At 63.2% G+C, this 55984-nt stretch carries 53 protein-coding genes and 1 tRNA gene (1 of these 54 running past the window's edge); 29 read left to right on the top strand and 25 right to left on the bottom strand.

Going from position 1 to position 55984, the window contains the following annotated elements:
* Positions 1–247: 247 nt before the first annotated feature.
* The 7 genes from HHL25_RS14890 to HHL25_RS14860 form a co-directional block, all read right to left on the bottom strand.
* On the bottom strand, positions 248–1519 hold the full coding sequence (locus HHL25_RS14890; protein ID WP_169592584.1) for a CmpA/NrtA family ABC transporter substrate-binding protein: 1272 nt from the start codon (positions 1517–1519) through the stop codon (positions 248–250).
* 47 nt (positions 1520–1566) lie between these two features.
* The gene (locus tag HHL25_RS14885) at positions 1567–2154 is read right to left on the bottom strand and encodes an ANTAR domain-containing response regulator (RefSeq protein WP_169592579.1); all 588 of its coding nucleotides are present in this window, start codon (positions 2152–2154) and stop codon (positions 1567–1569) included.
* Positions 2155–2265: 111 nt separating this feature from the next.
* Positions 2266–3879, bottom strand: a complete 1614-nt coding sequence (locus HHL25_RS14880; RefSeq protein ID WP_169592575.1) for a cisplatin damage response ATP-dependent DNA ligase — start codon at positions 3877–3879, stop codon at positions 2266–2268.
* A 6-nt stretch (positions 3880–3885) separates the two neighbouring features.
* Positions 3886–4902 (bottom strand): ligase-associated DNA damage response exonuclease, encoded by a 1017-nt coding sequence (locus HHL25_RS14875; RefSeq protein WP_205927836.1) that lies wholly within the window; start codon positions 4900–4902, stop codon positions 3886–3888.
* 41 nt (positions 4903–4943) lie between these two features.
* Positions 4944–5348, bottom strand: a complete 405-nt coding sequence (locus HHL25_RS14870; RefSeq protein WP_169592573.1) for a DUF2177 family protein — start codon at positions 5346–5348, stop codon at positions 4944–4946.
* 44 nt (positions 5349–5392) lie between these two features.
* A complete protein-coding gene (locus HHL25_RS14865) occupies positions 5393–6067 on the bottom strand; it encodes a ChrR family anti-sigma-E factor (protein WP_169592570.1) in 675 nt (224 codons plus the stop codon).
* Positions 6064–6633, bottom strand: coding sequence for a sigma-70 family RNA polymerase sigma factor (locus HHL25_RS14860; RefSeq protein ID WP_169592954.1), 570 nt, complete (start codon positions 6631–6633; stop codon positions 6064–6066). The genes HHL25_RS14865 and HHL25_RS14860 overlap by 4 nt, the downstream gene beginning before the upstream one ends.
* Positions 6634–6864: 231 nt before the next feature.
* On the opposite strand from HHL25_RS14860, the gene HHL25_RS14855 reads away from it, so the two are divergent.
* From HHL25_RS14855 to HHL25_RS14845, 3 genes are read left to right on the top strand one after another with little or no spacing between them, the layout of a single operon-like run.
* Positions 6865–8223, top strand: a complete 1359-nt coding sequence (locus HHL25_RS14855; RefSeq protein ID WP_169592565.1) for an NAD(P)/FAD-dependent oxidoreductase — start codon at positions 6865–6867, stop codon at positions 8221–8223.
* Positions 8220–9011 carry a DUF1365 domain-containing protein gene (locus HHL25_RS14850; protein WP_169592561.1) on the top strand — a complete coding sequence of 264 codons (792 nt, stop codon included), beginning with the start codon at positions 8220–8222 and terminating at the stop codon, positions 9009–9011. Before HHL25_RS14855 ends, HHL25_RS14850 begins: the two co-directional genes overlap by 4 nt.
* The gene (locus HHL25_RS14845) at positions 9008–10225 is read left to right on the top strand and encodes an SAM-dependent methyltransferase (protein WP_169592556.1); all 1218 of its coding nucleotides are present in this window, start codon (positions 9008–9010) and stop codon (positions 10223–10225) included. The genes HHL25_RS14850 and HHL25_RS14845 overlap by 4 nt, the downstream gene beginning before the upstream one ends.
* A 4-nt stretch (positions 10226–10229) precedes the next feature.
* On the opposite strand, the gene HHL25_RS14840 is transcribed toward HHL25_RS14845, so the two are convergent.
* Together HHL25_RS14840 and HHL25_RS14835 are read right to left on the bottom strand one after the other, a co-directional pair.
* Complete coding sequence (locus HHL25_RS14840) at positions 10230–11024, bottom strand: SDR family NAD(P)-dependent oxidoreductase (protein ID WP_169592553.1); 795 nt, start codon at positions 11022–11024, stop codon at positions 10230–10232.
* Positions 11025–11083: 59 nt separating this feature from the next.
* On the bottom strand, positions 11084–12250 hold the full coding sequence (locus HHL25_RS14835; RefSeq protein ID WP_169592549.1) for a dihydrodipicolinate synthase family protein: 1167 nt from the start codon (positions 12248–12250) through the stop codon (positions 11084–11086).
* A gap of 285 nt (positions 12251–12535) precedes the next feature.
* On the opposite strand from HHL25_RS14835, the gene HHL25_RS14830 reads away from it, so the two are divergent.
* The 14 genes from HHL25_RS14830 (at position 12536) to HHL25_RS14765 (ending at position 28808) form a co-directional block, all read left to right on the top strand.
* Entirely contained in the window at positions 12536–13615 is a 1080-nt protein-coding gene (locus tag HHL25_RS14830; RefSeq protein ID WP_169592545.1) for a LacI family DNA-binding transcriptional regulator, read from the top strand.
* A gap of 51 nt (positions 13616–13666) precedes the next feature.
* Positions 13667–14668: a Gfo/Idh/MocA family protein gene (locus tag HHL25_RS14825; protein ID WP_169592542.1), complete on the top strand. Its 1002-nt coding sequence runs from the start codon at positions 13667–13669 to the stop codon at positions 14666–14668.
* A gap of 7 nt (positions 14669–14675) precedes the next feature.
* The gene (locus HHL25_RS14820; RefSeq protein WP_169592538.1) at positions 14676–16286 is read left to right on the top strand and encodes an acyl CoA:acetate/3-ketoacid CoA transferase; all 1611 of its coding nucleotides are present in this window, start codon (positions 14676–14678) and stop codon (positions 16284–16286) included.
* The gene (locus HHL25_RS14815) at positions 16279–17058 is read left to right on the top strand and encodes an enoyl-CoA hydratase/isomerase family protein (RefSeq protein WP_169592534.1); all 780 of its coding nucleotides are present in this window, start codon (positions 16279–16281) and stop codon (positions 17056–17058) included. The genes HHL25_RS14820 and HHL25_RS14815 overlap by 8 nt, the downstream gene beginning before the upstream one ends.
* Positions 17058–18566 (top strand): aldehyde dehydrogenase family protein, encoded by a 1509-nt coding sequence (locus HHL25_RS14810; RefSeq protein ID WP_169592529.1) that lies wholly within the window; start codon positions 17058–17060, stop codon positions 18564–18566. The genes HHL25_RS14815 and HHL25_RS14810 overlap by 1 nt, the downstream gene beginning before the upstream one ends.
* Before the next feature lie 199 nt (positions 18567–18765).
* Positions 18766–20007 carry an ABC transporter substrate-binding protein gene (locus HHL25_RS14805; protein ID WP_169592526.1) on the top strand — a complete coding sequence of 414 codons (1242 nt, stop codon included), beginning with the start codon at positions 18766–18768 and terminating at the stop codon, positions 20005–20007.
* Positions 20008–20229: 222 nt separating this feature from the next.
* Positions 20230–21108, top strand: a complete 879-nt coding sequence (locus HHL25_RS14800; protein WP_169592522.1) for a carbohydrate ABC transporter permease — start codon at positions 20230–20232, stop codon at positions 21106–21108.
* Positions 21108–21989, top strand: a complete 882-nt coding sequence (locus HHL25_RS14795) for a carbohydrate ABC transporter permease (RefSeq protein WP_169592518.1) — start codon at positions 21108–21110, stop codon at positions 21987–21989. Before HHL25_RS14800 ends, HHL25_RS14795 begins: the two co-directional genes overlap by 1 nt.
* 5 nt (positions 21990–21994) lie before the next feature.
* Positions 21995–23110, top strand: a complete 1116-nt coding sequence (locus HHL25_RS14790; RefSeq protein ID WP_169592514.1) for an ABC transporter ATP-binding protein — start codon at positions 21995–21997, stop codon at positions 23108–23110.
* 8 nt (positions 23111–23118) lie between these two features.
* Positions 23119–24627: an FAD-dependent oxidoreductase gene (locus HHL25_RS14785; protein ID WP_169592510.1), complete on the top strand. Its 1509-nt coding sequence runs from the start codon at positions 23119–23121 to the stop codon at positions 24625–24627.
* Positions 24624–25397, top strand: coding sequence for a 3-ketoacyl-ACP reductase (locus tag HHL25_RS14780; RefSeq protein WP_169592506.1), 774 nt, complete (start codon positions 24624–24626; stop codon positions 25395–25397). Before HHL25_RS14785 ends, HHL25_RS14780 begins: the two co-directional genes overlap by 4 nt.
* Before the next feature lie 147 nt (positions 25398–25544).
* Complete coding sequence (locus HHL25_RS14775) at positions 25545–27200, top strand: GMC family oxidoreductase (protein ID WP_169592502.1); 1656 nt, start codon at positions 25545–25547, stop codon at positions 27198–27200.
* Between the two features lie 8 nt (positions 27201–27208).
* A complete protein-coding gene (locus HHL25_RS14770) occupies positions 27209–27526 on the top strand; it encodes a Dabb family protein (protein WP_169592497.1) in 318 nt (105 codons plus the stop codon).
* A gap of 4 nt (positions 27527–27530) precedes the next feature.
* Entirely contained in the window at positions 27531–28808 is a 1278-nt protein-coding gene (locus tag HHL25_RS14765; protein ID WP_169592494.1) for a glycerate kinase type-2 family protein, read from the top strand.
* Here the strand turns inward: HHL25_RS14765 and HHL25_RS14760 are convergent.
* Positions 28805–30235, bottom strand: coding sequence for a phosphomannomutase (locus HHL25_RS14760; RefSeq protein ID WP_169592490.1), 1431 nt, complete (start codon positions 30233–30235; stop codon positions 28805–28807). The two genes, HHL25_RS14765 and HHL25_RS14760, sit on opposite strands and share 4 nt — an antisense overlap.
* 138 nt (positions 30236–30373) lie before the next feature.
* On the opposite strand from HHL25_RS14760, the gene HHL25_RS14755 reads away from it, so the two are divergent.
* Positions 30374–31333, top strand: a complete 960-nt coding sequence (locus HHL25_RS14755; protein ID WP_246701802.1) for a LysR family transcriptional regulator — start codon at positions 30374–30376, stop codon at positions 31331–31333.
* A 12-nt stretch (positions 31334–31345) separates the two neighbouring features.
* Here HHL25_RS14755 and HHL25_RS14750 read toward each other — a convergent pair whose 3' ends face one another.
* The 6 genes from HHL25_RS14750 to HHL25_RS14725 all read right to left on the bottom strand — a co-directional run bounded on the left by HHL25_RS14750 (position 31346) and on the right by HHL25_RS14725 (position 37877).
* Positions 31346–32374: a histone deacetylase family protein gene (locus HHL25_RS14750; RefSeq protein ID WP_169592482.1), complete on the bottom strand. Its 1029-nt coding sequence runs from the start codon at positions 32372–32374 to the stop codon at positions 31346–31348.
* The gene (locus HHL25_RS14745) at positions 32371–32874 is read right to left on the bottom strand and encodes a GNAT family N-acetyltransferase (protein WP_169592477.1); all 504 of its coding nucleotides are present in this window, start codon (positions 32872–32874) and stop codon (positions 32371–32373) included. The genes HHL25_RS14750 and HHL25_RS14745 overlap by 4 nt, the downstream gene beginning before the upstream one ends.
* 8 nt (positions 32875–32882) lie before the next feature.
* The gene (locus HHL25_RS14740; protein ID WP_169592473.1) at positions 32883–33812 is read right to left on the bottom strand and encodes a BKACE family enzyme; all 930 of its coding nucleotides are present in this window, start codon (positions 33810–33812) and stop codon (positions 32883–32885) included.
* Positions 33813–33821: 9 nt separating this feature from the next.
* Positions 33822–35465 (bottom strand): N,N-dimethylformamidase beta subunit family domain-containing protein, encoded by a 1644-nt coding sequence (locus HHL25_RS14735; protein ID WP_169592469.1) that lies wholly within the window; start codon positions 35463–35465, stop codon positions 33822–33824.
* A 508-nt stretch (positions 35466–35973) separates the two neighbouring features.
* Positions 35974–36753 (bottom strand): phosphonoacetaldehyde hydrolase, encoded by a 780-nt coding sequence (phnX, locus tag HHL25_RS14730; RefSeq protein WP_169592465.1) that lies wholly within the window; start codon positions 36751–36753, stop codon positions 35974–35976.
* Complete coding sequence (locus tag HHL25_RS14725; protein ID WP_169592460.1) at positions 36750–37877, bottom strand: TIGR03364 family FAD-dependent oxidoreductase; 1128 nt, start codon at positions 37875–37877, stop codon at positions 36750–36752. The genes phnX and HHL25_RS14725 overlap by 4 nt, the downstream gene beginning before the upstream one ends.
* Positions 37878–38161: 284 nt before the next feature.
* On the opposite strand from HHL25_RS14725, the gene HHL25_RS14720 reads away from it, so the two are divergent.
* Positions 38162–39664 (top strand): alkaline phosphatase family protein, encoded by a 1503-nt coding sequence (locus HHL25_RS14720; protein ID WP_169592457.1) that lies wholly within the window; start codon positions 38162–38164, stop codon positions 39662–39664.
* Positions 39665–39775: 111 nt separating this feature from the next.
* The gene (locus tag HHL25_RS14715) at positions 39776–40402 is read left to right on the top strand and encodes a ribonuclease D (RefSeq protein ID WP_169592452.1); all 627 of its coding nucleotides are present in this window, start codon (positions 39776–39778) and stop codon (positions 40400–40402) included.
* A 21-nt stretch (positions 40403–40423) separates the two neighbouring features.
* Here the strand turns inward: HHL25_RS14715 and HHL25_RS14710 are convergent, their stop codons facing one another.
* On the bottom strand, positions 40424–40738 hold the full coding sequence (locus HHL25_RS14710; protein ID WP_169592448.1) for a DUF6665 family protein: 315 nt from the start codon (positions 40736–40738) through the stop codon (positions 40424–40426).
* Positions 40739–40922: 184 nt separating this feature from the next.
* Here HHL25_RS14710 and HHL25_RS14705 point away from each other — a divergent pair, with 184 nt between their 5' ends.
* Entirely contained in the window at positions 40923–41258 is a 336-nt protein-coding gene (locus tag HHL25_RS14705; protein ID WP_169592445.1) for a hypothetical protein, read from the top strand.
* Positions 41259–41261: 3 nt separating this feature from the next.
* Here the strand turns inward: HHL25_RS14705 and HHL25_RS14700 are convergent, their stop codons facing one another.
* Entirely contained in the window at positions 41262–42659 is a 1398-nt protein-coding gene (locus tag HHL25_RS14700; protein ID WP_169592440.1) for a nicotinate phosphoribosyltransferase, read from the bottom strand.
* Between the two features lie 270 nt (positions 42660–42929).
* Here HHL25_RS14700 and HHL25_RS14695 point away from each other — a divergent pair, with 270 nt between their 5' ends.
* Entirely contained in the window at positions 42930–44651 is a 1722-nt protein-coding gene (locus HHL25_RS14695; protein WP_169592436.1) for a hypothetical protein, read from the top strand.
* A gap of 95 nt (positions 44652–44746) precedes the next feature.
* On the opposite strand, the gene rpsA is transcribed toward HHL25_RS14695, so the two are convergent.
* From rpsA to aroA, 3 genes are all read right to left on the bottom strand, one after another.
* A complete protein-coding gene (gene rpsA, locus HHL25_RS14690) occupies positions 44747–46450 on the bottom strand; it encodes a 30S ribosomal protein S1 (RefSeq protein ID WP_169592433.1) in 1704 nt (567 codons plus the stop codon).
* A gap of 159 nt (positions 46451–46609) precedes the next feature.
* Positions 46610–47251 carry a (d)CMP kinase gene (gene cmk, locus HHL25_RS14685; protein ID WP_169592429.1) on the bottom strand — a complete coding sequence of 214 codons (642 nt, stop codon included), beginning with the start codon at positions 47249–47251 and terminating at the stop codon, positions 46610–46612.
* Positions 47248–48615, bottom strand: coding sequence for a 3-phosphoshikimate 1-carboxyvinyltransferase (aroA, locus tag HHL25_RS14680; RefSeq protein ID WP_169592424.1), 1368 nt, complete (start codon positions 48613–48615; stop codon positions 47248–47250). Before aroA ends, cmk begins: the two co-directional genes overlap by 4 nt.
* A gap of 260 nt (positions 48616–48875) precedes the next feature.
* On the opposite strand from aroA, the gene HHL25_RS14675 reads away from it, so the two are divergent.
* Complete coding sequence (locus HHL25_RS14675) at positions 48876–49262, top strand: TIGR02300 family protein (protein ID WP_169592421.1); 387 nt, start codon at positions 48876–48878, stop codon at positions 49260–49262.
* Positions 49263–49418: 156 nt separating this feature from the next.
* Positions 49419–49494: transfer RNA gene (locus HHL25_RS14670), tRNA-Ala, on the top strand.
* Between the two features lie 258 nt (positions 49495–49752).
* Here the strand turns inward: HHL25_RS14670 and HHL25_RS14665 are convergent.
* The gene (locus tag HHL25_RS14665) at positions 49753–50496 is read right to left on the bottom strand and encodes a DUF3800 domain-containing protein (protein WP_261345117.1); all 744 of its coding nucleotides are present in this window, start codon (positions 50494–50496) and stop codon (positions 49753–49755) included.
* 256 nt (positions 50497–50752) lie between these two features.
* Here HHL25_RS14665 and HHL25_RS14660 point away from each other — a divergent pair, with 256 nt between their 5' ends.
* Entirely contained in the window at positions 50753–51916 is a 1164-nt protein-coding gene (locus HHL25_RS14660) for a TMEM43 family protein (protein WP_169592412.1), read from the top strand.
* A 57-nt stretch (positions 51917–51973) separates the two neighbouring features.
* Here HHL25_RS14660 and HHL25_RS14655 read toward each other — a convergent pair whose 3' ends face one another.
* Positions 51974–52168 carry a hypothetical protein gene (locus HHL25_RS14655; protein WP_169592407.1) on the bottom strand — a complete coding sequence of 65 codons (195 nt, stop codon included), beginning with the start codon at positions 52166–52168 and terminating at the stop codon, positions 51974–51976.
* A gap of 163 nt (positions 52169–52331) precedes the next feature.
* Here HHL25_RS14655 and HHL25_RS14650 point away from each other — a divergent pair, with 163 nt between their 5' ends.
* Complete coding sequence (locus tag HHL25_RS14650; protein WP_169592402.1) at positions 52332–53123, top strand: YdcF family protein; 792 nt, start codon at positions 52332–52334, stop codon at positions 53121–53123.
* Positions 53124–53129: 6 nt separating this feature from the next.
* Here HHL25_RS14650 and HHL25_RS14645 read toward each other — a convergent pair whose 3' ends face one another.
* On the bottom strand, positions 53130–53603 hold the full coding sequence (locus tag HHL25_RS14645) for a hypothetical protein (protein WP_169592398.1): 474 nt from the start codon (positions 53601–53603) through the stop codon (positions 53130–53132).
* 107 nt (positions 53604–53710) lie between these two features.
* On the opposite strand from HHL25_RS14645, the gene HHL25_RS14640 reads away from it, so the two are divergent.
* Positions 53711–54349 (top strand): trimeric intracellular cation channel family protein, encoded by a 639-nt coding sequence (locus HHL25_RS14640; RefSeq protein WP_169592394.1) that lies wholly within the window; start codon positions 53711–53713, stop codon positions 54347–54349.
* Between the two features lie 23 nt (positions 54350–54372).
* Here the strand turns inward: HHL25_RS14640 and irrA are convergent, their stop codons facing one another.
* Entirely contained in the window at positions 54373–54792 is a 420-nt protein-coding gene (irrA, locus tag HHL25_RS14635) for an iron response transcriptional regulator IrrA (protein WP_169592390.1), read from the bottom strand.
* Between the two features lie 309 nt (positions 54793–55101).
* On the opposite strand from irrA, the gene fabA reads away from it, so the two are divergent.
* On the top strand, positions 55102–55617 hold the full coding sequence (fabA, locus tag HHL25_RS14630; protein WP_169592386.1) for a 3-hydroxyacyl-[acyl-carrier-protein] dehydratase FabA: 516 nt from the start codon (positions 55102–55104) through the stop codon (positions 55615–55617).
* A 39-nt stretch (positions 55618–55656) separates the two neighbouring features.
* Positions 55657–55984, top strand: partial view of a beta-ketoacyl-ACP synthase I gene (gene fabB / locus HHL25_RS14625; RefSeq protein ID WP_169592382.1) — the 5' portion only. 896 nt of this gene lie beyond the right edge of the window; 328 of the gene's 1224 nt are visible here — the first part of the coding sequence; its start codon is at positions 55657–55659; its stop codon lies off the right edge, out of view.

The following is a 55984-nucleotide window of genomic DNA, read 5'->3' as shown; positions in this document are numbered from 1 at the left end:
TGTCTATGATGAAGCGCGCTCTCGGAGCGCTCATTTGCCTTCAGGTCGCCGTTGACCGGGGCGTATAATTTCCTGCAATCAGCATGCCAGTTTCGAGGTGAATTTTTATCCTATTGATTTTGATGGACTAAAATCTGCCTCGACGGATTTTGCCGCCTTCGATGGCAGTTCGCTTTGATGATGAAACTTTGTGCGGCTGCACTGCCTCGTGACCATGTCGCGCCGCCGGATTGTGCAGTGCGGCGGTTCAGGCGTCTTCGTCGGGCGCAATTTCGAGGCGCGGCGCCCGCACGGGAAAGCGTCCGACATAATCTTCGATGGTGCTCGGATCGAAGACAAGTCCGTCCATGAAACGGTCGTCGGCCGTGTTTCCCTCCAGGCCGAAATCATCGGCTGGCGCCCGGTCTGCGCCAAGCGCCAGCCGGTAGAGGTCGGGCCGGTAGGCGGAGGCCGCTGCCTTCTGGCCGGCCGGGCTGAAGGCGGTCTGTCCCCAGCGTATCATCTGGCTGTAGATCCAGAGCGCGTGGTTGGTCCGCGGGAAATTTGCCGCATGACGGTGGAAGACGAAATAGTCGGGAATGATGCGCCTGTTGCCCCTGGCATCCAGGTTGAACTCGCCGGCGAGCACGTGGCGGATGATGTCGACCGGCGCCGCAATGTAGCGGGGATCCGCCAGCACGTCGGCCAGTGCGTCATGATTGGCGGGATCGTCGCACCAGCGCGCAGCGGCATCAAGGGCAACGATCAGCCGGCAAACGGTGTCCGGATGGTCGCCGGCCCAGTCCGGCCGCATGCCGAGAACCTTTTCCGGGGCGGATGGCCAGATGTCCTGCTTCGCCGCGACGATGCGACCGACGCCTCGTGCCGAGGCGACCATGTTCCATGGGGCGCCGACGCAGAAGCCATCGATGGCGCCGGCGGCCAGCGCATCGGAGGTCAGTGGCGGCGGCACTACCACCAGCTTGACGTCGCGGTCGGGATTGATCCCTCCAGCTGCCAGCCAATAGCGGAATTCGTAGTTGTGCGACGAAAAGGGATAGGTCATGCCGAAGGTCGGCGGCGCTTCGCCGCGCGTCTTCATGTCGGCAAGGACCGTCGCCAGTGCCCGTGCATTGTCCAGTGCGCTTGCGGTTTCTGCGAGACCGGCCGCCTGCCGCATCCGGTCGAAGAGCCGCACGGACAGGGTGATGGCGTTGCCGCCGCGACCCAAGGAAAATGGCGTGATCGTCGGCGATGGGTTGGAGCCCAGGCCGAGCATCGAGGCGACCGGCATCGGCGACAGCATATGGGCGATGTCGAACTGGCGAAAGGCAAGCCGGTCGCGCACATTGGCCCAGGAGACGTCGCGCACGAGGTCGAGCGTCAGCCCTTCGCGGGCCGCAAAGCCGAATTCTGCGGCGGCAATCAGGACGGAGGCGTCCATCAGTGGTATGAAGCCCGTCCGCAAAACCTTCGGCGTGCCGCCCTTGCCCAATCCCGGCGTGGCCAGGTTCGCTCCGACTGAAATCGGTTGCGTCATGTCATTCACTCCGGCTCCTCCGGACGCGATCCTGCCTTCGGTCCGCATCACATCAGCAGTCCTGCTGCCGTCACCACGCTCTGGGCGATGTCGGACAGCTTCTTCTTCTCGTTCATCGCCGTCTGGCGCAGAAGCGCGAAAGCCTCTTCTTCCGGAAGGCCGCGCATCTTCATGAGGATACCCTTGGCGCGTTCGATCACCTTCCGCTCCTCTAGCGCATTGCGGGCGTCCGCCAGTTCGCGTTGCAGGCGGCTGAAGGCGTTGAACCGGCTGACAGCCATGTCGAGGATCGGCTTCACCCGCTCCTTCTTCAGTCCGTCGACGATATAGGCCGAGACCCCGGCATCGACCGCGGCTTCGATCGAGGCGGTGTCCGAGCGGTCGACGAACATGGCAATCGGCCGGCTGACCGAACGGGTCAGTTGGAAGAGATGCTCCATCTGGTCCCGGTTCGGGTTCTCGATGTCGATGATCACGACATCCGGCTTCAGGTTCTCGATGATCCGGGCGATTCCGAAGACTTCGTGCACGACGGTTACATGGGTATGCCCGGCATCCCGCAATCCCTCCTCGATGATGGACGCGCGAATGGCGTTCTCATCGATCACGAGAATGGTGAGGTCGGGATGCATCATAGCCTATTGATGCCGCAGTGCGAAAAGCTTGGCAAGCGTTTTGCCTAGAAAATGTGCCGCCAACAAAATGCACATAAATTATACAGATGAAGAATTGCCGACGGGCGCGTGTCAGTCGATGAGCGCGGTCAGCGTTTCGAGTCGATCGGCCTCGCGCGGAAGCTTGTCCTGGCGAAGCCTGGCGATCCGTGGGAAGCGCATCGCGACTCCGGACTTGTGGCGGCTCGAGCGGCTGATACCCTCGAAGGCGACCTCGACCACGAAGCCATGATCGGGTTCCGCTCTCAGCGCCCTGACCGGCCCGAAGCGATCCACGGTGTTGTTGCGGACAAACTTGTCGAGAATGTCGAGTTCGGCGTCGGTGAAACCGAAATAGGCCTTTCCGACCGGAACCAGCACGTCCCTGCCATCGATGCTTGTCCAGACGCCGAACGTGAAGTCGGAATAATAGCTCGAGCGCTTTCCATGGCCGCGCTGGGCATACATCAGCACCGCATCGGCGTTGAGCGGATCCCGCTTCCACTTGAACCACGGGCCTTTGGCGCGGCCCGCCAGGTAGCTGCTGTCCCGACGCTTGATCATCACCCCCTCGATCACCGGGTCGGGAGGATTGCGGCGCAGCCTGTCGAGTTCGCTCCACTCGGAGAAGGGCACGAGCGGTGAAAGATCGAATCGCGAGGGCGGCGCGTCGTCGATCAGGCGGCTAAGCCGTGCCCGCCGGTCGACAAAGGCTTCGCCTCGCACGTCCTCCACGCTGTCGAACAGGATGTCATAGGCCCGCAGGATCGCCGGATAGTCGGCAAGCATGCGCGACGAAACGGTCTTGCGGTTCAGCCTCTGCTGCAGGTCGGAGAAGCTGCGGGTCGGCTCGTTGGAGCGCATCGTCCCGCCGATCAGCAGTTCGCCGTCGATCACCCCTTCGAAGTTTGCCGCCTCGATGATGTCCGGAAAGGCGCCGGAAATATCGTCGCCGGATCGTGAGTATAGCCTCGTGCGGCTTGCCGACGAGGAAAGCTGGACGCGAATGCCGTCCCATTTCCACTCGGCGGCAAAGTCGGCCGGATCGAGGCTGTCGAGATCGTTGTCGCCGACCGGGGTCGACAGCATGACCGAATGAAAGATGGCGGGCGTTGCCAGTATCGGTTTCTCCTGTCGCCCTTCGAGCCAGGCAAAGAGCGCCTCATAGGGCGGCGACAGGCCGTGCCACAGCGTCTCGATTTCTGTGATCTCCTTCTCGCCGAGAATGGAGAGAGCCTGCTTGGCAAGCCGGGCCGAAACCCCGATGCGCAAGCCGCCGGTGACGAGTTTCAGGAAGGCGAACCGACCGGAGGGATCGAGCCGGTCGAGCAGTGTCCGCACAGCCCCGCGCACCTCTGTACGCCCGAGCGACTGCATCTTCTCCACGACCTCGGAAAGCCTTGGTTGCGGGAGCGCCGGGGAGGCCTGTTCACGATCGCCGTCCCAGACCAGCGAGATGGTTTCCGCAAGGTCGCCCACATAGTCGTAGGAATAGCGGAACAACACTTCGTCCATCCGCTCCAGCGCGAGTTCGCGCAGCACCGCCGGCTTCACCACGCCGATATCCAGCGTGTCGGCGATCGCGGCCAGCCCGTAGCCGCGATCGGGGTCCGGTGTCGTGCGGAAATAGTCGACGAGCAAGGTCAGCTTGCCGTTGCGGCTGGGCGTGAGCACGAGGCGATCGAGCAGGTCGGAAAAGGCCTTCATGCGCCGTCAGTCCCCCTCGTCCTCATAGCCGACCAGATGGAGCGGCCGTGCGGCGATGCCCTGCAGTTCGCACCAGCGGACCAGAGCCTCTTCCCTGCCATGCGTGACCCAGACCTGGCCGGGCGAAAGCTCGGAAATGGTGGTCGTCAGTTCGGGCCAGTCGCAATGATCGGAAATCACCAGCGGCAACTCGACGCCCCGTTGCTTGGCGCGCTGGCGGACCATCATCCAGCCGGACGCGAAGACGGAGAGCGGTTCGGAGAAACGGCGTGCCCAACGATCGTTGAAGGCCGAAGGCGGGCCGACAACGACGGCGCCGCGAAAATCGCGCGCGTCCGGATCTTCGCCTGTCGCCGGCCGCAGATCGCCGAGCATGACGCCCTCGCTTTCATAATAGTCGCAGAGCCGGGAAAGCGCGCCGTGGATGTAGATCGGCCGGTCGTAGCCGGCGTGACGCAGCAGCGATATCACCCGCTGCGCCTTGCCGAGCGCATAGGCACCGACCAGGTGGCTTCGCTCTGGAAATTGCCGAAGCGATGCGAGAAGCTTGCCAATCTCGATGGACGGAGAGGGATGATGGAAGACCGGCAGGCCGAAGGTCGCCTCGGTGATGAAGACGTCGCATCCGACCGGTTCGAACGGCGTGCAGGTCGGGTCTGCGCTGCGCTTGTAGTCGCCCGAGACGACGATCCGCATGCCGTCTCGCTCGATTGAGATCTGAGCCGATCCCAGCACATGCCCGGCCGGGTGGAAACACACATCGGTTCCCTCGATCGCGATCTTTTCCCCGTAGGCGACTGCCTGCGTGCTACCTGCGAATTCGGGCCCGCAACGAAGCCGCATGATGTCGAGTGTCTGCCGGGTCGCCAGCACATGGCCATGGCCGGGGCGTGCATGGTCGGAATGTCCGTGCGTGATGAGGGCCCGCTCGACCGGTCGCACCGGATCGACGTGAAACTTTCCGAACGGGCAGTAGAGCCCCTCGGCTGTCGGGTGGAGAAGGGCTTCGGGCCTTATCGTCATGGCAAAACAGATAGGGCGCGCGCCCGTCGCATGCCAGAGGCTTAGCCGGCGATACGCGTGACGGCCAGATAGCCGGCTGCGGCGGCGGCCCCCGTGAGAAAGCAGCCCCAGGCCATGTCGACAATCACGACCGGGATGGGCCAGCCCCTGAGCGTCGCCAGATTGGTCATGTCATAGGTACCGTAGGCGAGCAGCCCGAGCAGGGCACCGCCGATTGCGGCCGTCAGCAGGCTGCCCGACGAGACAGCGGGAAGGACAGCAAAATAGACGATCCCGGCGATGTAGAAGAGATAGAAGAGCCCCGCCGCGGTAAAGTTCGGTGTCGCGAGCAAAAGCTCGCCGAGATGGCGGCGATAGAAGCCTATCGCGATGCGGGAGAGCCACAGATAGTCGAGGCCGAAGAAGATGATGGCGCTCGCCATGTAGGCGATGACATAGGTACTCATGATGTGATCCTGGCGTGCAAGACGTCGCGCATCGATCTCTCCGCTTAGATGCCGAGCATCGGCTGAATGAGGCGCAACAGACGACTGCGGAATTTCAGGGGCGCGTCCGTGACCGCCAGGCATACGCAATCTTCGTCGGGCGTCGCGATGGGCTGATGCTGCAGGGTCTCGTCGGCCTCTTCCAGGTCTCCGCGCCGGAAAAGGGCGTCTCCGTCACGGAAACTTCCCCTAAGGACAAGCGTCAGTTCGCGTCCGCCATGCGAATGCTCCGGAACCGGCTTGCCCGCCGGAATCTTGAGCAGTCGCACCATGCTTTCGCCATCGGCGGTCGCGATCGGAATGTGGTAGGCGCCGCGACCCAGTGCCTTCCATTTCAAGGCCGCCAGGTCCCCGCCGAGATAGGAGCGCAACGGTTCGGGAATGACCACATCCTTCGATGATGCAGCCCTGGGCGGCGCCTTTGTACTGTCTATCGCAGGGTCGGCCGCTTCGGTCGCCTCGATCCTTGCTTTCATGGCGTTCCAGCTGGTGTCGTCCACCACCTCGTCACAGGCCATTTCCAGCATTTCGCCGCCGGCATGTTCCATGAAGTCGAGGCGCCGCCGGCAGGTCGGACAAAGGGCGAGATGGGTGGCAACTGCAATGCTCCAGCCTTCCGCGAGGCTGCCGGAAGCATAGGCAAGCAACAATTCGTCGCTGACGTGATGTTGTATGGTCATGACCGGTCCTCCAGCGCGGCGCGCAGCTTTGCGAAGGCAAGCCGGATGCGAGACTTGACGGTACCCATGGGCAGACCGAGCTTTGCGGCTATGGCGCTATGGGATGCTTCATTGAAGAAGGACAGTTTCAAAAGCTCCAGTTGTTCCGCGGGTAGCGTCGTCATGGCGCGCCGAAGCCGGTCGGCTTCCTCCTGTTGTTCGAACTCGACGTCGGCCGATGGCACGTCGTCGGGAACGAACGCGGGGTCGTTCGGGTCGAATGCCGGACGCTTCGTTTTTCGGTAGGCGTCGATCCTGAGATTTCGCGCGATGGTGAAGATCCAGCTCGAAACGTTGCCCCGTGCAGGGTCGAACTGGTGTGCTTTATTCCATACCGCCAGCATGGTCTCCTGCATCAGTTCTTCGGATGCCTGTCCATCTCGGGCGAGCTTCGCCATGTAGGCCCGCACCCTTGGTCCGTAATGGCGGAACAGTGCTTCGAAGGCTTCGACGTCCTTCTTCTGCCCTACGGCGGTCAGAAGCTGAGCGAGTTTACCTTGTGAACTTTCATCGTCGCTGGCCTGCATGGATGCCGTTTTTTTCCCACGAACCTGCGGCAAAGGACGGGGCTGCCGCACAAATTGCCCCCGTTCATTGTGGCATGCATCCGCCGCTATGGAAAATCCTGTCGTCATGACCGCCTTTACGGCGCAAACTCCACAGCGGATCACTCGACCGGAATTTATTCACCGGGCATCGATCCGTTTCGCTTCGGTCTGCGTAATGCTGTGAAATGAACAGCAAGGCGAGGTAGATCGATGGACAGCGGCTTTAGAAGTTCGGGCCACAACGGTAGGCGCAAGATCGCTGTCGTGGGATCGGGTATATCCGGGCTGTCTGCCGCATGGCTCCTGAGCCGCAGCGCCGATGTCGTGCTCTTCGAAGCCGATTCGCGCGCTGGAGGCCATGCCAATACGGTAATCGCCCGCACGGCCGGGCGCGACATCGCCGTGGACACCGGCTTCATTGTCTACAACGATCGCAACTACCCCAACCTGGTCGCCCTTTTCGATCATCTCTCCGTTCCGACACTGCCGTCGTCCATGTCCTTTTCCGCGTCCCTCGATGGTGGACGCTTCGAGTATTCCGGTTCAGGTCTGGGCGGACTTCTGGGTCAGCCAATCAATGCGGTCCGTCCACGCTTCTGGCGCATGGTTTCCGACATTCTGCGCTTCTACAAGGAAGCGCCGGAACTGCTCGGGCGCCCCGAACTCGAGGCGGTAAGTCTTGGCGACTATCTGGCCCGGAGTGGCTACGGCGCCTCATTCGTCGAAGACCATCTTCTGCCGATGGGTGCGGCGATCTGGTCGACCACGGCGTCCGAAATGCGACTTTATCCGCTGCATGCCTTCATCCGGTTCTTTGCCAACCACGGCCTCCTGCAACTCAAGGATCGCCCGCGCTGGCGCACTGTCGCCGGCGGAAGCCGCGAATATGTGAAGCGTCTGCTCGCCGATTTTCGCGGTGAGGTGCGGCTCGAAAGCGCGGTCATCTCGGTCCGTCGTCTCGCCATCGGCGTCGAGGTCGTTGATGCGGCCGGCCATGCGGATCGTTTCGACGATGTCGTGATTGCCGCCCACGCCGATCAGGCGCTGCGGTTGCTTTCCGATGCAGACAACGGTGAGCGGGAGGCGCTGGGCGCGTTCGATTATACGCCCAACGTTGCCGTTCTTCATTCCGATGTCGGCCTGATGCCGAAGCGTCGGAAAGTCTGGTCGAGCTGGAATTACATAGCGGATGCGGATCGCTCGGGAAAAAGCGCGCTTTGCGTAACCTACTGGATGAACCATCTGCAGTCGCTTGATCCTGCCGCGCCGCTGTTCGTCACGCTCAATCCGTGCCGGGCACTCGACGAGAAGAAGATCATCAGCGTGTTCGACTACACGCATCCCTTGTTCGACCTCAAGGCCATTGCCGCGCAGCGTCGTCTCTGGTCGCTTCAGGGCCGACGCAACACCTGGTTCTGCGGGGCCTATTTCGGAAGCGGTTTCCACGAGGACGGTCTTCAGGCCGGCCTTGCGGTGGCCGAGGCGCTTGGCGGTGTGCGCCGTCCGTGGACGGTCGCGGACGAATCCGGACGGATCGCCCATGTCCGGGCACACGAGGCGGTCGAATGAGCTTCGCCTCCGCCCTCTACACGGGTCATGTCCTTCATGTCCGGCACCGGCCGAAACGCCATCGGCTGCGCTACAGCGTCTTTTCGCTGTTGGTGGATCTCGATGAGCTGCCGCTGCTAGGCAGGAGCCTAAGACTGTTCGGCCACAACCGACGAGCCGTCTTTTCCGTCCATGATGCAGATCATGGCGACGGAAGGCGGGAAGGGCTGAAGAGCTGGGTGGCGGGACATCTTGCCGATGCCGGCATCGCCGAGCCGGACCTGCGGGTCACAATGCTGTGCTATCCCCGCATCTTCGGTTTCGTCTTCAATCCGCTAACCGTCTATTTCTGCAGCCGGGGCGACGGAGCGATGGTCGCCATTCTCTACGAGGTCTGCAACACCTTCGGGGAGCGACATACCTATGTGATTCCGGTCGAAGGCGATGGCCGTTCCGTCCGGCACGAATGTGCCAAGAGGATGTATGTGTCTCCCTTCGTGCCGATGAATTGCACCTACCGGTTCAACATCAAGCCGCCGGGCGAGGCTGTGGCGATCAACATAGGTGAGAGTGATGACGAAGGGGCCCTGCTCTTTGCGTCCTTTGTCGGGGAGCGTCGCGAGATTTCCGATGCGGCGCTGCTGCGCATGCTGCTGACCTATCCGCTGATGACGATGAAGGTGGTCGTCGGAATCCACTGGGAAGCCTTGCTGCTTTGGTTGAAGCGCACGCCGATCTACCGCCATACGCCGGCGGCGATACCGGTCGCCAGCACGGTTGTCCTGCAGAATGAAATGGAGAAACCATGAGCCACGCCGAACAGGAAACCTCCGGCCTCGCGCCTGCGCGCCCCGTGTGGCAGAGAATGCTGTGCCGTTGGGCGGACAGGCTCCGCAGGGGACGGCTGGTCCTGCAGTTTGAGAACGGCTTCGAGCATGTTGCGACCGGCGTCGAAACGGGTCCGACAGCCGTGTTGACGATAAGACGTCCCCGTGCGCTGCTGCGGATCATGATGGGCGGCACCTTGGGCTTTGCCGGCGCGGTGATCGATGGCGACGTCGATAGCCCCGACATCGGTGCGGTGCTCGAGCTGGCGGTTGCCAATGAAGACCGGTTTTCGCGCCTGATGGCCCCCAACCTGATCACCGGCGCTGTCGCCCGCATTCGTCACACGCTTAGACGCAACACGGTGAAAGGCAGCCGCCGCAACATCGCGTTCCACTACGATCTGGGCAACAGTTTCTATGCGCTCTGGCTCGATCGGACGATGACCTATTCCTCGGCCCTCTATGAGACGCCCGGACAAGGCCTGTCGGACGCGCAGGAGGCAAAGTATGCGCGGATCGTCAGAGAACTGAACATCGGTCCGGACGACCATGTGCTGGAGATCGGCTGCGGCTGGGGCGGATTTGCCGAGCATGCGATCCGCGCCACCGGTTGCCGCCTCACCTGCCTGACGCTTTCGGTCGAGCAGGCGAAATATGCGCGGGATCGTCTGGAACGGGCAGGTCTATCCGACCGGGCGGACATTCGTCTGGAGGATTACCGCCACTGTGAAGGCCGCTTCGACAAGATCGTCTCGATCGAGATGTTCGAGGCAGTCGGCGAGGAAAACTGGCCGGTCTATTTTGCGACGCTGCGTCAACGCCTGAAGCCCGGCGGCAGTGCCATGGTGCAGTCCATCACAATCGACGAAGACCGCTTTGAAACCTATCGACGCCGGGCCGACTTCATCCAGACCTACATCTTCCCAGGCGGGATGCTCCCCTCTGTGGCGGCGTTCAAGGACGGAGCTCGAAAGGCGGGTCTGGCCATCGGTTCGCTGCTGGCCTTCGGCCGCGATTATGACCGGACACTGGTTGCGTGGGACCACGCTTTCGTCGCGAATTGGCCGAAGATCGAGGCCCTCGGCTTTGATCGCCGATTCTATCGGCTGTGGCGTTTCTATCTCCACTATTGTGCCGTCGGCTTTCGCACGGGTCGGATCGATGTGGTTCAGGTCCGGCTCGACAACCCCGAATAGCTCGTCAATCGGGGGATCTCAGCATTCGCCGCGTCAGCTTGAACCGGAGCCTCGCCGGCAGTGCGTGGAGTATCTTCATCGCGACAGCCATCCTGCGGGGAAAGACGATCTCGTAGCGGTTTGTCGCGAGGCCCTTGGCGATGGCATCCGCAGCCGCTTCGGATGAAATGAGGAAGGGCATCGGAAAATCGTTCTTCCGGGTCAGCGGCGTATCGACGAAACCCGGATTGACGATCGACAGGCAAACGCTCTTTTCTGCCAGTTCCGGATGAAGTGCCTCGCACATCACGTTGAGCGCGGCCTTCGTCGCTCCATAGCTCGCCGCACCGGGTAGGCCGACATATCCGGACACCGAGGCAACGACCGCGATCTGTCCAGTTCTGCGGGCGATCATGGCCGGCATGACCGCTTCCAGGCAATACGCGGTGCCGATCAGGTTGAGGTCGACCATCGTTTTCAGACGTGCGGCGTCGAAGTCGGACGCGTAGTCCCGCGCATAGGTTCCTGCCGCGAAGACAGCGAGTGCGACCGGACCCAATCGAGTGGTGATTTCGTTGACCGTTTCGTGGACGGCTGTCCTGTCGGTGACGTCGAGCGGGAAGCTGACGATACGGTCTGGTGCCTCGGCACAGAGCCGATTGAGCTCGACGGTGCTGCGGGCGCTTGCGGCGACGTTCCAGCCGTCTCGCGCAAGACGCAAGGCGAGAGCCCGGCCGATGCCGGAACTTGCCCCGGTAACCCAGGCGACCCGCGAAGGTGCCGTCGTCTCGTTGTCGACCGATGTGTTGTCGTTGGTCATCAGAACCCCGTCTTGCCTTTTCGCTACCTGAAGCAATACGGCAAGACGGGGCGAGTGGTTCAGCGCCCGCCGTTGACGGCGACGAAGCTTTCCATGCGTGACAGGGCAAGCTCGGGCTGATCGAGAACGTTTGCCTGGTCGGCGAGGCGGAAGACATCGCAGTAGTGCAGGATTCCGCGCGCGGATTGCATGCCGGCAGGCATCGTAAAGTGGTTCTGGTGACCGTTCAGCCAGGCGAGGAAGACGACACCCGCCTTGTAGTATTGCGTAGGCGTCTCGAAGATCTTGCGGGACAGGGGCACTGTCGGCGCCAGAACCTTGCGGAATTCGTCTTGCCTGCCATCTGCGAGTGTTGCCAGCGCAAGCGAGGCCTGGGGAGCCACGGCGTCGAAGATGCCGAGCAGGGCGTGGCTGTAGCCGTCGGGGCCGTCCTCGATCAGGTCGGCGTAGTTGAAATCGTCACCGGTATAGCAGAGCACCCCCGGCGGCAGGCGCCTGCGCAGGGCAATCTCCTTCGTGTTGTCCAAGAGGGAGATCTTGATGCCTTCCACCTTGTCGCTGTTCTCCGCGATGATCGACAGGACCGTCTCCAGCGCCTTGTCGAAATCGTCGCTGCCCCAATAGCCGGCGAGTTGCGGGTCGAACATGCTGCCGAGCCAGTGCAGGATGACTTTATCCTTCGCCTGCGAGAGAATGCGGCGATAGACGGTGCGGTAGTCGTCTGCGGACCGCGCCACGCGCGCCAACGCGCGGCTGGCCATCATGATGGTGCGCCCGCCATGGGCTTCGACGAACGCCATTTGTGTTTCGTAGGCGCGAACCACATCGTCCAGCGAGCGTGCATCTGCGGCTGGCAGATGATCGGTGCCCGCGCCACAGGCGAGGTCGGCACCCGGCACGTGCCGCGCTTCGGCGAGCGAACGGCGGATCAGTTCCTGCGCGCCGGCCCAATCGAGCCCCATGCCACGCTGGGAGGTGTCCATCGCTTCGGCGATCTTGAAACCGAGCCCCCAGAGATGGTGCCGGAAGGCCATCGTGCGTTCCCAGTCGATGGCGGGCGAGCCCCAGGGATCGCTGTCGCGCAACGGATCCGAGACGACATGGGCGGCGGCATAGGCGATGCGGTTGAAGCGTGGCGGTCGGTCGGGCCGGCCGACCGGCGTACCGATCAAGCGATAGGCCTCGATCGTGCCGTCCACCTTTGGCAGCGTGATGGCGTGGGTCATGGCATCCTCCTCCATGGTTTGACTGCTCAATAATTTAGATCGTTCCAAATGGCAAGCTTTGGGTGAGAGCATTTTTCGCCCGGCGTCAGCAGTGTGGGGGGACGGAAAAGATCTCTTTTGTGCGCAAAACATGGATAAATTCTGGATGTGAAGCGCTGGAGCAGTCGCCGATGGCGGTTTCGAGTTGGGAACCGCGTTCATTTAATGCTCTCCATTTTTGGCTTGACAGATTTGGATCGTTCCAATTATGAGTCCGGAAAGATCAGAAGTCGGGAGGATGCGCCAATGGGAGAAAGGGTGACGGTTGTCGATATCGCACGCGCTGCCGGCGTGTCGAAATCGACCGTGTCTCTTGTTCTTCAGGGCAGCCCGTTGGTCAATGAAGGCACGCGGGCCAAGGTCAACGCGGCCATCCGCGAGCTTGGCTATGTCTACAATCGCGGCGCTGCCAATCTGCGCCAGTCGAATGCCAAGTCGAAGATCATCGGCGTCGTCGTCAACGACCTGACCAACAGCTTCTTCGCCGAGCTTGCCGTCGGCATCGACATGACTGTCCAGGCTGCCGGCTATGTGCAGTTTCTCGCCAATTCGGCCGAAAACCCCGATCGGCAGCGGGAGGTCGTTGCCTCGATGCGGGAGCACGGCATTTCGGGCCTCATCATTTCGCCTGCCCGTGGAACGCCCGCCACCGATCTGAAGCTGCTTGCTGTCGCCGGTATTCCGGTGGTTGCCGTGGTGCGCAATGTCTCAGGTGCGCGGGTCTCCTCGCTGCTCTCGGACAATGCCGCCGGCGCCAAGGCTGCGGTCGAGCATCTGATCGCGCTCGGGCATCATCGCATCGCCTTCCTCGGCGGTTTCCCCGATACGACTGTCTATGCCGAGAGGCTGGCGGGCTATCGGGAGGCGCTCGGTGCCGCGAAGCTCTCCTGCGGTGATGATCTCGTGATGGCATCGGCCCCATCCCGCATCGGCGGCATGGTCGCGATCGAGCGCTGCATGGCGCTCGCGGACCGTCCGACGGCGGCCCTGTGCTTCAACGATGCCGTTGCCTTCGGCGTCTGCGATGGCTTGCGCAAGGCCCGGATGGAGCCAGGCGCCGATTTCGCCGTGGTGGGCTTCGACGACGTGATCGAGGCGAAGACCGCGGTTCCGGCGTTGACCACGGTCGCCATCGATCCACAGGGCATGGGCCGCCGCGCGGCGCAACTGCTCCTCAAGCAGATCAATGCCGGAAAGGTCGAGCCGGAGGCGGTGGTCAGCCCGGCGCATCTGGTCGTTCGCAAGAGCTGCGGTGCAAGTGGTGCCCTGGGAGAGGCCCATCTTGGTGGCCTGGCAATGGAGGGTGCGGCTGCCGCCGCGCTGTGAGGAATTGAAAAGTCGGGGCGGCCGGTCCGGTCTGCCCGGGAGGAGGATGACATGGTCCGCTGGGGCTTGATCGGCGCAAGCACGATCGCGCGCGAATGGGTGATCAAGGCGATCCGCGCCAATGGTGGCGAGGTCGTTTCGGTCATGAGCAGCAATGCCGAGCGTGGCCGAGCCTATGCCGCCGAGAACGGCATCGCGCGGGTTGCGCTGACGCTCGACGAACTCGTTGCCGATCCGGGCATCGATGCGGTTTACATCTCGACGACGAACGAACTGCATCGCGATCAGGCGATTGCCGCCGCACGGGCCGGCAAGCATGTTCTCTGCGAAAAGCCGCTGGCGCTGTCGCTCGGTGACGCGCGCGGCATGATCGCCGAGGCCGCAAAGGCCGGTGTCGTCCTCGCAACCAACCATCACCTGCGCAATGCCGCCAGCCATCGCGCGATGCGTGCCGCAATTGCCGAAGGTAAGATCGGCCGGCCGCTGGCGGCGCGTGTCTTTCACGCCGTCTATCTGCCGCCGCACCTGCAGGGCTGGCGCCTCGAACGGCCCGATGCCGGCGGCGGTGTGATCCTCGACATCACCGTGCACGACGCCGATACCCTGCGTTTCGTCCTCCATGACGATCCGGTCGAGGTGACGGCGTTCAGCCAGTCGGCCGGGATGGGGCAGTCGGGTCTCGAAGACGGCGTGATGGGTGTGATGCGCTTCCGTTCGGGCCTGATCGCCCAGTTCCACGATGCCTTCACGGCGAAATTCGCCGAAACCGGCTTCGAAGTGCATGGCACCGAGGGCTCGCTGATCGCCCGCAACGTGATGACCCAGCGTCCCGTGGGCACCGTCATTCTGCGCAATGCGGACGGCGAGCAGGAGCTGCCGCTCGATCAGCAAGATCTCTACGAACGCGCGATAGCCAACTTCCATGCGGCGATCGCAGGCAATGGAAACCCATCGGCCACCGGCGAGGACGGCCTGTGGTCGCTGGCGACCGGCCTCGCTGTCGTGCGGTCGGCCACAGAAGGCGCCGCCGTCAAGATTGAAACCGGACTTTGAAGAAGACATGAGCAAGCTGATCACCCCGGCCGAAGCCGCCGCTCTCATTCCCGACGGAGCCATTGTTTCCGTCTCGTCGTCGAGCGGTCTGGGCTGCCCCGACCTGATGCTGAAGGCGATCGGTGAACGCTTCGAGGCGACCGGCCACCCGCGGGGTTTGACCACGCTGCATCCGATCGCAGCCGGCGACATGAGCGGTATCAAGGGCATCGACCATATCGCCCGTAAAGGACTGCTCGCGCGCATCATCGGCGGCTCCTATCCGTCGGGACCCTCGACCTCCGAACCACCGCTCATCTGGCAGATGGTCACGGGCAACGAGATCCCCGCCTACAACATTCCCTCCGGCATCCTCTTCGACATGCACCGCGAGGCGGCTGCCAAACGGCCGGGCGTCATCACCAAGGTCGGTCTGGAAACCTTCGTCGATCCGGACCGGCAGGGCTGCGCGATGAACGCCTCCGCTGCGGCCGAGCCGGTCGTCAGGAAGATCGCGTTCGAGGGAGAGGAATGGCTCTATTTCCGGGCCATCGTGCCGCAGGTCGCCATCATCCGCGCCACCACTGCCGACGAGCGCGGCAATCTCACCTATGAGCATGAGGGCGCCTATCTCGGCGGGCTCGACCAGGCGCTGGCCGCCCGCAACAACGGCGGCATCGTCATTGCCCAGGTGAAGCGCATGACCAAGGACGGCTCGCTGAAGCCGCACGACGTCCGCGTGCCCGGCATGCTCGTCGACTATCTCATCGTCGACCCCGACCAGAAGCAGACGACCCAGACGCTCTACGACCCGGCGATCTCGGGCGAGATCTTCCGGCCGCTCGACAGTTTCCACCTGCCGGAATTCGGCATCCAGAAGGTGATCGCCCGCCGCGTGGCGCAGGAACTGGAGGCCGGCAGCTGCGTCAATCTCGGCTTCGGCATTTCCGCCAACGTACCGCGCATCCTGCTCGAAGAGGGCCTGCATGGCGCAGTCACCTGGGTGATCGAACAGGGCGCCGTCGGCGGCGTGCCGCTTCTCGATTTTGCCTTCGGCTGCGCGTCGAACGCGGACGGCTACATGCCGTCGCCGTATCAGTTCACCTATTTCCAGGGCGGCGGCTTCGACGCCTCGCTGCTCTCCTTCCTCGAGATCGGCCGCGACGGCTCGGTCAACGTCTCCAAGCTCGCCTTCCGCCCGCATGTGACGGCCGGTGCCGGCGGCTTCGTCGACATCACGGCCCGTGCCAAAAAGATCGTCTTCTCCGGCATGTTCAACGCGGGGGCAAAGCTTTCCATCGAGGATGGCCGTCTGGTCGTCGAAAAGGAAGGCAAGCTGAAGAAGCTGGTCAACGAGGTCGAGCACGTCACCTTCTCTGGCCGCCGCGCCGTGGAGCAGGGTCAGGACATCACCTATGTGACCGAACGATGCGTCATGAAGCTGACGCCGGACGGCATCATGCTCACCGAAATCGCGCCGGGCATCGATCTTGAAAGCCAGATCCTCGCCCAGTCGGAATTTCCGCTGATCATCTCACCGGATCTCAAGGGCATGGATCACGAGCTGTTCCGCGATGTGCCGATCGGCCTGACGCTTCCGCAAAAGCCAAGGCGGGTGCTGGAGGTGTCCCATGGCTGAGACCCGCATCCGTCTTGCCGTCGAGGCTTCGATTGCCACTATCACGCTTTCGCGCGCCGACAAGCTGAACGCGCTCGATCTCGACATGCTGGCCGAGCTTTCGATCGTTCTCGACCGGGTCGAAGCCGACAGCGCCGTTCGCGTTGTCATCCTGACCGGAGAGGGCAAGGCCTTCTCCGCCGGTGGCGACATCGCCGCCTGGGGCGGCATGCAGGCTGCCGAGTTCGGCCACCAGTGGGTCCGCTACGGCCACCGCATCTTCGATCGGCTGGCGACGCTCCGGATGCCGGTGATCGCCGCGATGAATGGCCATGCCCTGGGCGGCGGGCTGGAGCTTGCCGGGGCGGCCGACATCCGCATTGCCGAGCGTCAGGCGAAGATCGGTCTGCCGGAAACCTCGCTCGGCATGGTGCCGGGCTGGTCTGGCACGCAGCGGTTGGTTCGCCGGTTCGGCGCGCAGATCGTCCGGCGTATGGTGCTGGGTGGCGAAATGTTCGTAGCCGAAGAGGCGCGCGCCAACGGCCTGGTCGATCTCGTCGTGGAGACCGGTGAAGTGCTCAAGGCCGCGCGGGACTATGCCGCGCGGATCGCCCAGCGCGGTCCAGCGGCCGTCGAAATCTCGAAACTCATGCTGTCCATCGCCAGCGGCGAGGACAATGGCGCAGCCGTCGAGGCACTGGGTTCGATCCTGGTCGCCAAGACCGGCGACCTGAGGGAGGGCGTGTCCGCCTTCAGGGAAAAGCGCACCGCCGAATTCAAGGGAGAATGGTAATGCCGGTACTCGTAACGCCGCGGAAGATCGAAGATACGACGGTTCGCGAATTCTCCATGCTGATCGACGGTGAATGGGTCGGCGGTGCCGAAGGTCGCACGCTGGAGCGCGTGGCGCCCGGACACGGTGTGGTCGTCAGCCGCTACCAGCAGGCCGGCGCGGCAGATGCCGAGCGTGCCATTCGCGCTGCCCGCAAGGCTTTCGACGAGGGAGCATGGCCGCGCATGACGGCCTCCGAGCGGTCCGGGATTCTGCTGAAGGCGGCCACGCTGATCGAAGAACGCCTCGACGAAATCTCCTATCTCGACGCAGTCGAGGCCGGCAAGCCGATCACCCAGGTCAAGGGTGAAATCGGCGGTGCAGCCGACATCTGGCGCTATGCTGCGGCGCTGGCCCGCGACCTGCATGGCGAGAGCTACAATACGCTTGGCGACGGCACCCTTGGCGTCGTGCTGCGGGAAGCGATCGGTGTCGTCTCGATCATCACGCCCTGGAACTTCCCCTTCCTGATCGTCAGCCAGAAGCTGCCGTTCGCGCTTGCCGCCGGCTGCACCTGCGTCGTCAAGCCGTCGGAACTGACCTCCGGTTCGACGCTGGTTCTCGGCGAGATCCTGATCGAGGCGGGCGTGCCCGCCGGCGTCGTCAATATCCTGGTCGGCACTGGCCCGGAGGTCGGAGCGCCGATGACGACGCATCCGGCGGTCGACATGATCTCGTTCACTGGCTCCACGGGCGTTGGCAAGTTGACGATGGCGAACGCCGCCCAGACCCTCAAGAAGGTGTCACTGGAACTCGGCGGCAAGAATCCACAGATCGTTTTCCCCGATGCCAACATCGACGAATTCGTCGATGCGGCGGTCTTCGGTGCCTGGTTCAATGCCGGCGAATGCTGCAATGCCGGCTCGCGGCTGATCCTGCACAAGAGTATAGCCGACGATGTGGTCGCCCGTGTCGCCCAGCTGTCGAGTGCGGTGAAGGTCGGTGATCCGCTTGATCCCACGACACAGGTCGGCGCGATCATCACGCCGCAGCATCTCGAAAAGATCTCCGGCTATGTATCGGGCGCAGCGGCCGGTGGCGCCAATATCGCCTATGGCGGTTCGGCGATCGATTTCGGCATGGGCCAGTTCATGGCCCCCACCATCCTCGACAAGGTCACCCCGGACATGGCGGTCGCCCGCGAGGAAGTCTTCGGTCCCGTCCTGTCGGTGCTGACCTTCGAAACAACGGAAGAGGCGATCCGCATCGCCAATGCCATCGACTACGGCCTGTCCGCTGGTGTCTGGAGCCGTGATTTCGACACCTGCCTGACCGTCGGTCGCAAGGTGCGGGCGGGTACGGTCTGGATGAACACCTTCATGGATGGCGCGGCCGAACTGCCCTTCGGGGGCTATCGCCAGTCGGGCCTTGGTCGGGAACTCGGCCGCCATGCCGTCGAGGACTACACCGAGACCAAGACGCTCAACATGCATATCGGCGCCCGCACCGGATGGTGGATGCCGCGATGAAAAGAAGCCCGGAATACATATGCTTCAATCGATTTAAAAATATGTGTCGACGTTCTTGACCTTGGTCAAATTATGAATTCTTTAATACCCTCGCGGTGGGAGACCGCGTGAAATACCGGGGCCGATGCGAGGAGCAGCGGACCCACCCAAACGGCGGGGAGGAGTTCCGCCGGCACGACTTGCAAACGGGAGGAATACGATGCGCAAGTTTTTGACTACGACTGCTGTAACGCTGACGATGATGGCCGGCCTCGCCCAGGCCGCCGAGAACGTTGAAGTGCTGCACTGGTGGACGTCCGGCGGCGAAGCTGCCGCGCTCGACGTCCTGAAGAAGGACCTCGAAGGCAAGGGAATTTCCTGGACCGACATGCCGGTCGCAGGCGGCGGCGGCACCGAAGCCATGACCGTTCTGCGCGCCCGCGTCACCGCCGGCAACGCGCCGACCGCGGTTCAGATGCTCGGCTTCGACATTCTCGACTGGGCCAAGGAAGGCGCGCTCGGCAATCTCGACGACATCGCCGCCAAGGAAGGCTGGGACAAGGTGATCCCGACCGCCCTGCAGCAGTTCTCGAAGTATGACGGTCATTGGATCGCCGCGCCGGTCAACGTTCACTCGACCAACTGGCTGTGGATCAACAAGGCGGCCCTCGAAAAGGCCGGCGGCAAGGAGCCGACGAACTGGGACGAGCTGGTCGCTCTGCTCGACAACTTCAAGGCCCAGGGCATCACCCCGGTCGCCCATGGCGGCCAGCCGTGGCAGGACGCGACGATCTTTGACGCCGTCGTGCTGTCGCTCGGTAACGACTTCTACAAGCAGGCCTTCATCGATCTCGATCCGGCGGCGCTTTCCGGCGACAAGATGAAGGAAGCCTTCGACCGCATGGCGAAGCTCCGCACCTATGTCGACGACAACTTCTCCGGCCGCGACTGGAACCTCGCGTCCGCCATGGTCATCGAGGGCAAGGCCGGCGTGCAGTTCATGGGCGACTGGGCCAAGGGCGAGTTCATCAAGGCCGGCAAGAAGCCGGGCTCCGACTTCGTGTGCATGCGCTTCCCCGGAACGCAGGGCTCGGTAACCTTCAACTCCGACCAGTTCGCCATGTTCAAGGTTTCGGACGACAAGGTCCCGGCCCAGCTGCAGATGGCTTCCGCCATCGAGAGCCCGGCCTTCCAGTCGGCCTTCAACGTCGTCAAGGGCTCGGCACCGGCGCGTACGGATGTTTCCGACGAAGCCTTCGACGATTGCGGCAAGAAGGCGATCAAGGACCTGGCGGAGGCCAATACCAGCGGCACGCTCTTCGGTTCCATGGCCCATGGCCATGCCAATCCGGCAGCCGTGAAGAACGCCATCTACGACGTGGTCACCCGCGCGTTCAACGGCGAACTCAACTCCGACGAAGCCGTCAAGGAACTGGCGGCGGCTGTCGAGGGCGCAAAGTAAAGCCACGGGCGGGGGTGTCTGCCCCTCACCCTGACCCGACCGGGGTCGAGCCGCGTGTCTCGACCCGTCCTTCGGACCCCCGCACACGGGGAGAGGGGACGGCCAACGCGGTGCCGCATCTGCCTTCTCCCCGCTCGCGGGGAGAAGGTGCCGGCAGGCGGATGAGGGGCGTCACCCCTCGCCAGAAAATTGAAAATACACAAGAAAACGGTGGTACCGACCATGGACAGTCGCAGCCGGCTGCAGGAGCTTTTGCCAAAGCTCGTGCTGGCACCCAGTTTCCTCATCGTGCTCGTCTTCGTTTACGGCTTCATCGCCTATACGGGGTTCCTGTCGATGACCGACAGCAAGATGCTGCCCTCCTACAACTTCGTCGGGTTCGCCAACTATGCCAAGCTCTGGAACCTGCCGCACTGGTGGCGGGCGCTGACCAATCTCGGCATTTTCGCTTCGCTCTACATCGTCATCTGCTCGGTTCTCGGATTGGCGCTTGCCATCCTGCTCGACCAGAAGATCCGCGCCGAGGGGCTGCTCCGACCGATCTATCTCTATCCGATGGCACTGTCGTTCATCGTCACCGGAACGGCCTGGAAATGGTTCCTCGATCCGGGCATCGGGCTCGAGAATACCATGCACCTCTGGGGCTGGGAAAGCTTCGCCTTCGACTGGATCAAGGACCGCAACTACGCCATCTATTGTGTCGTGATCGCAGCCGTCTGGCAGTCCTCCGGCTTCGTCATGGCGATGTTCCTCGCCGGCCTGCGCGGCGTTGACAACGAGATCATCAAGGCCGCGCAGATCGACGGCGCATCCACCGCCACCGTCTATCGCCGCATCATCATCCCGCTGATGCGCCCGGTCTTCCTGTCTGCCTTCGTCGTGCTCGCCCATCTCGCCATCAAGGCCTACGACCTCGTCGTGGCACTGACGGGCGGCGGGCCGGGACAGGCGACCGAAGTCCCGGCCACCTTCATGTATTCCTACACCTTCACCCGCAACCAGATGGGCATCGGCGCATCGTCCGCAATCATCATGCTGATCATGATCTTCTCGATCATCGTGCCCTACCTCTATTCCGAGATCCGCGGAGGAAAACGCTAATGAGTGCGTCGAGCCCCGACAATGTCATCTCCCACGGCCGCCTGGTCCGCGCGCTTATCTACTCGGCGCTGATCCTCTTCGCCGTCTACTATCTGCTGCCGCTCTACGTGATGGTGGTGAACTCCCTGAAGCCCCTGGAAGAGATCCGCCAGGGCGGCATGCTGAACCTGCCGAAGGTATGGACCGTCGAGCCCTGGCTCTCGGCATGGTCGACCGCGCAGATCGGCGTCCAGCCGACCGGGCTGAAACCGTTCTTCATCAATTCGATCCTGATGGTTATCCCCGCCGTTGCGATCTCGACGATCATCGGTGCCCTCAACGGCTATGTGCTGACGAAGTGGCGCTTCCCCGGTTCGAACGTCTTCTTCGGCCTGCTGCTCTTGTCCTGCTTCATTCCCTTCCAGATCGTGCTGATCCCGATGGCGCGCATTCTGGGCTTGCTGGGACTGGCCGGCTCGATCTGGGGCCTGATCCTGGTGCACGTGGTCTACGGCCTCGGCTTCACGACGCTCTATTTCCGCAATTACTATGAGAACTTCCCCACCGAACTGGTGCGGGCGGCGCAGATCGACGGCGCGAGCTTCTTCCAGATATTCTACCGCATTCTCCTGCCGTCCTCCGGGCCGATCATCGTCGTCTCCGTCATCTGGCAGTTCACCAACATCTGGAACGACTTCCTGTTCGGGGCTTCGTTCTCCGGCGCATCGTCGACGCCGATGACGGTTGCGCTCAACAACCTCGTGTCGTCCTCGACCGGCGTCAAGGAATATAATGTCCACTTCGCGGGCGCGATCCTCGCCGCCCTGCCCACCCTCATCGTCTACATCGTCTCCGGCCGTTACTTCGTGCGTGGCCTGATGTCCGGCGCAGTGAAAGGATAAGGCCCATGTCGTTTCTCAAGATCTCACACCTTCGCAAATCCTACGGCGCCCTCGAAATCCTGAAGGACATCAATCTCGAGATCGAGGAAGGCGGCTTTCTGGTTCTGGTCGGCCCTTCCGGTTGCGGCAAGTCCACCCTGCTCAACACGATCGCCGGGCTGGAGCCGATCACGTCCGGCGAAATCTCCATCAATGGCCGCAACGTCGCCGGCCTGCCGCCGTCCAAGCGCGACATCGCCATGGTGTTCCAGTCCTACGCGCTCTATCCGAACATGACGGTGGCCGGGAACATCGCCTTCGGCATGGAAATCCGCGGCGTGCCGAAGGATGAACGTGACCGGGCGATCGCCGGTGTCGCCGAGATGCTCCAGATCGGCCACCTTCTCGATCGCAAGCCGAGCCAACTGTCCGGCGGCCAGCGCCAGCGCGTCGCGATGGGCCGGGCGCTGGTGCGCAACCCGCAGGTCTTCCTGTTCGACGAGCCGCTCTCCAACCTCGACGCGAAGTTGCGCGTCGACATGCGCACCGAGATCAAGCGGCTCCACAACCGCATGAAGACCACGATTGTCTACGTGACCCACGACCAGATCGAGGCAATGACGCTCGCCACCAAGATCGCGGTGCTGAAGGATGGCGTGCTGCAGCAGTTCGGCTCGCCGGCCGAAATCTACAACAACCCTGCCAACATGTTCGTCGCCGATTTCATGGGCTCGCCCGCGATGAACCTGCTGACGGCCAGGGTCGAGAACGGGTCAGGCGGCCTCGCCATCACGCTCGACCGCCCGGGCAGCACGCCACTGTCCTTGCCGCTTGCGACGGACAAGGCGGCGCTCGCCGCCCATGCCGGCCGCGACGTGGTGTTCGGCATCCGCCCGGAGGCGCTGACGGACCCGGATGGTTCCGACCGCAATGCGCGGACCCTGGTCGAGGGAGAGTGCCTGATCGAGGTGGTGGAACCCGCCGGCTCCGACACATTTGCCGTCACCAAGCTCGGCGGCAAGGAAGTCGTCGCCCGGCTCAGGGCCGATGCCCGCATCGCTGCCGGCCAGACGGCCAAGCTTGCCTTCAATCTCGACAAGGCGGTCTTCTTCGATCCGAAGACGCAAAGCCGGATCGCCTGAGCACGACCATGACAACCACGCCCGACATCGTCGTCATCGGCTCGGGGATCGGCGGCTCGACGGTTGCCGCCGGGCTCGCGCCGTCCGGCGCCAGGATCCTGATCCTCGAGGCCGGCGACCATATCGCCGACCGGCCGGAAAACCGCGACCAGCGGGCAATCTTCCAGCGCGGTCACTTCCGCCCGAAGGAGATGTGGTACGAGGCCGACGGCACGGCCTTCAATCCCGGCAACTACTACAATGTCGGCGGCAATTCGAAATTCTACGGTGCGGTCCTGGTGCGTTACCGCGCCGAGGATTTTGCCGAGATGAAACATCGCGAAGGCGTCTCGCCGGCCTGGCCCTTCCCCTACGAGGAACTGGAGCCCTGGTACACCGAGGCGGAGCGGCTCTATCAGGTGCATGGCGCGCTTGGCGAGGATCCGACCGAGCCTACACATTCGGCACCCTATGCCTTTCCGCCGGTGCCGGACGAGCCTGCCATCGCCGCGGTCCGCCACAAGCTGAGACAGAACGGCCTGCACCCCTATTCCCTGCCGCTCGGCCTCGATCTCGACCGCTGGCTCGCCAAGGCGAAGACCCCCTGGGACGCGCATCCGAACGCCCAGGACGGCAAGATGGACGCCGAGACGACGGCGCTCGCCATGGCGCTCCAGCATCCCAACGTCACGCTGCAGGTCCGCTCGCGCGTCACGCGGCTGGAAACCTCCGAGGACGGCCGCCGGATCGTTGCCGTGCATGTGCTGCGCGACGGCGTCGCGGAGAGGATTGCGCCACGTCTCGTCATTCTGTCGGCCGGCGCCGTGCAGTCCGCGGCCCTGCTGTTGCGCTCGGCGAGCGACCGTCATCCGCGGGGGCTTGCCAACTCCTCCGACCAGGTCGGCCGCAATTTCATGAACCACAACTCGAGCGCGGTGCTGGCGATCTCGCCCTTCTACCGCAACACGTCGATCTATCAGAAGACCTTCGGTTTCAACGATTTCTATCTGTCGGATGGCGAGGGCGGGGCGCCGCTCGGCAATGTCCAGCTTCTCGGGCGCGTGTCGGGCAAGATCCTGAAGGCCAACATGCCTTCCGTCCCCGAATGGCTGCTGGAGCGCATTTCGCGCCATGCGATCGACTTCTATGCGATGAGCGAGGACATTCCCCATCCGGAAAGCCGCGTCATGGTCGACGGTGAGCGGATTGTCCTCCAATGGCATCGCACCAACTGGGACGCCCATCTCGACCTAGTGGCGCATCTGAAGCGGGTCCTGAAGGCCGCTGGCTTCCCGATCGTGCTTTCGCGTCCGTTCGACAAGCGCACGCCGTCGCATCAGTGCGGTACGGTTCGCATCGGCAATGACCCGGCAACAGCGCCCCTCGATATCTGGTGCCGGGCTTACGATCATCCGAACCTCTTCGTGGTCGACGCCGCCTGCCTGCCGACCTCCGCTGCCGTCAATCCGGCGCTGACGGTTGCTGCCCAGGCCCTGCGCGTCGCGGATCATATCGTCAGGGAGGACTTTGCAGCATGACCGGCTCACGTCCTGTCGCTATCATCACCGGAGGCCGGCGCGGCATCGGCCTCGGCATCGCCCGCGCGCTCGCCGACGACGGCTTCGACATCGCCGTGACCGGCCTCGGCCCGCTCGCTCCGGACGATGGCGTTCTCGCCGAGCTCGAAAAGCGCGGCGTTGCTGCCGCCTATTTCGAAGCGGACCTGTCCGATGTCGCCGGCCATGCCGCGACCGTCGAGAAGATCATGGCCCGCTTCGGGCGGATCGATTGCCTCGTCAACAATGCCGGCATGGGCTCGGTCGTGCGCGGTGATTTCCTCGACCTGACGCCGGAGAATTTCGATCGCGTGGTTGCGACCAACCTGCGCGGCACGGTGTTCTTCACCCAGGCCGTGGTCAGGGCGATGCTCGCCTCGAACGCACCGGCAGGGGGCCGGACGATCGTCAACATCACCTCGGTTTCGGCGGAGCTCACCTCTCCGGAGCGGCTCGATTACTGCGTGAGCAAGGCGGGGCTGTCGTCTTTCGGCAAGGGGCTTGCGCTCTACCTGGCAGAAAAGGGAATCGCCGTCTTCGAGATCCGCCCCGGCATCATCCGCACGGACATGACGGCCGGCGTGGCCGGAAAATACGACGCATTGATCGCCGATGGCCTGGTGCCGATGCGGCGCTGGGGCGAGCCCGACGACATCGGCGGCGTGGTATCGGCCCTTGCCTCCGGCCGCTTCGCCTTCGCCACCGGTTCGGTGATCGATCTGGATGGCGGGCTGTCGATCGGACGGCTGTAATCTTACCTCCCCCTTGAGGGGGGAGGTCGCGGCGTAGCCGCGGGTGGGGGTGGTCAACCGATCCTGTGTCCTTTCACCCCACCCCGGCACTGTGTGCCGACCCTCCCCCTCAAGGGGAGGGTGGACGAGTGATTTGAGGAAGACGTTATGACCTACGACTACATCATCACCGGCGCCGGCCCCGCCGGCTGCGTGCTCGCCAATCGCCTGTCGGAAGATCCGACGGTCAAGGTACTGCTCTTGGAAGCGGGCGGCGGGGACTGGAACCCCCTGTTCCACATGCCGGCAGGCTTTGCCAAGATGACCAAGGGCGTCGCCAGTTGGGGCTGGGAGACCGTTCCGCAGAAGCACATGAAGGGCCGAGTCCTGCGCTACACGCAGGCCAAGGTGATTGGCGGCGGCTCCTCGATCAATGCCCAGCTCTACACCCGTGGCAATGCCGCCGACTACGATCTGTGGGCAACGGAGGACGGTTGCGAGGGCTGGGACTACCGGTCGGTTCTGCCCTATTTCAAGCGTGCGGAGGACAACCAGCGTTTCGCCGACGACTATCATTCCTATGGCGGCCCGCTCGGCGTTTCCATGCCGGTCTCGGCACTGCCGATCTGCGACGCCTATATCAGGGCCGGCCAGGAGCTCGGAATTCCCTACAACCACGACTTCAACGGCAGGCAGCAGGCGGGCGTCGGCTTCTATCAGCTCACCCAGCGCAACCGCCGACGCTCGTCGGCCTCGCTTGCTTATCTTTCGCCGATCAAGGGTCGCAGGAACCTAACCATCCGCACCGGCGCCCGCGTCGCCCGCATCGTGCTGGAAGGCACGCGCGCGGTTGGTGTCGAGGTTGTCGCGGGCAATGCCGTGGAGACGATCCGGGCATCGCGCGAGGTCCTGGTCTCCTCGGGCGCGATCGGTTCGCCCAAACTGCTCCAGCAGTCGGGTATCGGCCCTGCCGATCACCTGAAATCCGTCGGTGTCCCGGTCCGGCACGACCTGCCCGGGGTCGGCTCGAACATGCAGGACCATCTCGACCTCTTCGTCATCTCCGAATGCACTGGCGACCACACCTATGACGGGGTGGCAAAACTCCATCGCACACTATGGGCCGGCATTGAATACGTGCTGTTCCGCACCGGACCGGTCGCTTCCTCGCTCTTCGAGACCGGCGGTTTCTGGTACGCGGACCCGGACGCCCGTTCTCCCGACATCCAGTTCCACCTCGGCCTCGGATCCGGCATCGAGGCGGGCGTCGAAAAGCTGAAGAATGCCGGCGTGACCTTGAACTCTGCCTATCTCCATCCACGGTCGCGCGGAACGGTGCGCCTTTCGTCATCCGATCCGGCCGCGGCTCCGCTGATCGACCCGAACTATTGGGAGGATCCGCACGACCGAACGATGTCGATCGAGGGTCTGAAGATCGCCCGGGAGATCATGAGCCAGGCGGCGCTGAAACCCTTTGTCATGGCCGAGCGGTTGCCGGGGCCGAAGGCGATCACCGATCAGGATCTGTTCGACTACGGTTGCGCCAATGCCAAGACCGACCACCACCCGGTCGGCACCTGCAGGATGGGCGCGGACGGCATGGCCGTCGTCGGGCTGGATCTGAAGGTGCGGGGACTGGAAGGCCTTCGCGTCTGCGACAGTTCGGTCATGCCGCGGGTTCCGTCCTGCAATACCAATGCGCCGACCATCATGGTGGGCGAAAAAGGCGCAGATATCATCCGTGGGCGCGCGCCGCTGCCGCCGGCGGTCTTCGTCGATGAACGCAACGACCAGCGCCCGCGGGCGCGGGCGAACATTCGGTAGGAGCAAGGATGATCCGCCACTGCGTCTTCATTCGTTTCAAGCCTGAAACGCCATCTGCGACAAAGGCAGAAATTTATGCGGAGATCGCCGCACTCCAGTCGCGGCTGCCCGGCTTCCGCGCTGCCCATTTCGGCGACAATGTCAGTCCCGAGACGGGAATGGACAAGGGCTATGGGGAAGGGTTCATCGTCGATTTCGATGGACCGGCGGCACGCGACGCTTATCTTGCTGATCCGGAACACCAAAAGACCGGCGCCAGGATTGTCGAGAACGCTGTCGGCGGCCTCGATGGGATCCTCGTTTATGACATCGAGATAGCGGACTGAACTCGTGACCCTGACCGACCCTCGGGCTTTCCTCACCTCACTCTTCGAAGCGGCGGTCGCCGCGGCCGATCCTTATGCGGCGATCAAGACGCATCTCCCGCAAAAGCCGAAGGGCCGGACCGTGGTCATCGGTGCGGGCAAGGCGGCGAGCCAGATGGCGAACGCTTTCGAAAGGCTCTGGGATGCGCCGCTCGAAGGACTGGTGGTCGCCCGCCACGGACCGGTGGCACGATGCGAGCGCATCAAAGTGATGCAGTCGGCCCATCCGGTTCCGGACGAGGCGGGCCTCGCCGCTTCCGAGGCCCTGCTGAAGGCCGTCGAGGGGCTGGGAGAAGACGACCTCGTCGTCGCGCTGATCTCGGGTGGAGGCTCGGCGCTGCTGCCCGCCCCGCCTTCCGGTTTGACCCTTGAGGACGAGATCGCCGTCAACAGGGCACTGCTTGCCTCGGGCGCGCCGATTTCGGCGATGAACACGGTGCGCAAGCACGTCTCCCGCATCAAGGGCGGTCGCCTTGCCGCGGCTTGCGCGCCGGCCCGCGTCGTCAGCCTGATCGTTTCGGATGTGCCGGGGGACAATCCCGCCTTCGTCGCTTCGGGGCCGACGGTCCCATCTCTATCGTCTCCTTCCGAGGCCCTGGCGATCGTCGCCGAATACGGAATGTTGCTTCCGCCGGCCGTCATGGCTCATCTCAAGTCATCAGCCGCCGAAGCACCCGATCCGGGCGATCCGGCCTTCGCCCGCAACGAGATCCATGTCATCGCCTCGGCGCGCGTCTCGCTGGAGGCTGCGGCGGGCAGGGCGGCTGAACTGGGTGTTCCGGCCGTCATCCTCTCCGATGCCATCGAGGGAGAGGCCCGTGACGTCGGCCGGATGCATGCGGCGCTGGCCCGGGAGGTTTGCGACAGGAACCGTCCCTTTGCCAAGCCGGTCGTCATTCTCTCGGGCGGCGAGACGACGGTGACGATTGCCAACGATCGATTCGGCAAGGGCGGGCGCAACAGCGAGCTTCTCCTGTCCCTTGCGCTGGACATCGACGGGACGAGGGGCATTCACGCGCTTGCTGCCGACACGGACGGCATCGACGGCTCGGAAGACAATGCCGGCGCCTTTGCCGATGGCCAAACCGCGGCACTGATCCGTGCCGCAGGCGGAGATCCGCGGGCTTTCCTCGCCGGCCATGATGCCTGGTCGGCGTTTTCCCTGGCGGATAGCCTTTTCGTGCCCGGCCCGACCGGCACCAACGTCAACGATTTCCGGGCGATCCTGGTGGCGGACGACTAGACTGAAGGGTTCCAGTCGCGAAGGGTCGCCAACCCCTTTTCGAGCAGCGTCTCGGCGGACGCCTGATTGGTTGCCTCGACATAGCAGCGCATTTCCGGCGCATTTCCCGAGGGGCGGAAGTGGACGACGCTGTCGTCGGCAAGGGTGATCCGCAGGCCGTCGATGTCGCTCACCGACCTGACCCGACCGAGCGGCGCGACGAAACCAGCGAGATTGTCCGCAGACGTTCTGAGATGGGCCATCAGCGCCGTGCTGCGTTCGACGGCAAAATTCTCCAACCGGTCGCTGAGCGCAATGGGCAGGCTATAGGCCGCAGAAAGCGCCGAGAGTGACTGTCCGGCGCGGACCGCCATGCCGAGCACCGCAAGCGCCGGCAGAAAGCTGTCGCGCGTCGGAAGGGCCTTCAGAATGGTCGTGCCGATCGGGAAGTCCGAGCCGATCATCAGTCCGCCATTGGCTTCGAAGCCGATCACGCCGTGCTTGCCGTCAGCCAGCGCCTCTTCCATCGCGGCAATCACGAAGGGTGAACCGACCCGGGTGCGCACCACCTCGAAACCGCCGGCCGCCTCCAGCCCCGAATTCGAGGTGACCGGCGTCGCAACGACCCTGGCGCCGAGGAACCGTGTGGCGATCAGCCCGAGAAAATCGCCGCGCAAAGGCCGTCCGTGTTCGTCGGCCACGAGCGGGCGGTCGCCGTCTCCATCGGTCGAGACGATGGCGTCGAGCGAGAGCTTGTCCGTCCAGTCGGCCATCAGGCGTATCGTCTCGTCGGAGACCGCCTCCGTGTCGACCGGGATGAACTGGTCCGACCGTCCGAGCGGGAAGACGGTCGCACCGTAATGCTCGAACACCTTCACCATCATGTCGCGTGCGACCGTGCTGTGCTGGTAGACGCCGATGCGAAGTCCCGTCAGCGCACCCGCCGGCAAAACGGCCATGTTGCGCGCCAGGAAGAGGTCCGTGGCTGCCTGTTCATGGTTCTCTCCGGAGCCCGCCTCGACCAGGTTGGCCGCCGCATCGCCGGAAAGCGTTTCGGCAAGCGTGGTGATCGCCGTCTCGTCCGCCTTGGTGATCTCTTCGCCCGGACGGTAGAACTTGATGCCGTTGCGGTCGGCGGGAATGTGCGAGCCGGTCACCATGATGCCCGCCGCGTTGATCTTGCCGCCGTAGAGCGCGAGCGCCGGCGTCGGAATGGTGCCGCAATCGATGGGCTCAAGGCCTGCGCGACGCAGCGCCGCCATGACGGTTGCGGCGATTTCGGGGCTCGAAGGGCGGAAATCCTGGGCGACGACCACGGGGCTGCCGGGTGTTGCGAGCTCTTCGGCAATCAGGAAGCGGGCGAACGCGGTCGCATAGAGAGCCGAGACGCTTCCGGCCAGCTCCGTCGAAAGACCCCTGAGGCCGCTCGTGCCGAATTTTACTGCCATCTTGCCCGTCTCCTCGCGATTGACCGTCGGTCGCATAGGTAGAGCGGGCGGGCGTCTTAGGCAATGCCGGCAAAAGGGTGTACTTGATCTCGTCGGTGTGGATGTTACGACGCATCGGGCGATGCGAAGGGGATGATGATGAGTGGTCAGCGGCGCCGGTTTGTCTGGGAGATCGACTGGAATCTGCTGCGTACCTTCATGGTGATCGTACAGGAGCGGGGATTGACCGCCGCCGGCGAACGGTTGTCCCTGACCCAGCCCAGCGTCAGCAATGCGCTTCGGCGGTTGGAGACCCACATGGGCTGCCGCCTGATCGAGCGAAAGGCCGGCCGTTTTTCCGTCACCCCCGCCGGCCAGCGTCTCTATGGCGAGTGCGTGTCGCTCTTCGACATCGTCTCCGGCCTGCCGGGACGCATCGACGAGTCGCCGGATGAAATCGCGGGACACATCGACATCGCGCTCGCAAGCCACGTGGTCTGTCCTTTCCTCGACGACGTTCTGGCGACCTTCCACCAGACCTTTGCCGGCGTTACCCTGTCGCTCACCGTCGCGCCGAGCCGGGAGATCATCGGGGCCGTGCTTGCCCGAGAGGTCGCGCTTGGCATCTGCCTGCTCCCCGAACGCAACGCGAAACTCGAAGCGCGACCGCTCTACCGCGAGCATTTCGGCTATTTCTGCGGGCCGCGCCACCGCTTGTTCGGCCGAAGCGACGTGCAACTCGCGGATCTGCGGGACGAGCCCTATGTGTCGTTCAAGACGGACCAGATGGCCGATGCCCTGTGGCCGGTGGCGCTGCTCCGCCAGCAGCAGGGGCTGTCCGGCAAGATCATGGGCACTTCGTCTCATCTGGAAGAGGTCAAGCGGCTGATCGTCGCCGGCTTCGGTTTCGGCCCCTTGCCGATCCACGCCGTGGAGGGAGATGTCGATGCGGGTCGCCTCTGGCGCCTGCCGCCGTTCAGCGAACCGCCCGCCGTCGACGTGCATCTCGTCCACGATCCGGCCGCGCGGCGATCTCGGCCCGAGACCTTGTTGCTCGAAGCGCTTGGCAGTGCTCTCGACGAGACGCCGCTCGAAGCCCGCACTTATCCGCGAGCCTGAGCGAAGAGAGCGTCAGGCTGACCTGGTGCCGTAGCCCGTCAGGAATGACGTGAGATTGTCGCCGAGTTCGTCGCACAGATAACCGCCTTCCTGCACGATGACGGCGGGACGACCGAGCCGCGCCAGCGCCTCGCCGATCCGTGCGAAGCCCGGCGTCGTCACGGAAAGCCCGCCGAACGGATCCTTCTCGAAGGCGTCGAGCCCGAGCGCGACGACGATGGCATCGGGGCTGAAGGCCTCGACACGTCGCAGCGCCGCCTTGAGCGCGTCGAGATAGGCTGCGTCGTCCGATTTGCGCGGCAGTGGCAGGTTGTAATTGTAACCGAGGCCGAGGCCTTCGCCCCGTTCGTCTGCATGGCCCCAGAAGAAGGGGTAGAAGCGCACCGGGTCGGCATGGATCGAGACCGTCAGCACGTCCGAGCGCTCGTAGAAGACGCCTTGCGTCCCGTTGCCGTGATGCAGGTCGACATCGATGATCGCGACGCGTTCGGCCGTGCGGCGCAGGCGCTGTGCGGCAATCGCCGAGTTGTTGAAGAAGCAGAAGCCGCCGGCAACGTCGCGGAAGGCGTGATGGCCCGGCGGTCGGCAGAGCGCGTAGGCGGCACTGTCGCCCGCCATCACGGCATCGGCGGCCGAGACGGCGCTCCAGGCACTCCAGCATGCGCTGTCGAAGGTCTCCGCAGAGATCGGGCATGAGGTGTCGGCCATGTGATAGCCGGCCTGTCCCACCGCCGATGCCGGATAGCTTCCGGTGCGAGCGATCGGATGGATATTGGGAATCACCTCTTCCGAAGCGCCCTCGATATGCTGCCAGCGCCGGTAGATCCGTTCCAGGAAGTCGAGATATTCCGGTGTGTGGATCGCCGAGATCGGGCCCAACCCGTGATTGTCTGGGCGCACCTGTTCGAGCCCGGCTGCTCGGGCGCCGTCGAGCAGGCGCTCGACGCGTTCCGGCTGCTCCGGGTTGGGCTGGCGCCCCCCGCTCGACAGGAAGAACTTCGGGTCATGGCGCTTCTGCTCGTCGGCGAAGAAGACTTTCATTCGGTCATTCCCTCCCGGGCGAAGGCTTCGAACGCCTCGCCGCGCATCATATGGATCTGTTCGTCGCGCGAATGGCGGATGCCGACTCGTTCGTAGAAGGCCTGGGCCGACAGGTTTGCCGTATCGACCGACAGTCGGAGATAGCGGGCGCCGCGTTGATGGCCGCGGGCGGCAGCGGCCTTCAGCAACCGCTCGCCGATCTTGCGTCCGCGAAACGCATCCTCGACGTAAAGGTCCTGAACATAGATGCCGGGCTGTCCTCGCCAGGTGGAAAAGCTCGGAAACGAAAGGCACATGCCAGCGAACCGGCCGTCGACTTCAGCGATCAGCGCCTCGAAATCCGGCCGTTCGCCGAAGCCGTGCTTCAGGAGGTCGGCCGGCGTGCTCTCCATCTTCCCTTCGTCGCCGGTGTGGCGGGCGAGCGCGAGCAGAGCCGCGTGCAGCGTCTCCACGTCGCCGGCCAGTGCCTGGCGGATCGTCAGCGATATATCGTCGACCATGCTTTCTCCTAGAAGGCGACCCGGTCGGCGCCCTTGAGGCCGAGCATGGCACGCGCCTCGTCCGGTGTCGCGGGTTCGAGCGACAGTTCGTCGAGAATGCGCACGATACGGCGGACCTGGTCGGCATTCGATCGTGCGAGTTCCCGCCCGTCATAGAGGCTGTCCTCGAGCCCGACGCGGACATGGCCGCCCATGGTCGCCGCCATGGTGGTCATCGGCATCTGCTGGCGGCCCGCCGCCAGGACGGAAAAGCGATAGTCGTCTCCGAACAGCTTGTCGGCGATGCGCCGCATATGGGCGAGATTGTCCGGGTCGGCGCCGATCCCGCCCAGCACGCCGAAGACGAACTGGATGAACAGCGTTCCGGAGATCAGTCCGCGATCACGGAAATGCGCGAGCGTGTAGAGATGCCCAACGTCGTAGCATTCGAACTCGAAACGAGTGCTGCAGCCTTCGCCGAGCCGTTTGAGAATCGCTTCCATATCGGAAAAGGTGTTCTTGAAGATCGTCCCGCGTGTCGCCTCCAGCAATTGCGGCTCCCACTCGTGCTGCCACGTGCGCGGACGGTCGAGTGCCGGGTAAAGCCCGAAATTCATCGATCCCATGTTGAGCGAGCACATTTCCGGCTCCGCGCGCAGCGCGGCCGCAAGCCGATCGTCGAGCGTCATCAGGGAGGAGCCGCCGGTCGTGATGTTGATGACCGCGCCGCAGGCCTGCTTGATGACAGGCAGGAATTGCATGAAGACGGCGGGATCGGCCGATGGCCGCCCGTTCTCGGGATCGCGGGCGTGCAGGTGCAGGATCGCGGCGCCGGCTTGGGCGGCAGCGATCGCATCGCTGGCGATCTGTTGCGGGGTGACCGGAAGATAGGGCGACATCGACGGCGTGTGGACCGAGCCGGTGACTGCGCAGCTTATGATGACCTTTTTCGATTTCATGGTGTCCCGCTATCGCCTGGAGGGGTTGATGGCTCGTTCGAGCACGTTGTGTGTCACCTTCTCGACCATGGCATCGCATCGCAGAAGCCCGGCGACCCATTCGCAGGTGCCGGCGTGGAACACCTCGCCCTTGCCCTTCGGGAAGTTGACGATCATGCCGTTGGAGTAGCGAACCTTTTCGAGATTTTCGTCGCTCGCCTCACCGTAAAGGGTTTCCGCGATGAAGCGTCCGTCCTCGTCGCCGAAGAACTGGTCCTCGATCGAAAGGAAGTCGGCTTCCTCCACCTGGCTCGCCATGCCGAGGGCGAGGATTTCCAGCCCCTGCGGTGCGCCGCTTGTCGGGCTCGGATAGGGCCTGCCGTGACGGATCTCGTAATCCAGTCCGTCGACTTCATAGCCGTAGATATGACTGTCCGCCCCGAGGAGGTCGCCGTAGAACAGGCCAGTTCCCGCAAAGGCCCAGTGTTCGGGCCGGTAGATCGGAAAGCCGCGCGCCCCGCGCGGCGCGCATCCGCCCCAGCCCGCATAGACGCCGTTGGAGGAGTTGAGCCCGAAGGTCGCCGATCCCGGCCTGCCGATTTCCGGGGCTTCCCAGCAATTCGTCGCCCGGCTGGTGTCGCCGGTCTGGTAGACGGGATCCTCGGAACGGGCGCGATATTTGTAGCAGACCTGTTGCGTACCCTCGTTCTCGAGGCGCGTCTGCCACATGAAGTTGCCGGCGAACCGGGCGGCATGCCCGCCGCGCTCGACAAAATGGTCGACCGCGTCACGCATCTCCCAAGTCCAGTATTCGTCATGCCCGACGAAGACGGCGCAATCATAGCCCTCCAGCAGCTCCGGATGGAAATGCAATTCGTGCTGGGTGGCGAGATCGACGCCATAGCCGGCCCTCTCCGCCCAGCGGAAGAAGTGGCTGTCATAGCTTGCCCAGCCCGCCGAGGCATATTTCTTGGAATGCCCCGTCGCATAGGCCCATTCCATATGCGGATAGCGCGGTACAGTGCCGGGCGGCATGTCGACTTCGAGCGGCACGCGAGGCGCCTCGGGTGGCAGCGTGACGAAGCCCCGGCACCATGGCCGTTGTGTGCTGACACGGACGGAATACTGGTTGCGGTCGGGCCCGGTGATGCCCTCGTAATGGTTGGAACCGCCCCAGGTGTTGTAGGCGGTCCAGGTGCCTGTCGCCGCGATCTGCAGGATCCGGCCCGGCCGGCGCGCCACCGGCGGGCGCAGGATGAAAAGATGGTGGCAGCGGATGGGCGCGCCATCGCGCCCTTCGGCCGTCAGCGTCAGGCGATAGGCGCCCGATGGCCAGTCTTCCGGGATGGCGAAGGAGAAGCTGTCCTGCCAGCCGCAGCCGTCGACGGAACAGTGTTCAGGGGTCTCCTGCCAGTGGGACGAGAGATTTTGCCGGGTGAGGGCGAGGGTGTCCGTGGCTCCGTCCCGGGCCACCACGAGGTCATAAGCAGGAGCGGTGGAGCTGACGAAGAGAATGACCGTCTCGCCCGGCGCATAGGAAAAGCGGTCCGAGTAGCACCAGATCTCGCCCCGTTCGCCATCCATGCCCGGATATTCGTAATAGTGGGTGCGGACCGCCTTGTGCCTCTGCGCGGCATCCAGGCCGTAGTCGGGAAAGGTCTTGGGCAATGCCATCGGTCGGTCTCCGGAAGGGAACGTCGCGGGCGACGCATCCATCGCGCTTGGCGCGGCTTCACAGAGCATCCTTCAGGCGAGGACATTTTTCAAATAGATCGCTGCAATGGCGATCATAGATTACATGAATGATGTGGCCGGATATCGGGGCCGGAAATGAAAAGAGCCCGGCGCGGGAGGAGGTGCGCCAGGCTCTTAAACTTGATCGGCAATTGGGAGGAGGAGGAGTATTGCCGATCCTATCTAGCGGCGCTGGGAGGAGGAGTGCACCGCTTCGATGATTGGAATATAGCGGCATCGCCGGCGGATTGCTATCTTCGTTGCTGCAATGCAGCAGTGCGATTTGTGCATGGCTCCGCTCGTCGCAAGGATCGGGATCGGCCGGAGCCAACAGATTCCGGCAAGAAGATAACACTCTCTGCCTGAATTTTAATCACATACGGGCTGAATCCGTCTCAATTTGCGCGGTTGCGTAGCGATGGTCGCTTCCGGCGGGTGATGCGAGGTTTCAGGCGCCCAGCGTATCGAGGAGCCGAGGCAAATCGGCGACCGTTTCGATGACGTGGTCCGCCCCTGCCTCCTTCAACATCGTACCGATGCGTTCGTGCAAGGCCTGCCGTTCCGCGGGGTCGAGAGCGGCAAGGTCGGCAGGCGTCAGCCCGGCTTCATTACCCGAAAGCGTGAGGCCGACCGTTACGCATCCGGCGGCAACACCTTCCGCGATGCCGGGTACGGTGTCGTCCACCTTGATAACCGCCTGCGGCGGATAGACCAGCAGGTTCACGAAACACTGATACATGCCGATCGGAGTCGGCCGGCCGAGTGGCAGGTCGTCCGCACAGATCAGATTGTCGGGCTCGTAGCCCTGCTTCGCGGCGATCGGCAGGACCCGCTTCATGATCGAGCGCGTGTAGCCGGTCGTCGAGCCGATCTTGATGCCGCGGGCTCGAAGATAGGAGCAGGCCTCGAGTGCGCCCGGGATGAGTTCGCAATAATCGACGACCACCTCTTCGTTGAGCGGCACGAAAAGTGCGTAGACTTCGTCGATCGCGGCGTCGTCCGGTGCATGACCCCGGGCCGCCTGCCAGCGGGCGGCGATGTGGGGTTCGTTGAGCATCGCGGCGATGTGCGCCCGCTTCGGCAGCCCCATCGGTTTCCGCGCATCGGCAATGGTCACCTCCACGCCGAATTTGGCGAAGGTTTCGACAAACGCACCCATGGGTGCAAAGGAGCCGAAGTCGATCATCGTCCCGGCCCAGTCGAAGATCACTGCCTTGAACTTGCTCATGCTGTCCTCCCGTAAAGATCGTCGATAGTTTCCTCGCCGATCCCGAAAGCGGTCGAGGCACCGCACCCGCTGGTGACCACGGCGATGCGAACAGAATCAGATGGCTTGTCGGTGAAGCGCCAGTTTTTCGCCGAGGCATAGGTGCCCACCCAGCGTTCACGGACGCTGCGTCCTGGAAGATCGAGCACGCGGTCGAGCTCGCCGAGGATCAGGTCGTCGACTGCCTCGGATGCGAAAGGATCGGGTGTCGCGGCGTAATGATGGCTGTCACCGACGACCAGCGATCCGTCGGCCGACTGTGTGACGATCAGATGGATGCCGTTTTCGCGCTCCGCCGCAAGGTCGCTGTCGAGGCGGGCTTTCAGCCGTTCCGCCTCCGGCAGGTCGGAATAGCCGAGATAACGTCCAAGCCCGAGATCCGACATCACGGCTGTCTTGAAGTCGAGCGGTGTGGCCGGCTGTACGCGGAGCATCTGCAGCTTGCATCGCGTCGCGCCGTAGGCGGAAATGCGTTCGGGAAAGAGTGCCGTGAAGTCGTCTCCTGGACAAACCACCGCCGCCTCGGCTTCGATGAGGCCATGCGATGTGGTGATATGCGGCGGCTCGACGGCGGTGACGGTGGTACCCCAACGAAACTCGACGCCATGCCTTTCGGCAAGATAGCGGGTCAGCAGCGGAATGGCGGTTCGCGATTCGACGCGTACCTCGTGCGGACTGTGGAGAACCCATCGGCTTGCCGAGGGACGAAGTGCCGGAACGAAGCCGCTGGCTTCCTCGTGTCCCATCCTTAGGCAGCCTTCCCCCATCTCCGTGCGCAGGAAGGCGTCGATGACGGCTTCCGATTCCTCGAGCCGCGCTGCAAGGATCATGCCCCGCTGCAAGACGGCGATGCCGGCATCTCCGACAAGGCCTGCCCAGATCTCGCGGGCGCGCCGCGCCTTGGTCCAGCAGTCGCCGGCGCCCTGGCCGGTGACCGTCACGAATCCGAAATTGCGCACCGAGGCGCCGTTCGCCTGGGCATCGCGGTCGATCACGACCACCTTCTTGCCGCGACGCGCGGCAGCCAGCGCATGGGCGAGGCCGACAATGCCGGCGCCGATGACGGCAAGATCATAAGTGGCCATGGCGTTTCCCCGTCTGTCCGAAGGCTGCACCGAACCGGCGCATCCCGCGCCGGAACTCCGAAAGATTCGATCCTGCCTATGGCCTCTGTTCATAAAGGGAATGTGACGGTTCACGAGCACGCCAGCACTCTGTTCGGCGCTGGGGTGGGTCGTGGTACGCCGTGGACAGAATTTTACGTCCCTGTCATCGTATTTTCATTTGCATATTGATCGAAGGCGATGAGACTGCGCCGTCGCCGGGCAGTATCCTGTGCCCGCACCATTTTTCCCGTCGGAGCAATTTCATGAAGCCGAATATTTTGCTGATCACCGCTGACCAATGGCGCGGGGATTGCCTTTCCGCGGTCGGGCATCCGGCGGTGAAGACGCCCAATGTCGATGCGCTCGCAGCCGAGGGCGTGCTCTTTCGGCGCCATTATGCCGGAGCGGCACCCTGCTCGCCGGCGCGCGCCACGCTCTATACCGGCCTCTACCAGATGAATCACCGCGTCTGCCAGAACGGTTCGCCGCTCGACGCGCGCTTCGACAACGTGGCGCTTGCCGGCCGCCGCGCCGGCTACGATCCCACGCTATTCGGCTATACCGACGTTTCGCCCGATCCCCGCGCCGTTGATGCGCAGGATCCGGTCCTGACCACCTATGAAGGCGTTCTCGCAGGCTTCACCGTCGGCCAGATCCTGCTTGAGCACGAGCGCCAGTGGCTGAGTTGGCTGCGCTCCAGAGGTCACGAAGATGCTTGGACGCGAGACGTGCATGGCAGCGGCGAATTGGGAGCCGCTCCTGCCTATGGCGCTGACGAGACGCAGACGGCATTCCTTACCGATGCCTTTCTTGCCTGGCGAGAAATCCAGGATCGCCCCTGGTTCGCCCACATCTCCTATCTGCGGCCTCATCCTCCCTTCTGCGTGCCGGAGCCTTACAACAGCATGTTCGCCCCCGGCGACGGACCGGCCTATGCCCGCGCCGCAAGCCGTGCCGAGGAAATGGCGGTTCATCCGTTCACCCGCTACGCCATGTCCCAGCAGACGAAGTCGAGCTTCGTCCATGGGGCCGAAGGTCCGGTCTCCGGCTGGACTGCGGAGGATTTCGATCGCATTCGCGCCGTCTACTACGGGATGATTGCCGAGGTTGACGCGCAGTTCGGGCGGATTGTCGCCGCCTTGCGCGAAAGCGGCCAGTGGGAGAACACGCTCGTCATCTTCACCTCCGATCACGCCGAGATGATGGGGGATCACTGGAGTCTCGGAAAGGGCGGCTATCAGGACGGCAGCTATCATATCCCGCTGGTGATCCGTGATCCGTCCGCCTCGGATGTTGCCGGGCGCCAGGTCGACGCATTCACCAGTGCCGCTGACATCATGCCGACGCTCTGCGAACGCCTCGGGCTCCGCCCGCGCAACCACCAGGACGGCAGCTCGCTATTGCCCTTCACGCAGGGCGATGCGCCGGCGGGGTGGAGAGATGCGGCCTTCTTCGAGTTCGACTTCCGCGACGTGGTCGACGGCGAGCGGGAAGCGCATTTCGACCTGCACTCCAACCAGTGCAACCTCTCGGTCGTCCGCGACAAAGCGTTCAAATATGTGCATTTCGCCGGCTTGCCGCCCCTGCTCTTCGACCTGGAGAAGGATCCCGACGAACTCGTCAATGTCGCCGAGGACCCGGCCTACGCGATGACCCGCTTGCGCTATGCCGAAAAGCTCCTGTCGCTCAGGGCCGCGCATCTCGATCAGACGCTCGCCTATACAGAGCTTACCCCGGAAGGCCCGGTCAGCCGGCCGACCGTCTGAGACGCATGGTCGGGCAAGGACGTCTCCATCTCTGCCGCGAAAGCGGTAGTGCTTGGCGCTGCTTTGGGCTATAGGCAGCGCCAAGACATTATCCGCGATCTGGAGATTTGGATGGCCGCGACGATCCGCTATCACGAGGGTGACATTTCCGCAGCCGATGCGGCGCGCTATACCGGCGCGATCGCCATCGACACCGAGACCCTCGGCCTGGTGCCGCGCCGCGACCGGCTCTGCGTCGTACAGCTCTCGCCGGGCGACGGCACGGCCGACGTCATCCGCATCGCCGCGGGACAGAAAGAGGCCCCAAACCTCGTCGCCATGCTGGCGGATCCGAAGCGCGAGAAGATCTTCCATTTCGGTCGTTTCGACATCGCGGTGCTCTTCCACACCTTCGGCGTCACCACGACGCCCGTCTTCTGTACCAAGATCGCCTCACGGCTCAGCCGGACCTATACCGACCGCCACGGGCTGAAGGACAATCTGAAGGAGATGCTGGAGGTCGATATCTCGAAGGCGCAGCAGTCGTCCGACTGGGCAGCCGAGATGCTGACCCCGGCCCAGCTGGAGTATGCCGCCTCCGACGTCCTCTATCTCCATGCGCTGCGGGACAAGCTGACGGCACGCCTCGTTCGTGACGGCCGCATCGATCATGCCAATGCCTGTTTCGAATTCCTTCCGACCCGGGCCAAGCTCGACCTGCTCGGTTGGGAAGAAACGGACATTTTCGCCCATAGCTGACGGCCTGTTCTGAACCCTCTCTTATCGGCGAACCACTCCGAGCCGGGCGACCACATCCTTGGGAATGGCGTATCGACGGATCGCATCCGCCTGATCGCGCATGCCGCAGAGCTCGCGCTGGATGAACAGTGCAAACACGGCATCGGCCGCATCGTTCAGGTGGCCGTCGATGTCGCTGGCCTGTGATCTCGCTTCCGCTAGCGCCTCGAGTGCTGCCTCCACACTGCGGCCGGCACGGGCCAGCGCGTTCGCCTTTTCCGCCGCAAGCTCGTAGTCCAGCGCGGATAGCGTTCCGGATCGGCCAGGTGACAGAGAGGAGGGCGGGCGAAGGCTCATTCGGTTTTCCTGAGGCAACGCTCCCAGGATGGCCGTGATCCACGACGGGTTCAAGAGGCTTTCAATTTGCCGATCGTCAATTAAGCTTTCTTAAGCACTTCGTCGCATGATGTTCGGGTGGATACGGAGGGGAGATTTTCCGTGTCTTCGTCAGCCTCGAACTAGCGATGTGAATGCGGCCACGATGGAAGCATCGAGCATACTTCTGGACAGCGTGTTGCGTAGCGGAACGGCCCCGTCGGAAGGCAGGTTCTCCGCAGACGGCCCGACCGGCGATATCTTTGGCGAGTGGCTCGACCAGGCCGGCACCCCGGCATCTGCGGGGGCGGCGGAACAATGGAGTGACGAGGAAGAGTATGTCGCACCCGAGGAGCCGAAAGCCGCCTATGTGCCGGCGAACTGGCTCGATGCGATGGCGCTGGAACACACCGAAAGCTATGTCCCGCCTGTCGACATGATTTCGGCCGTCAATTCCGACGACAACGGCCTCTACCGGATGTTCAGGAACATCTCGCCCTGAAACTCAGTGCGGCATGGCGTCGAAAGCCTGCCTGCGCACGTCTTCGAAACTCCATTCCTTGAGAAGACGGCCGTTTTCCCAGACCGGCACCAGAAGGTTTTCCCGGCGTCCGAGCTCTTCCAGCGGAACGCCGGCAATTTCTCCCTCGTCGCGATAGACAGCCTGCCGGCCTCCGTTCGGCGCCTTTTCGCGCGGATTGGCCGGACGCCGGCCGATCGCCTGCCAGTTCCCGTCGGACGCCAGCATGGCGCTGGCGCGAAAAGTGAAGGAGAGCGTATCGCGGCTCACCTTCTGCAGCAGCGTCGAGCCTATGCCGAACGAGATGTTCTCTGCCGAGAAGCCCATCGCCTCGAGCCGACCGAGGATCATCTGGATATCCTGATGCGTCACTCCGTCGGACTGGATCACCCGGACATTGTCGTCCAGCACCTTGAAGCCCTTGCCGTTGAGATGAGTGCCGTAGGCATAGGCGAGCTGCGCGACCACCTGCACCGGCGTGTCGATCGGATCGCCGCTGTCCGGACGCACGACCAGTGTCGCCCCGGCCGCGCGGACCTTGGTCTGCAGCGTCTTGCCCCAGACTTCGGCGACGGCGTTGTTGAGGTCATAGCTGTCCGACACCACCGAATAGGCGCCGAAGCGCGCGAAACGGTCGATCATGTTGGAGAAGGCATCGGTCTCCCGGCTCTGGCCCCAGGCCGTCATCGTCGTGTGTTCGGAGGCCGGAATGGAGCGCCCGGCCATCAGCGCGCCGTAGTAGCGCCGTGCATGCCGGACACCGGCAAGCGAGTCCGAGATGTGGAAATGGACGAGATGGGCCGCACCGCCAAGCCCCGTCTGTTCGAGGCTCGTCGTGCTGCGCCCGCCGAAATCGCTGATCATGCGCGGGATGAGTTCTTCGGCCCGGTCGCTGGTCCGCTCCAGGAACGGCGCAATCATCTGGCGCAGCCGCCAGGCCATGGTCGTCACCGTCGAGGGATACCAGACCGCCCGCAGAAGCGCCGTTTCCATATAGGAGGTGAGCCACGGGAGATGGGGATCGGTGTTCGAGATCTGCACGAGAGGAACATCGCGGCGCACGGCGAGGCCCTCCGGCAGGGCTTCGATGCGAAGCGGCAGGTATCCGCCGTGCACTTTCAGGATATGGACCCATCCGGCGCGATCGAACGGCTGGCCGTTCAGCGTGGCCACTTCTTCCGCCTCGTCGATGTCAGCGGTGGTGATCGGTTTGCCCAGGTATTCCTTGAGGAACATCTGCAGCCCGAAGAACATGACCTCGGGCTTGTAGGAGTGCCCCCGCGTCGTGACATATCCGGAGACTGCCCGCACGCCTTCCGGATACTGCAGAAAGTGGCCGAGCTTGTAGCTGTCGGTGTTCAGAATGAGATTCTGCTGGTTCATCGTGCAGCTTCCGGCGCCAAGGAATGGGAACTTGCCTCTACGCAAAAACGCTTGCTCCAAGCTGTAGGGTAATCCGGGCGGGGCGGCAATGCGCAGGATTTTCTAATATGGCTTAGTGATTTGTTAACCATTGTGACGCAGCATACGGAATCATTAGTGAAGCAATGTCTTCTGCAGGCGCCGTCGCCATGTCGACGGAGATTATGAGCCGCATGAGCGGCGCGCTGTTGCCAATGATTCTTCAGCCTTGTTGCCCGATGGGGAGCGGCCATGCTGCCACCAGTCAACGCCGTCGTAAACGCGTCCATTTCCTATCAGGATCACCGTGCCTCGCAGGAGGATGCGGGCCGCGCGGCTGCGAAGACGCAGGGCACGCCCTTGCAGGCCGCCATCGGCGTGGAGCAAAACAATGCGATCGCCGGCCGCTTGAACATTCTTCTCCTGTCCGGTCAGGAACGGATGTCGGAGAACTTTGCGACCCTCGTGACCTTTCTGGGCAAGGAGCTCCGTGTTGAGCGTGCTCCTGGCGAAACCATCAGCAGCTACGCCGGCCGTCTCGTCCAGGCGCTCGCCGATTTGCCGCCGCAGGCCCGACAGGCGCTACAGCGCCAGCTCGCCCAGATGTTCAACGGCCTGCAGCTGCGCACCCTGATGGGAGCCTTTCGCAATCCCGCAGGCCCGGAAGCGGCGACGCTCGCGATCTATCTGGAGTTCTACCGGGCAAAGGACCGGGGCGATCTCGCGGCACGCACCGTGGTGACCTCTTATCGGCAGAACGGTGGGGAAGTCCGGTCGGTCCCCTTGCCGTCGACGGTCACGGCTGCCGGGCGGAATGGTGCGGCGGCGATTGCAACCGGCAATCTTGCTTCAGGGGTGAACGCGCCGAAAGGCAGCAAGGCCGCTCCGTCGAACGATCCCCTGGACGCGGTCGCCAGGGGCCGGATCTTCTCTGGAACGAATGAAACAGCCAACGGATCGCTTGCCGCGGCGGCAATGCGGGCAATGGAACGGGCCGCTCAGGATGGCGCCGAGTTCTTGCGAGGACTGTTCGCGGCCCCTGAGGCTTTAGATTCCGAGCGCACTGATTCAGCCGGTCACAAGCCTCAGGCGGAGCTTTCCCAGGCTGCCGGGCAATTCGGCGAAGATCCGGATCCTTCCGAAATCCGCTCTGCCTCATCGGCCGACGGGCTTCTTCAACCGGTCGAGCCCGAAGCCGCCGATGCAGAGCATCCAATGGCTAGGTCGGAGGATGACGGAACACAGCCTGTCATTGAGCATGAACGTGGATCAGGGGCAGTGACTGATGCCCGCGCCGGGACGGAACGGCCGGTTTCCCAGCCGGGTGAACGTGCCCTGTCTCTTCTCGATCGCGAGGAATGGAAGACGGTCACAGTGCCGGACGAAAACGGGAATGCTACGATTTTGCCGACGGAGGAGGAAATCTTCCCCGATCCGGCGGAACTCTTGGATTTCACCCAGGCCGACGAAGCGAAATCCGCCGACCCCGCCGACTTTGGGCGCCCGAGGGACGTCACCTCCGAAGCCTCACCACGCGCAGCGAAAGACGATGTCGCTCTCCTCGAACAGTCGCCGGAACCTCCGTCGGCGGACGGAACAATGGATGCAAGGTCCGCGGCTGCCCGTAGCCTCCCGTTGGACTTGCCGCGTGCCGAAGAGGCGGGGACGCGCCTGCCGGCGATCCTGCGTGAAGGCGTGCCCCTGCCGATGGTCAACTATCTCTTCGCCGACGATGACTTCACCGAGCGGCCCGAATTGTTGAACCATCGCTTCGGAGGCGGTCAGGGAGAGGGCGAGGCGGACGGAGACGACTCGGGTGAGGCCGGCGACGAGCAGGCGGCGGACGAGCCAGGCGTGGTTGCTGACGAGGGGGGTGCCGCCTCCCTCGAGGCGATGACATCGGAGCAGTCCCCGACCGCGGGTGAAAGCGAAAGCCCGAACGATCTTTATTGGCGCATGGCCGGCTGGTCCTGAGCATCGCCGCCAGCAGCTCGGGCGGCGTACCCGCAAAAGAGAAGAGCCCGCCGGTCGGTGACCGGCGGGCTCTTTGATTTCAGTCGTCAGGAGGCTTATTCGCCGCCGCGGTTCTTCAGAGCCGCGCCGAGGATGTCGCCGAGCGAAGCGCCCGAGTCGGACGAACCGAACTGTGCGACGGCTTCCTTCTCTTCAGCGATTTCCAGAGCCTTGATCGACAGCATGACCTTGCGATCCTTCTTGGAGAAGTTGGTGACGCGAGCGTCGACAACCTGACCAACCGAGAAACGCTCCGGACGCTGTTCGTCGCGGTCGCGGGACAGATCGGCGCGACGGATGAAGGAAGTGATGTCTTCGTGGTTGACGAGCTTCACTTCGATACCGCCATCGTTGATGCCGATGACTTCGCAGGAAACGACGGCGTTCTTGCGCAGGTCGCCGGAAGCGGCAGCTTCGCCGACGGAGTCGCGGCCGAGCTGCTTGATGCCGAGCGAGATGCGTTCCTTCTCGACGTCGACGTCGAGAACGACGGCCTTGACCACGTCACCCTTGTTGAACTCCTCGATGACCTGTTCGCCCGGACGGTTCCAGTCGAGGTCGGAGAGGTGAACCATGCCGTCGACGTCGCCTTCGAGGCCGATGAACAGGCCGAATTCGGTCTTGTTCTTGACTTCGCCTTCGACTTCAGTGCCGGCCGGATGGCTGTAGGCAAATGCCTGCCACGGGTTCTCGAGGGTCTGCTTGAGACCGAGCGAGATACGGCGCTTGGACGGATCGACTTCGAGAACGACGACGTCGACGTCCTGCGTGGTCGAAAGGATCTTGCCGGGATGAACGTTCTTCTTCGTCCAGGACATTTCCGAGATGTGGATCAGGCCTTCGATGCCCGGTTCCAGTTCGACGAATGCACCGTAGTCGGTGATGTTCGTGACGGTGCCGGAGATCTTCTTGCCGACCGGGTACTTGGCGGCGATGCCATCCCACGGATCCGACTCGAGCTGCTTCATGCCGAGCGAGATGCGGTGGGTTTCCTGGTTGATGCGAATGATCTGAACCTTGACCTGCTGGCCGATGGACAGGATTTCCGACGGATGGTTGACGCGGCGCCATGCCATGTCGGTCACGTGCAGCAGGCCGTCGATGCCGCCGAGGTCAACGAACGCACCGTAGTCGGTGATGTTCTTGACGACGCCGTCAACAACCTGGCCTTCTTCGAGGTTCTGAACGATTTCAGAACGCTGCTCGGCGCGCGACTCTTCGAGAACCGTACGACGCGAAACCACGATGTTGCCGCGACGCTTGTCCATCTTGAGGATTTCGAAGGGCTGCGGGTTGTGCATCAGCGGGGTAACGTCGCGGATCGGACGGATGTCGACCTGCGAACGCGGCAGGAAGGCGACGGCGCCGTCGAGATCGACGGTGAAGCCACCCTTGACCTGGTTGAAGATGACGCCTTCGACGCGCTCGCCAGCTTCGAACTTGGCTTCGAGCTTGATCCAGCTTTCTTCGCGGCGAGCCTTCTCGCGCGACAGAACGGCTTCGCCGAGAGCGTTTTCGATGCGCTCGACATAGACCTCGACTTCGTCGCCGACCTTCAGCGAACCGTCCTTGGCCTTGGCGCCGAATTCCTTGAGCGCGATGCGGCCTTCGACCTTGAGGCCGACGTCGACGATGGCGACGTCCTTCTCGATCGCGGTCACGATGCCCTTGGTTACATAGCCTTCTGCCAGATCGGTCTTGGCAAAGGACTCTTCGAGCATTGCTGCGAAATCATCGCGCGTGGGGGTAGAAACAGACATGAAATCTCCTAATCGCATCCAGTCGGGGACGCGGTATGCGCCGGGGGTTCGCGTTGCACAAAGCCTGATCGATCGTCCGCCCCTGAAGGGCTGTCCGGCGCGGGGACGGTCGTATCGGCTGGTTCGTCTACCGGATGTCGACTAGCTTCATTCCGGAAGTCAAATTCTCTTCCGGGCAGCGTCGATCAACTCTCGGGCCGCCCGGAACGCCGCCTCTATACTCATTTCCGACGTATCAAGCAAGTGCGCATCATCCGCAGGTTTAAGCGGGCTGTCGGCACGCCCCATGTCGCGCTCGTCGCGCTTCTTCACATCGGCGAAAATCTCGTCGAACACCGCCTTGCCGCCGCCGGAGACGATCTCGTCGTAGCGGCGCCGGGCGCGCACCTCCGGCGAGGCGGTGACGAAGAGCTTCACCGGCGCGGCGGGGCAGACTACGGTGCCGATGTCCCGGCCGTCGAGCACGGTCCCGGGCAGCTTTGCGGAGAACCGGCGCTGCGCCTCGACCAGTGCGCGGCGTACGGCCGGCATCACGGCGATCTTCGAGGCGGCCTCGCCGATGTGATGTTGCGCCAGGACCGAACGATCAAGGCCGGCCAGGTCGAGCTCCAGCGCGGTCTTCTCCGCCACCGCTTCGTCATCGAGCGGCAGGCCTGCGTCGAGCAGCGCCTTCGCGACGGCGCGGTAGGTCAGGCCCGTATCGAGGTGATGGAAACCATATTCGGCAGCGATGAGCCGCGACAGCGTACCCTTGCCCGCTGCAGCGGGACCGTCGATGGCGATGATGAAGGACGGGGTCATGCGGCTTTCCCTTCGATGGGTTCTATTCTGGCGCCAAGCCCCGTCATCAAGTCCATGAACGAGGGGAAGCGGGTTGCGATCATCGTGGTGTCGTCGACGGTCACCGGATGTTGCGAAACAAGGCCCATGACGAGGAAGCTCATGGCGATGCGGTGGTCGAGATGGGTGGCGACCGCATCGCCGGCGGCATTGCCGAGGCCCTTGCCGTCCGGCCGGCCACGAACGATGAGGCTTGAGTGTCCTTCGTCGCAGTCGACGCCGTTGAGTTTCAGGCCTGCGGCGACGGCAGCCAGGCGATCGGGCTCCTTCCCGCGCAATTCGTCAAGACCGAGCATCGTCGTTGTGCCCTCGGCAAAAGCCGCGGCGACCGCAAGCACCGGATATTCGTCGATCATCGACGGCGCGCGTTCTTCCGGCACGGTGACGCCCTTCAGTCTGGAGGACCGCACGCGCAGGTCCGCGACGTCCTCTCCGCCCGCGAGCCGTGGATTGATGACCTCGATCCTGGCGCCCATCGCCTGCAGCGTCAGGATCAGGCCCGTGCGGGTCGGGTTCATCAGCACGTTGACAATGGTGACGTCGGAGTCCGGGACCAGCAGCGCCGCCACCAACGGGAATGCCGTGGAAGACGGATCGCCGGGGACGTCGATCGCCTGTCCGGTCAACCTGCCGCGGCCTTCGAGGCGAATGGTCCGGCCGCCGCGCGCATCCGTCTCGACCGCCAGATCTGCGCCGAAGCCCTTCAGCATCTTCTCGGTGTGATCGCGCGTCGTCGCCGGCTCGATGACCGTGGTGATGCCCGGTGTATTGAGGCCGGCCAGCAGGACCGCCGATTTCACCTGGGCGGACGGCATCGGTACGCGATAGGTGATCGGCGTCGCCGTTCTTGGTCCGCGCAGCGTGATCGGCAGGCGGTCGCCTTCGGCAGACCTGACCTGCACACCCATGTCGCGTAGCGGATCGAGCACGCGGCCCCTAGGTCGCCTGGCGAGCGAGGCGTCGCCGACGAAGGTGCTGTCGAAGTCGTAGACGCCGACGAGGCCCATGACCAGTCGGCATCCGGCTCCGACATTGCCGAAGTCGAGCGGCGCTTCCGGCGCGATGAGGCAGCCATTGCCGACGCCGTTGATGATCCAGGTGTCGCCGTCCTTGCGGATCGCAGCGCCCATGGCCTGCATTGCCCTGCTGGTAATGACGACGTCTTCGTCCTCGCTCAGGCCGGTGATGCGCGTCTCGCCGGCTGCAAGGCCGCCGAACATGAGGGAACGGTACGAAATGGACGTGTCGCCAGGGATACGGATACTGCCGGAAAGCGCGGGCGATCTGCGAGCGATGGCCGGTTTCGGCGGGCTGGCATGCGACATGCACGGTTTCCTCTGGGCAAGGCGTCGTCGATGGTCGGGGCGAGGGGCCGGATCCCGAGGACGCCATTTTCGCGCTCGTTAACACAGAGCGATGGAACGGTCATCCCTCGGCAGCCAAAAACCCCGGCCGCCGGCTGCGAAGTTTGCCTTTGACAGAAGAGATTGCAACGATTATGGGGACCCGCTAACAGTTTGACCGGGCATGGACCGGATGACCGCGCGCGGCGGTTTGTTCTTCAGGACTTCAAGAGGCTTTGACAGTGGCGAAAGCAGAACTTGGCACCAAACGCACTTGCCCGGACACGGGGAAAAAATTCTACGATCTGAACAAGGATCCGATCGTATCGCCTTACACCGGCAAATCCTGGCCGCTCTCCTACTTCGAAGAGACTTCGGTCGCTTCCATCATGGAAAAGGCTGAAGAGGAGGACGTTGCGGAAGTCGATACCGAAAACACGGAAATCGAGCTCGTATCGCTCGATGACGCGGACGACAACGGCGGCAACGACGACCTTCCGGATATCGGCGACGACGACGTCGAGCTCGATGACGATGACGACGACACCTTCCTCGAGGCTGACGACGAGGACGACGACGACGACATGACCGGCATCATCGGCGTGACCGGCGACGACGACGAAGTCTGATCGACAATCAAAGGCTCGGGCTCGGGAAAATCGAAAAAATTTCCGAGCCTGCAATTTTCGGCTTGCCATCTCCGTAACCCGGAAGTAATAAGCCGCCACCCCGACGGAAGCACTGCTTCAACGGGATCCCGGAACCGGCATCGCCGGACCCTTGATGGGGCTATAGCTCAGCTGGGAGAGCGCTTGCATGGCATGCAAGAGGTCAGCGGTTCGATCCCGCTTAGCTCCACCATTTCTCAGTCCTCCCTAAATATGTATGTTTCTGGCGCATTACGGGATGGCGTTTTAACGCACGTCCCACGAAAGTCCCAAAAGCTTAACTGGTGGGGGGCTCCAAAAGCGGCTGCACGGAAAACTGATTCACCATGTGCTCTGCGAGAGGCCAACTTTAGAATACGATTCCTTGAGCTGTATCGTGTGAAACGCTATGTATCGGTTGCGCTCGGGAGCCTGACATCTATGGCGTCGATACTACGGTATCGCCCGGCGTCTAGTTTCTTCTCAGTTCTGGCCTGAAGCGATCGCGGGGATGATGTACCATCCCGTGGCCTAAGGTGCTGCCATCGGGTTTCCTGCGTAAGCGTGGCTTGATGATGCCCGCCAGTTCACCGTCACCCGTCGAATAGGCTCGGTGAATTGCCCCAGCCACGAAGTCGGCAAGCTGGATTCCGATAGAGTGGCTCGAGTCTTGTAGGAATAGACCTTCTATCAGCTTGCTGTAGCCCGATATGGTGTTGCCTGCTTTGGCAATGAGAGTGTCATGGTGGGCACGCAACAGTCGGTCATCATCTCTGCCCCGGTGGTCGGCAATGACAATCCCAAGGCTCTTCTTGTCTTGAAGGAAATACTGAAAGCGCTCCGTCAGCGGCTTGTAAGCGAAATGGTAGAGCTCACGTTGATTAGAGACAGATGCATAGGCAAAAGCCGCCTCGATGTCCGTCACGCAAGCAATGACCGTCAGGGGGCTTTTGGCCACCAGCGTGGCCAGCTCTAAGCTTAGAGCCTTTCGCTCGTCAGTCGTCTTGTCTCGCAACGGGTTCTCGGGCTGCTGATTGTGCGGTGAGAAATACCTCCACTTGAGCTCACCCTTGATGCGATGCCTTGAGGTGTAGCCTCGGATCTGCTTCGCAACCTCATGCCACTGCTCCGCCTCGATCACCACAGCGCCCAACGTGAAGTAGGGCTGTCTGGGTTTGGCTTTGAGGGTGGCGTCCCGCTTTCGTCTATAAAACAAAGATGCATCAACTCGCTTCCACGGCTTGGGATTCTGTATTTTCCTCCTCCAAAAGATTCGAGTCCAGCCGCCTCCCGGTATTCCCCAAAGCTAGAAAGGGGTCACACCTCTCAGAGGTAATCACGTAGGAGCGGCAGCGAGCTTTCCCCGATGGCGGTGGTTCCTGCGGCATGTCCGGCGCATTTTAACCGTTCCAAGACGAAAGATCGGTTATCCCTCTTGTCGACAGTCAAATCGACGCAGAGGCGGGTGGGGCATGAGTTTTACGGAAACGACGCGGACATCGTGGTTCGCGCGGATGAAGAATGCGCTGGTGGGTGCAGTCATCGGGATTGTCCTGGTGGTGGTGGCGATCTGGGCGCTGGTCTGGAATGAGGGGCGCTCGATCAAATCCTACCGGGCGCTCGTCGAGGGCGCCGGGCTGGTGCAGTCCGTGAGTGCCGACACGATCGATCCCGCCAACGAAGGCAAGCTCATTCACATCAGCGGCAAGGTCGAGACCTCCGACGTGCCGACCGATTCCGAGTTCGGGATCGCGGCCGATGGCGCGGTGGCGCTTCGCCGCGACGTCGAGATGTATCAGTGGGTCGAGAAGAGCGAATCGAAGAGGGAGACGAAGCTCGGCGGCAGCGAAGAGACGGTAACCACCTACACCTACGCCAAGGAGTGGCGTTCGGACCGTCAGGATTCCGGCGACTTCCGTCAGCCCGAGGGACACGAAAATCCCGAGATGCAGGTCGAGAGCCAGTCCTTCACGATCGACACCGCGACGGTCGGAGCCTTCACGGTATCGGGCGAGGACGTTGCCGGTCTCGGCGACCAGCGCGATCTGCCGGTTTCCGAAGCCGATCGCGGCCGCGTTCAGGAATACCTGTCCGGAACCGTGCTTCTCGACCGTGGCGGCTTCTATGTGGGGTCTGCCAAGTCCGCACCGCAGGTGGGAGACCTGCGCATCCGTTACACGCGCTCCGACCTCTCCGAAGCGAGCTTCGTCGCAGAGCAGCGGGCCGAAGGCCTGCAGCCTTTCACCACGTCCAACGGTCGCGAGATCTTCCTCAATGCTTCCGGCAAGGCGAGCGCCGCGGAGATGTTCGACACCGCCCAGGCGGAAAACACGCTGATCACCTGGCTTGTCCGGTTCGGGGGACTTGTCGGGCTCATGATCGGCTTCAGTCTGATCTTCTCGATCCTCGGCGTGATTGCCGATTTCGTTCCGCTGGCGGGGTCTCTGGTCCGCTTCGGGACCGGGCTTGCGGCCTTCGTGCTGACCGCGGTGATCGGCCCGCTGGTGATCGCCATTGGCTGGTTCGCTTATCGCCCGCTGTTGTCTCTGGGCCTTCTTGCGGCGGGCGGTCTCGTTGCTGTCGCTGTCGTCTGGCTCCGCCGGCGTTCGGTCCCGGCCTCCAGTCCGGCAGCCTGACCGGCGGCTCGCAATATCCAAGCCTCGCTCTTTTTCGGGAGCGAGGCCTCGCCTGTTTCAGTAGAAGAGTTGTCCGCGGTCGCTGCTGGATGGTTGGTCGATCTGGAACCAGTCGGTGATGCGGTCGATGTCGAGTTCGGCCTCGCCGTTGCGCAACTGGACGCGCAGCTTGTCACCGCATCGGCCGAGTGGAACGCCGATATAGATGCGACTGTTGCCTGCCTCGTCCAGAATATCGATTGCGAAGCGCATGGGCTCACCGGTATTTGCATTTGAAACTGAAATTTTGTGAGTGGAAGGCTTAAGGGCGCTGCCTTGAGCGAAACTGGCTTCATATGAGCCCCACTCATGTTCGCGCATGACCGGCTGCCAGGGCCGGCACAGCGGTCGATGACCTGGCGGGTGAAAGGCAAAGATGTTTGTGCTGTCGAAACTGGTCTGGATCGTCGCCCAGCCGCTGTCTCTGGCCTTCCTCGGGATCTTTCTCGGCCTGGTGGCGATTGTCGTCGGTTGGCGTCGTCTCGGGCTTTTCCTGAATGTGGTTGCCGCGGCGGTGCTTTTCGTGACGCTTTACACGACGGCTGGTTCAGTCGTCCTCCAGACCCTTGAGGCGCGGTTTCCACGGCCCGTGGCGGAGCCGCAGCCGCTGTCCTGCATGATCGTGCTGGGAGGTGCCTTCGAGACCGAGGTCACCACGACCCGTGGCGGTATCGAGTTCAATCAGGCTGCCGATCGCTTCGTCGAAGCCTTGCGGCTTGCCCTTCGCCATCCGGAAGCGCGCATCCTGGTTTCAGGCGGGGACGGGTCCCTGAGTGGGGCCTTTGAAGGCGATGCATCCGCCTCGGAGCGCTTCTTCGCTGCCTTCGGTGTCCCGTCCGACAGGCTCGTTCGGGAGACGACCTCCCGCACCACGTTCGAGAATGTCGAGAACAGCAAGTCGGTCCTTGCCGGTAACGGGCTCGAGAACTGCCTGCTCGTTACCTCGGCGTTCCACATGCCGCGGTCCATGGGCTTGATGCGGAAGGCCGGCATCGCCGTGACGCCCTGGCCGACGGACTACCGCACCAGCGGGCAGGCGAGCCTCGGCATCGACCTGACCCAGCCGACCGTCAACGCCCAGCAGTCCTCGACGGCCATGCGGGAATGGTTGGGGCTGGTTGGCTACTACTTGGCCGGTCGCATCGGCGAGCTCTATCCGGCCCCGTGACGCTGCCTACTTTTTGGAGATCGTCAGAAATTTCGTGCCGCGCACGCGCACCGTGATCTCGCAGGGGTTCTCGTCGGTCCGTTCGCAAAAGCGCGGGTGCATCTGCATGACGAACACCATGTTGCCGAAGCGCTTGATGAACTCGTAGCCGTACATCTGGGCGGTCGCGATCATGAAGTAGCCGCCCTCCTTGACCTGGAGGTAGAAGTTGTACGGGCAGCCGTCGTCGGTGCAGTCGGGGCCGCGCATGCCGTCGCAGACCACTTCTCCCTCATTGACCACTGCATCCGTGATGCCGTCATTGTTGATGTCGAGCCGGCTGATGAAGTTCGGTCCGAACTGAACGATCTTGCAGCGCTTTTGAAAATGCGATTTCTCGTATATTTCCGGATCGCCGAGGAGCTCCTGCTGGCTGAAGGAGGGAAGCGCCGCGACGAGCAGAAATGCGGTTTGCAGAAAGGCGAGCAGCAGATACTTCAAGGCAATCGTCCCAAGGAGATGTGATCGGTCTCCTTTATCATGAACCAGACTGCTTGTGCGGCCCTGACGCCCGTACGGTTTCCAAACGATTTCGCTGGGAGGCGTGGATGACTTTGCTCGGATTTCTCGACTATGCGGGAGTGGCCGTCTTCGCTGCGACGGGCGCGCTCTCTGCCTCCCGAAAACAGCTCGACGTGATCGGCTTCCTCTTTCTTGCGGCCGTGACGGGGATCGGCGGGGGGACACTCAGAGACGTCGTTCTCGGCAATCTCCCGGTCTTCTGGGTGCGTGACCCCGGTTATGTGCTGGTCTGCGCAACGGTCGGGATCCTGGTTTTCTTCACTGCCCACCTGGTCGAATCGCGCTACCGCCTCTTGCTCTGGCTCGATGCGATCGGTCTTTCGGCCTATTGCGTCATGGGGGCGGCCAAGGGGTTCGTGGCGACAGGTTCGCCGACGGTCGCGATCGTCACCGGCACGCTGACTGCGGCCTGCGGCGGCATCCTGCGCGACATCATCGCCGGTGAACCCTCCGTGCTGCTGCGTCCCGAAATCTATGTCACGGCGGCGCTTGCCGGCGCCTGCGTCTTTACGGCGGCAACGGTGTTCGGCCTGGCGCTTCCGGTGGCGTCGGTCTTCGGCGCGCTGACGGCTTTTTCCATCCGCGGCGGCGCCCTGCGTTTCGGCTGGAGTTTTCCGGCCTATAATTCACGCCCGGGTCGTGCGCCCGAAGACGTCATGAAGTGACGGGTGTGGGGATGGTCTGCGCCTCAGCGCTGCTTGGGGCGCAGGCGGATCACCACGTCGACATGGGAGATTTCCATGCCCTCCGGCGGTTCCGGAAGGTTGTCGATGGCGATATTGTTGACCGGAATGTCAAGCACCTCGTTCTGTCCTTCGACGAAGAAGTGATGGTGGTCGGAAGTATTGGTGTCGAAATAGGTCTTTGTGCTTTCGACTGCGAGCACGCGGATCAGGCCGGCCTCGGTGAACTGATGAAGCGTGTTGTACACTGTGGCAAGCGACACCGGGACACTTGCGCCGAGGGCTTCCTCATGCAGTTCCTCCACCGTCAGGTGGCGGTCGCCCTTGGCGAAAAGCAGGCTGGCGAGCGCGATGCGCTGGCGCGTCGGACGCAGGCCCGAGCGGCGCAATTTCATTTCCGTGCTCATACGGTCTTCAACCGCCATCAAGACGCTCTCCGCTCTGCCTCTCTGTCTTTCGCAGACTTACCTTGACGATATAACTTTTAAGCGCCGGCCTTTCAATAGTTTCCCCCTCGGCTGACAGGCATAAAGTGCCGTAAAACCTGTAATTTGGCCGTTTTGGGACTGGTCCTGCGAGGGGGCTTCCTGTATGCGACGGGCAGAAGTCAGCAAATGGCGTCGGTCCGGCGGAAGTTCGTGCCGGTTTGAGGTCGCCTATTGTGGGACTTCATTTTGTCCCTATCTTGCTCTAAGGGTCCGTTAACGAGACGCCTAGGGGGGAAGAAGAAGAAAATGGCATCGAGACAATCCAGCTATAACTATGAAGAGATCCTCGCCTGCGGTCGCGGCGAGTTGTTCGGCCCCGGCAACGCGCAGCTTCCCCTGCCGCCGATGCTGATGGTCCACCGCATCACGGATATCTCGGAGACGGGTGGCGCGTTCGACAAGGGTTATATTCGCGCTGAATACGACGTTCGCCCGGACGACTGGTATTTTCCCTGCCATTTCCAGGGCAACCCCATCATGCCGGGATGCCTCGGCCTCGACGGCATGTGGCAGCTGACCGGCTTCTTCCTCGGTTGGCTCGGCGAGCCGGGCCGCGGCATGGCTCTGTCCACCGGCGAAGTGAAGTTCAAGGGCATGGTCCGCCCGGACACCAAGCTGCTCGAATACGGTATTGACTTCAAGCGCGTCATGCGCGGCCGACTGGTGCTGGGCACCGCCGACGGCTGGCTTAAGGCTGATGGTGAAACCATCTATCAGGCAACCGACCTGCGCGTCGGTCTGTCCAAGGATAAGACGGCCTGAACGGGCCTGTCTGATCACAGCAAGAAGAAGGTCTGAATTATGAGACGGGTAGTTGTTACGGGACTTGGCATCGTGTCGTCGATCGGAGCCGATGCGGCTGAAGTGACCGCCTCGCTGCGTGAGGCAAAGTCGGGCATCTCCTTTTCTCCCGATTTTGCCGAGCATGGCTTCAAGTGCCAGGTATGGGGCAAGCCCAGCCTCGACCCGACCGAGCTCGTCGACCGTCGTGCCATGCGTTTCCTGTCCCAGGGCGGCGCGTGGAACCACGTCGCCATGAAGCAGGCGATCGCCGATGCCGGCCTGGAAGAAGCCGATTACGCCCAGAACGAGCGCGTCGGCATCATCATGGGGTCCGGTGGCCCATCGA

It is taken from the genome of Rhizobium terricola (assembly GCF_012927355.1).
GTDB classification, from domain to species: domain Bacteria; phylum Pseudomonadota; class Alphaproteobacteria; order Rhizobiales; family Rhizobiaceae; genus Allorhizobium; species Allorhizobium terricola.
Note: the sequence above shows the minus strand (reverse complement) of the source record. Positions and strands in the feature narration are given on the sequence as shown.

Coding starts and splice junctions, on each gene's coding strand:
- HHL25_RS14735 (WP_169592469.1), bottom strand. CDS start 35,465: ATGGCATTGCCCAAGACCTTTCCCGACTACGGCCTGGATGCCGCGCAG.
- HHL25_RS14705 (WP_169592445.1), top strand. CDS start 40,923: ATGGAAGCATCGAGCATACTTCTGGACAGCGTGTTGCGTAGCGGAACG.
- irrA (WP_169592390.1), bottom strand. CDS start 54,792: ATGGCGGTTGAAGACCGTATGAGCACGGAAATGAAATTGCGCCGCTCG.
- aroA (WP_169592424.1), bottom strand. CDS start 48,615: ATGTCGCATGCCAGCCCGCCGAAACCGGCCATCGCTCGCAGATCGCCC.
- HHL25_RS14850 (WP_169592561.1), top strand. CDS start 8,220: ATGAGCTTCGCCTCCGCCCTCTACACGGGTCATGTCCTTCATGTCCGG.
- HHL25_RS14650 (WP_169592402.1), top strand. CDS start 52,332: ATGTTTGTGCTGTCGAAACTGGTCTGGATCGTCGCCCAGCCGCTGTCT.
- HHL25_RS14815 (WP_169592534.1), top strand. CDS start 16,279: ATGGCTGAGACCCGCATCCGTCTTGCCGTCGAGGCTTCGATTGCCACT.
- fabA (WP_169592386.1), top strand. CDS start 55,102: ATGGCATCGAGACAATCCAGCTATAACTATGAAGAGATCCTCGCCTGC.
- HHL25_RS14845 (WP_169592556.1), top strand. CDS start 9,008: ATGAGCCACGCCGAACAGGAAACCTCCGGCCTCGCGCCTGCGCGCCCC.
- HHL25_RS14790 (WP_169592514.1), top strand. CDS start 21,995: ATGTCGTTTCTCAAGATCTCACACCTTCGCAAATCCTACGGCGCCCTC.
- HHL25_RS14870 (WP_169592573.1), bottom strand. CDS start 5,348: ATGAGTACCTATGTCATCGCCTACATGGCGAGCGCCATCATCTTCTTC.
- HHL25_RS14755 (WP_246701802.1), top strand. CDS start 30,374: ATGAGTGGTCAGCGGCGCCGGTTTGTCTGGGAGATCGACTGGAATCTG.
- HHL25_RS14865 (WP_169592570.1), bottom strand. CDS start 6,067: ATGACCATACAACATCACGTCAGCGACGAATTGTTGCTTGCCTATGCT.
- HHL25_RS14885 (WP_169592579.1), bottom strand. CDS start 2,154: ATGATGCATCCCGACCTCACCATTCTCGTGATCGATGAGAACGCCATT.
- HHL25_RS14660 (WP_169592412.1), top strand. CDS start 50,753: ATGAGTTTTACGGAAACGACGCGGACATCGTGGTTCGCGCGGATGAAG.
- phnX (WP_169592465.1), bottom strand. CDS start 36,753: ATGAGCAAGTTCAAGGCAGTGATCTTCGACTGGGCCGGGACGATGATC.
- HHL25_RS14800 (WP_169592522.1), top strand. CDS start 20,230: ATGGACAGTCGCAGCCGGCTGCAGGAGCTTTTGCCAAAGCTCGTGCTG.
- HHL25_RS14750 (WP_169592482.1), bottom strand. CDS start 32,374: ATGAAAGTCTTCTTCGCCGACGAGCAGAAGCGCCATGACCCGAAGTTC.
- HHL25_RS14655 (WP_169592407.1), bottom strand. CDS start 52,168: ATGCGCTTCGCAATCGATATTCTGGACGAGGCAGGCAACAGTCGCATC.
- HHL25_RS14740 (WP_169592473.1), bottom strand. CDS start 33,812: ATGAAATCGAAAAAGGTCATCATAAGCTGCGCAGTCACCGGCTCGGTC.
- HHL25_RS14810 (WP_169592529.1), top strand. CDS start 17,058: ATGCCGGTACTCGTAACGCCGCGGAAGATCGAAGATACGACGGTTCGC.
- HHL25_RS14715 (WP_169592452.1), top strand. CDS start 39,776: ATGGCCGCGACGATCCGCTATCACGAGGGTGACATTTCCGCAGCCGAT.
- HHL25_RS14745 (WP_169592477.1), bottom strand. CDS start 32,874: ATGGTCGACGATATATCGCTGACGATCCGCCAGGCACTGGCCGGCGAC.
- HHL25_RS14880 (WP_169592575.1), bottom strand. CDS start 3,879: ATGAAGGCCTTTTCCGACCTGCTCGATCGCCTCGTGCTCACGCCCAGC.
- HHL25_RS14725 (WP_169592460.1), bottom strand. CDS start 37,877: ATGGCCACTTATGATCTTGCCGTCATCGGCGCCGGCATTGTCGGCCTC.
- HHL25_RS14640 (WP_169592394.1), top strand. CDS start 53,711: ATGACTTTGCTCGGATTTCTCGACTATGCGGGAGTGGCCGTCTTCGCT.
- HHL25_RS14700 (WP_169592440.1), bottom strand. CDS start 42,659: ATGAACCAGCAGAATCTCATTCTGAACACCGACAGCTACAAGCTCGGC.
- HHL25_RS14805 (WP_169592526.1), top strand. CDS start 18,766: ATGCGCAAGTTTTTGACTACGACTGCTGTAACGCTGACGATGATGGCC.
- HHL25_RS14860 (WP_169592954.1), bottom strand. CDS start 6,633: ATGCAGGCCAGCGACGATGAAAGTTCACAAGGTAAACTCGCTCAGCTT.
- HHL25_RS14855 (WP_169592565.1), top strand. CDS start 6,865: ATGGACAGCGGCTTTAGAAGTTCGGGCCACAACGGTAGGCGCAAGATC.
- HHL25_RS14720 (WP_169592457.1), top strand. CDS start 38,162: ATGAAGCCGAATATTTTGCTGATCACCGCTGACCAATGGCGCGGGGAT.
- HHL25_RS14840 (WP_169592553.1), bottom strand. CDS start 11,024: ATGACCAACGACAACACATCGGTCGACAACGAGACGACGGCACCTTCG.
- HHL25_RS14835 (WP_169592549.1), bottom strand. CDS start 12,250: ATGACCCACGCCATCACGCTGCCAAAGGTGGACGGCACGATCGAGGCC.
- HHL25_RS14695 (WP_169592436.1), top strand. CDS start 42,930: ATGCTGCCACCAGTCAACGCCGTCGTAAACGCGTCCATTTCCTATCAG.
- HHL25_RS14890 (WP_169592584.1), bottom strand. CDS start 1,519: ATGACGCAACCGATTTCAGTCGGAGCGAACCTGGCCACGCCGGGATTG.
- HHL25_RS14875 (WP_205927836.1), bottom strand. CDS start 4,902: ATGACGATAAGGCCCGAAGCCCTTCTCCACCCGACAGCCGAGGGGCTC.
- HHL25_RS14795 (WP_169592518.1), top strand. CDS start 21,108: ATGAGTGCGTCGAGCCCCGACAATGTCATCTCCCACGGCCGCCTGGTC.
- HHL25_RS14775 (WP_169592502.1), top strand. CDS start 25,545: ATGACCTACGACTACATCATCACCGGCGCCGGCCCCGCCGGCTGCGTG.
- HHL25_RS14710 (WP_169592448.1), bottom strand. CDS start 40,738: ATGAGCCTTCGCCCGCCCTCCTCTCTGTCACCTGGCCGATCCGGAACG.
- rpsA (WP_169592433.1), bottom strand. CDS start 46,450: ATGTCTGTTTCTACCCCCACGCGCGATGATTTCGCAGCAATGCTCGAA.
- HHL25_RS14770 (WP_169592497.1), top strand. CDS start 27,209: ATGATCCGCCACTGCGTCTTCATTCGTTTCAAGCCTGAAACGCCATCT.
- cmk (WP_169592429.1), bottom strand. CDS start 47,251: ATGACCCCGTCCTTCATCATCGCCATCGACGGTCCCGCTGCAGCGGGC.
- HHL25_RS14825 (WP_169592542.1), top strand. CDS start 13,667: ATGGTCCGCTGGGGCTTGATCGGCGCAAGCACGATCGCGCGCGAATGG.
- HHL25_RS14760 (WP_169592490.1), bottom strand. CDS start 30,235: ATGGCAGTAAAATTCGGCACGAGCGGCCTCAGGGGTCTTTCGACGGAG.
- HHL25_RS14780 (WP_169592506.1), top strand. CDS start 24,624: ATGACCGGCTCACGTCCTGTCGCTATCATCACCGGAGGCCGGCGCGGC.
- HHL25_RS14830 (WP_169592545.1), top strand. CDS start 12,536: ATGGGAGAAAGGGTGACGGTTGTCGATATCGCACGCGCTGCCGGCGTG.
- HHL25_RS14785 (WP_169592510.1), top strand. CDS start 23,119: ATGACAACCACGCCCGACATCGTCGTCATCGGCTCGGGGATCGGCGGC.
- HHL25_RS14820 (WP_169592538.1), top strand. CDS start 14,676: ATGAGCAAGCTGATCACCCCGGCCGAAGCCGCCGCTCTCATTCCCGAC.